This is a genomic window from Chryseobacterium kimseyorum (genome assembly GCF_025971945.1).
GTDB classification, from domain to species: domain Bacteria; phylum Bacteroidota; class Bacteroidia; order Flavobacteriales; family Weeksellaceae; genus Chryseobacterium; species Chryseobacterium kimseyorum.
Genome location: NZ_JAPDHW010000001.1, coordinates 1 through 57,671, shown reverse-complemented (window position 1 = coordinate 57,671; position 57,671 = coordinate 1). Strand labels below are relative to the sequence as shown.

Annotated in this window: 55 protein-coding genes; 17 read left to right on the top strand and 38 right to left on the bottom strand. The window is 37.2% G+C overall.

Annotated elements, in window-relative coordinates; all coding sequences use genetic code 11:
- Window positions 1-53: 53 nt before the first annotated feature.
- The 11 genes from OMO38_RS00280 to tssD all read right to left on the bottom strand — a co-directional run bounded on the left by OMO38_RS00280 (window position 54) and on the right by tssD (window position 14,256).
- The gene (locus OMO38_RS00280) at window positions 54-407 is read right to left on the bottom strand and encodes a hypothetical protein (RefSeq protein ID WP_264748247.1); all 354 of its coding nucleotides are present in this window, start codon (window positions 405-407) and stop codon (window positions 54-56) included.
- Window positions 408-904: 497 nt separating this feature from the next.
- Window positions 905-1,654 carry an immunity 22 family protein gene (locus OMO38_RS00275; RefSeq protein ID WP_264748246.1) on the bottom strand — a complete coding sequence of 250 codons (750 nt, stop codon included), beginning with the start codon at window positions 1,652-1,654 and terminating at the stop codon, window positions 905-907.
- 2 nt (window positions 1,655-1,656) lie between these two features.
- Complete coding sequence (locus tag OMO38_RS00270) at window positions 1,657-2,565, bottom strand: hypothetical protein (RefSeq protein ID WP_264748245.1); 909 nt, start codon at window positions 2,563-2,565, stop codon at window positions 1,657-1,659.
- A 79-nt stretch (window positions 2,566-2,644) separates the two neighbouring features.
- Entirely contained in the window at window positions 2,645-2,854 is a 210-nt protein-coding gene (locus tag OMO38_RS00265; RefSeq protein ID WP_264748244.1) for a hypothetical protein, read from the bottom strand.
- Between the two features lie 31 nt (window positions 2,855-2,885).
- Window positions 2,886-3,683 carry a hypothetical protein gene (locus OMO38_RS00260; RefSeq protein WP_264748243.1) on the bottom strand — a complete coding sequence of 266 codons (798 nt, stop codon included), beginning with the start codon at window positions 3,681-3,683 and terminating at the stop codon, window positions 2,886-2,888.
- A gap of 14 nt (window positions 3,684-3,697) precedes the next feature.
- On the bottom strand, window positions 3,698-4,690 hold the full coding sequence (locus tag OMO38_RS00255; RefSeq protein ID WP_406567254.1) for an RHS repeat domain-containing protein: 993 nt from the start codon (window positions 4,688-4,690) through the stop codon (window positions 3,698-3,700).
- Between the two features lie 196 nt (window positions 4,691-4,886).
- Entirely contained in the window at window positions 4,887-5,435 is a 549-nt protein-coding gene (locus OMO38_RS00245) for a hypothetical protein (protein ID WP_264748242.1), read from the bottom strand.
- Window positions 5,436-5,439: 4 nt separating this feature from the next.
- Window positions 5,440-10,203, bottom strand: a complete 4,764-nt coding sequence (locus OMO38_RS00240) for an RHS repeat-associated core domain-containing protein (RefSeq protein ID WP_264748241.1) — start codon at window positions 10,201-10,203, stop codon at window positions 5,440-5,442.
- Window positions 10,204-10,221: 18 nt separating this feature from the next.
- The gene (locus OMO38_RS00235) at window positions 10,222-11,484 is read right to left on the bottom strand and encodes a tetratricopeptide repeat protein (RefSeq protein ID WP_264748240.1); all 1,263 of its coding nucleotides are present in this window, start codon (window positions 11,482-11,484) and stop codon (window positions 10,222-10,224) included.
- A gap of 3 nt (window positions 11,485-11,487) precedes the next feature.
- Window positions 11,488-13,650, bottom strand: a complete 2,163-nt coding sequence (locus tag OMO38_RS00230) for a type VI secretion system Vgr family protein (protein WP_264748239.1) — start codon at window positions 13,648-13,650, stop codon at window positions 11,488-11,490.
- Window positions 13,651-13,851: 201 nt separating this feature from the next.
- Complete coding sequence (gene tssD, locus OMO38_RS00225; protein WP_264748238.1) at window positions 13,852-14,256, bottom strand: type VI secretion system tube protein TssD; 405 nt, start codon at window positions 14,254-14,256, stop codon at window positions 13,852-13,854.
- 353 nt (window positions 14,257-14,609) lie between these two features.
- Between tssD and OMO38_RS00220 the strand changes: the two genes are divergently transcribed.
- The 3 genes from OMO38_RS00220 to OMO38_RS00210 all read left to right on the top strand — a co-directional run bounded on the left by OMO38_RS00220 (window position 14,610) and on the right by OMO38_RS00210 (window position 16,766).
- Entirely contained in the window at window positions 14,610-14,831 is a 222-nt protein-coding gene (locus OMO38_RS00220) for a hypothetical protein (protein ID WP_264748237.1), read from the top strand.
- Window positions 14,832-15,106: 275 nt separating this feature from the next.
- Entirely contained in the window at window positions 15,107-15,466 is a 360-nt protein-coding gene (locus OMO38_RS00215; protein WP_264748236.1) for a prevent-host-death protein, read from the top strand.
- A 163-nt stretch (window positions 15,467-15,629) separates the two neighbouring features.
- On the top strand, window positions 15,630-16,766 hold the full coding sequence (locus tag OMO38_RS00210) for a cysteine desulfurase family protein (protein WP_264748235.1): 1,137 nt from the start codon (window positions 15,630-15,632) through the stop codon (window positions 16,764-16,766).
- A gap of 48 nt (window positions 16,767-16,814) precedes the next feature.
- On the opposite strand, the gene OMO38_RS00205 is transcribed toward OMO38_RS00210, so the two are convergent.
- The 18 genes from OMO38_RS00205 to OMO38_RS00120 all read right to left on the bottom strand — a co-directional run bounded on the left by OMO38_RS00205 (window position 16,815) and on the right by OMO38_RS00120 (window position 34,449).
- Window positions 16,815-19,052 carry a xanthine dehydrogenase family protein molybdopterin-binding subunit gene (locus OMO38_RS00205; protein WP_264748234.1) on the bottom strand — a complete coding sequence of 746 codons (2,238 nt, stop codon included), beginning with the start codon at window positions 19,050-19,052 and terminating at the stop codon, window positions 16,815-16,817.
- 26 nt (window positions 19,053-19,078) lie between these two features.
- The gene (locus tag OMO38_RS00200; RefSeq protein WP_264748233.1) at window positions 19,079-20,098 is read right to left on the bottom strand and encodes an FAD binding domain-containing protein; all 1,020 of its coding nucleotides are present in this window, start codon (window positions 20,096-20,098) and stop codon (window positions 19,079-19,081) included.
- Window positions 20,091-20,576: a (2Fe-2S)-binding protein gene (locus OMO38_RS00195; protein WP_264748232.1), complete on the bottom strand. Its 486-nt coding sequence runs from the start codon at window positions 20,574-20,576 to the stop codon at window positions 20,091-20,093. Before OMO38_RS00195 ends, OMO38_RS00200 begins: the two co-directional genes overlap by 8 nt.
- Window positions 20,577-20,711: 135 nt before the next feature.
- Window positions 20,712-21,620 carry a bifunctional molybdenum cofactor biosynthesis protein MoaC/MoaB gene (moaCB, locus tag OMO38_RS00190; protein ID WP_264748231.1) on the bottom strand — a complete coding sequence of 303 codons (909 nt, stop codon included), beginning with the start codon at window positions 21,618-21,620 and terminating at the stop codon, window positions 20,712-20,714.
- Window position 21,621: 1 nt separating this feature from the next.
- The gene (locus tag OMO38_RS00185) at window positions 21,622-22,062 is read right to left on the bottom strand and encodes a molybdenum cofactor biosynthesis protein MoaE (RefSeq protein WP_264748230.1); all 441 of its coding nucleotides are present in this window, start codon (window positions 22,060-22,062) and stop codon (window positions 21,622-21,624) included.
- Window positions 22,046-23,167 carry a HesA/MoeB/ThiF family protein gene (locus tag OMO38_RS00180; protein ID WP_264748229.1) on the bottom strand — a complete coding sequence of 374 codons (1,122 nt, stop codon included), beginning with the start codon at window positions 23,165-23,167 and terminating at the stop codon, window positions 22,046-22,048. The genes OMO38_RS00185 and OMO38_RS00180 overlap by 17 nt, the downstream gene beginning before the upstream one ends.
- 1 nt (window position 23,168) lies before the next feature.
- Window positions 23,169-23,396, bottom strand: coding sequence for a MoaD/ThiS family protein (locus OMO38_RS00175; RefSeq protein ID WP_264748228.1), 228 nt, complete (start codon window positions 23,394-23,396; stop codon window positions 23,169-23,171).
- Between the two features lie 2 nt (window positions 23,397-23,398).
- Entirely contained in the window at window positions 23,399-23,896 is a 498-nt protein-coding gene (locus OMO38_RS00170; RefSeq protein ID WP_264748227.1) for a molybdopterin-binding protein, read from the bottom strand.
- Between the two features lie 2 nt (window positions 23,897-23,898).
- Window positions 23,899-24,633, bottom strand: a complete 735-nt coding sequence (locus OMO38_RS00165; RefSeq protein ID WP_264748226.1) for a sulfite exporter TauE/SafE family protein — start codon at window positions 24,631-24,633, stop codon at window positions 23,899-23,901.
- Between the two features lie 34 nt (window positions 24,634-24,667).
- Window positions 24,668-25,852, bottom strand: coding sequence for a molybdopterin molybdotransferase MoeA (locus OMO38_RS00160; protein ID WP_264748225.1), 1,185 nt, complete (start codon window positions 25,850-25,852; stop codon window positions 24,668-24,670).
- Complete coding sequence (locus OMO38_RS00155; protein ID WP_264748224.1) at window positions 25,849-26,430, bottom strand: nucleotidyltransferase family protein; 582 nt, start codon at window positions 26,428-26,430, stop codon at window positions 25,849-25,851. The genes OMO38_RS00160 and OMO38_RS00155 overlap by 4 nt, the downstream gene beginning before the upstream one ends.
- Window positions 26,430-27,410 (bottom strand): GTP 3',8-cyclase MoaA, encoded by a 981-nt coding sequence (gene moaA / locus OMO38_RS00150; RefSeq protein ID WP_264748223.1) that lies wholly within the window; start codon window positions 27,408-27,410, stop codon window positions 26,430-26,432. The genes OMO38_RS00155 and moaA overlap by 1 nt, the downstream gene beginning before the upstream one ends.
- A 3-nt stretch (window positions 27,411-27,413) precedes the next feature.
- The gene (locus OMO38_RS00145) at window positions 27,414-28,535 is read right to left on the bottom strand and encodes an XdhC family protein (protein WP_264748222.1); all 1,122 of its coding nucleotides are present in this window, start codon (window positions 28,533-28,535) and stop codon (window positions 27,414-27,416) included.
- Window positions 28,536-28,583: 48 nt separating this feature from the next.
- Entirely contained in the window at window positions 28,584-30,740 is a 2,157-nt protein-coding gene (locus tag OMO38_RS00140) for a xanthine dehydrogenase family protein molybdopterin-binding subunit (protein ID WP_264748221.1), read from the bottom strand.
- 11 nt (window positions 30,741-30,751) lie between these two features.
- Window positions 30,752-31,381: a cytochrome c gene (locus tag OMO38_RS00135; protein WP_264748220.1), complete on the bottom strand. Its 630-nt coding sequence runs from the start codon at window positions 31,379-31,381 to the stop codon at window positions 30,752-30,754.
- A gap of 59 nt (window positions 31,382-31,440) precedes the next feature.
- Window positions 31,441-31,914: a (2Fe-2S)-binding protein gene (locus OMO38_RS00130; protein WP_264748219.1), complete on the bottom strand. Its 474-nt coding sequence runs from the start codon at window positions 31,912-31,914 to the stop codon at window positions 31,441-31,443.
- 545 nt (window positions 31,915-32,459) lie between these two features.
- Window positions 32,460-33,668 (bottom strand): GAF domain-containing sensor histidine kinase, encoded by a 1,209-nt coding sequence (locus OMO38_RS00125; RefSeq protein ID WP_264748218.1) that lies wholly within the window; start codon window positions 33,666-33,668, stop codon window positions 32,460-32,462.
- Between the two features lie 322 nt (window positions 33,669-33,990).
- Window positions 33,991-34,449: a hypothetical protein gene (locus tag OMO38_RS00120; RefSeq protein WP_264748217.1), complete on the bottom strand. Its 459-nt coding sequence runs from the start codon at window positions 34,447-34,449 to the stop codon at window positions 33,991-33,993.
- Between the two features lie 360 nt (window positions 34,450-34,809).
- On the opposite strand from OMO38_RS00120, the gene OMO38_RS00115 reads away from it, so the two are divergent.
- Both OMO38_RS00115 and OMO38_RS00110 read left to right on the top strand, forming a co-directional pair.
- Window positions 34,810-37,143 carry a mechanosensitive ion channel family protein gene (locus tag OMO38_RS00115; protein ID WP_264748216.1) on the top strand — a complete coding sequence of 778 codons (2,334 nt, stop codon included), beginning with the start codon at window positions 34,810-34,812 and terminating at the stop codon, window positions 37,141-37,143.
- Window positions 37,144-37,276: 133 nt separating this feature from the next.
- On the top strand, window positions 37,277-38,296 hold the full coding sequence (locus tag OMO38_RS00110; protein ID WP_264748215.1) for a phosphotransferase: 1,020 nt from the start codon (window positions 37,277-37,279) through the stop codon (window positions 38,294-38,296).
- An 85-nt stretch (window positions 38,297-38,381) separates the two neighbouring features.
- Here the strand turns inward: OMO38_RS00110 and OMO38_RS00105 are convergent, their stop codons facing one another.
- The 3 genes from OMO38_RS00105 to OMO38_RS00095 all read right to left on the bottom strand — a co-directional run bounded on the left by OMO38_RS00105 (window position 38,382) and on the right by OMO38_RS00095 (window position 41,206).
- Window positions 38,382-39,473: a fatty acid desaturase family protein gene (locus OMO38_RS00105; RefSeq protein ID WP_264748214.1), complete on the bottom strand. Its 1,092-nt coding sequence runs from the start codon at window positions 39,471-39,473 to the stop codon at window positions 38,382-38,384.
- A gap of 240 nt (window positions 39,474-39,713) precedes the next feature.
- Entirely contained in the window at window positions 39,714-40,139 is a 426-nt protein-coding gene (locus OMO38_RS00100; RefSeq protein ID WP_264748213.1) for a DUF2141 domain-containing protein, read from the bottom strand.
- A gap of 23 nt (window positions 40,140-40,162) precedes the next feature.
- On the bottom strand, window positions 40,163-41,206 hold the full coding sequence (locus OMO38_RS00095) for an NAD-dependent epimerase/dehydratase family protein (protein ID WP_264748212.1): 1,044 nt from the start codon (window positions 41,204-41,206) through the stop codon (window positions 40,163-40,165).
- A 224-nt stretch (window positions 41,207-41,430) separates the two neighbouring features.
- Between OMO38_RS00095 and OMO38_RS00090 the strand changes: the two genes are divergently transcribed.
- From OMO38_RS00090 to OMO38_RS00060, 7 genes are all read left to right on the top strand, one after another.
- Window positions 41,431-41,865: a TetR/AcrR family transcriptional regulator gene (locus tag OMO38_RS00090; protein WP_264748211.1), complete on the top strand. Its 435-nt coding sequence runs from the start codon at window positions 41,431-41,433 to the stop codon at window positions 41,863-41,865.
- Window positions 41,846-41,977: a hypothetical protein gene (locus tag OMO38_RS00085; protein WP_264748210.1), complete on the top strand. Its 132-nt coding sequence runs from the start codon at window positions 41,846-41,848 to the stop codon at window positions 41,975-41,977. Before OMO38_RS00090 ends, OMO38_RS00085 begins: the two co-directional genes overlap by 20 nt.
- Window positions 41,978-42,073: 96 nt before the next feature.
- Complete coding sequence (locus tag OMO38_RS00080) at window positions 42,074-42,952, top strand: NAD(P)-dependent oxidoreductase (protein WP_264748209.1); 879 nt, start codon at window positions 42,074-42,076, stop codon at window positions 42,950-42,952.
- 229 nt (window positions 42,953-43,181) lie between these two features.
- Complete coding sequence (locus OMO38_RS00075; RefSeq protein ID WP_264748208.1) at window positions 43,182-43,382, top strand: hypervirulence associated TUDOR domain-containing protein; 201 nt, start codon at window positions 43,182-43,184, stop codon at window positions 43,380-43,382.
- 201 nt (window positions 43,383-43,583) lie between these two features.
- Complete coding sequence (locus tag OMO38_RS00070) at window positions 43,584-44,324, top strand: helix-turn-helix domain-containing protein (RefSeq protein ID WP_264748207.1); 741 nt, start codon at window positions 43,584-43,586, stop codon at window positions 44,322-44,324.
- Between the two features lie 34 nt (window positions 44,325-44,358).
- The gene (locus tag OMO38_RS00065) at window positions 44,359-45,519 is read left to right on the top strand and encodes an FAD-dependent oxidoreductase (protein WP_264748206.1); all 1,161 of its coding nucleotides are present in this window, start codon (window positions 44,359-44,361) and stop codon (window positions 45,517-45,519) included.
- A 765-nt stretch (window positions 45,520-46,284) separates the two neighbouring features.
- Window positions 46,285-49,374, top strand: a complete 3,090-nt coding sequence (locus OMO38_RS00060) for an Ig-like domain-containing protein (protein WP_264748205.1) — start codon at window positions 46,285-46,287, stop codon at window positions 49,372-49,374.
- Window positions 49,375-49,641: 267 nt separating this feature from the next.
- Here the strand turns inward: OMO38_RS00060 and OMO38_RS00055 are convergent, their stop codons facing one another.
- Window positions 49,642-50,511 carry a LysR substrate-binding domain-containing protein gene (locus OMO38_RS00055; RefSeq protein WP_264748204.1) on the bottom strand — a complete coding sequence of 290 codons (870 nt, stop codon included), beginning with the start codon at window positions 50,509-50,511 and terminating at the stop codon, window positions 49,642-49,644.
- Window positions 50,512-50,611: 100 nt separating this feature from the next.
- Between OMO38_RS00055 and OMO38_RS00050 the strand changes: the two genes are divergently transcribed.
- Window positions 50,612-51,793: an MFS transporter gene (locus tag OMO38_RS00050; protein WP_264748203.1), complete on the top strand. Its 1,182-nt coding sequence runs from the start codon at window positions 50,612-50,614 to the stop codon at window positions 51,791-51,793.
- A gap of 3 nt (window positions 51,794-51,796) precedes the next feature.
- Window positions 51,797-52,513: an MBL fold metallo-hydrolase gene (locus tag OMO38_RS00045; protein WP_264748202.1), complete on the top strand. Its 717-nt coding sequence runs from the start codon at window positions 51,797-51,799 to the stop codon at window positions 52,511-52,513.
- A 71-nt stretch (window positions 52,514-52,584) separates the two neighbouring features.
- On the opposite strand, the gene OMO38_RS00040 is transcribed toward OMO38_RS00045, so the two are convergent.
- Window positions 52,585-53,067, bottom strand: a complete 483-nt coding sequence (locus OMO38_RS00040; RefSeq protein WP_264748201.1) for a DUF4385 domain-containing protein — start codon at window positions 53,065-53,067, stop codon at window positions 52,585-52,587.
- A 150-nt stretch (window positions 53,068-53,217) separates the two neighbouring features.
- Window positions 53,218-53,670: a ferritin-like domain-containing protein gene (locus OMO38_RS00035; RefSeq protein WP_264748200.1), complete on the bottom strand. Its 453-nt coding sequence runs from the start codon at window positions 53,668-53,670 to the stop codon at window positions 53,218-53,220.
- Between the two features lie 204 nt (window positions 53,671-53,874).
- Here OMO38_RS00035 and OMO38_RS00030 point away from each other — a divergent pair, with 204 nt between their 5' ends.
- Entirely contained in the window at window positions 53,875-54,561 is a 687-nt protein-coding gene (locus OMO38_RS00030; RefSeq protein WP_264748199.1) for a DUF421 domain-containing protein, read from the top strand.
- 188 nt (window positions 54,562-54,749) lie between these two features.
- On the opposite strand, the gene OMO38_RS00025 is transcribed toward OMO38_RS00030, so the two are convergent.
- Both OMO38_RS00025 and OMO38_RS00020 read right to left on the bottom strand, forming a co-directional pair.
- A complete protein-coding gene (locus tag OMO38_RS00025) occupies window positions 54,750-55,010 on the bottom strand; it encodes a hypothetical protein (RefSeq protein ID WP_264748198.1) in 261 nt (86 codons plus the stop codon).
- 261 nt (window positions 55,011-55,271) lie between these two features.
- Window positions 55,272-55,868 carry a Crp/Fnr family transcriptional regulator gene (locus tag OMO38_RS00020; protein ID WP_264748197.1) on the bottom strand — a complete coding sequence of 199 codons (597 nt, stop codon included), beginning with the start codon at window positions 55,866-55,868 and terminating at the stop codon, window positions 55,272-55,274.
- Window positions 55,869-56,178: 310 nt separating this feature from the next.
- On the opposite strand from OMO38_RS00020, the gene OMO38_RS00015 reads away from it, so the two are divergent.
- Both OMO38_RS00015 and OMO38_RS00010 read left to right on the top strand, forming a co-directional pair.
- Window positions 56,179-56,775, top strand: a complete 597-nt coding sequence (locus OMO38_RS00015) for a Crp/Fnr family transcriptional regulator (RefSeq protein WP_264748196.1) — start codon at window positions 56,179-56,181, stop codon at window positions 56,773-56,775.
- Window positions 56,776-56,992: 217 nt separating this feature from the next.
- The gene (locus tag OMO38_RS00010) at window positions 56,993-57,262 is read left to right on the top strand and encodes a hypothetical protein (RefSeq protein WP_264748195.1); all 270 of its coding nucleotides are present in this window, start codon (window positions 56,993-56,995) and stop codon (window positions 57,260-57,262) included.
- 100 nt (window positions 57,263-57,362) lie between these two features.
- Here the strand turns inward: OMO38_RS00010 and OMO38_RS00005 are convergent, their stop codons facing one another.
- The gene (locus OMO38_RS00005; protein WP_264748194.1) at window positions 57,363-57,554 is read right to left on the bottom strand and encodes a cold-shock protein; all 192 of its coding nucleotides are present in this window, start codon (window positions 57,552-57,554) and stop codon (window positions 57,363-57,365) included.
- Window positions 57,555-57,671: the final 117 nt, after the last annotated feature.

The following is a 57,671-nucleotide window of genomic DNA, read 5'->3' as shown; positions in this document are numbered from 1 at the left end:
AATTGTATTGTATTACAACAAGGAATTAGAAATTATATATTATGCCTCTTCTATTAAAGCAAATCTTGCAAAGACTCATTCATAATATCCACCTTAATCATTTTCGGAAAAATTTTCACCCTATTTTCGTCAAATGTACTGGTAATGATTTCTATACATTCTGCAAAATTGGCATATTGCTGGTCGTTTACATGACTTGGCAAATTGGGAATTTCTACCAACCACTGGTTTTCAGCCTCTAAAACAAACTGTATAATTTTAGCTGATGGATCAATGATGCCAAAGAAATTTTCGGTGGAATCATTTAAACCGGAAAAAATTTCAAGTGCCTGCAGCAAATCTGCGTATTGGGGATCGTCAGAAGGTACCCCTTCTCTTGTCATGTAATTGTGAAAGTATATTTTCATGCGTTTATTTATTAATGTAGATAGTTTTTTATGTGTAGTTGTTTTCAAATTTAGTTAAGAAACAATAATTAAAAGTAATGTTTTTTGAAAAACTAATTATTTAAAAATATTCCGGCATCGGGTCGTTTTACCTTTGCAAGCATTCCGTTGGCGTTCCAGAATAAGCCCAGTCGCCGGATTCCCATTCAGGATTCTGTATTGGGTCGGAAGAAACAGATTCGACCTTTGGTAACGGGTTTGTTTCTGTAAGTTTGGGTGTATTTAGCCAGTCGGAGGCAATGGGTTTATAGTAAGGATGAGTTTTTTCTTCTTTAACCTCTTCCGGCTGTATATTATTAACAGGTCTTTTACTTTTCAGAAGTAAATTCCCTTCTTCATCGTAATGGTAAAACCAGTTTTTGTACCCATGGGATTAATTACAATAAAAAAGGAGTTAAATAAATCAACTCCTTTTTAATGGTATTTTTTTGTGTAGTAAATTCCAAGTTTTTATTATGCTATTCAGAATCGAAGCTTCCTATGTATTTCATTCCTAAAGCTTGAGCAATCTTTTCACCATCCATTTTTAAATTTCCTTTTACAGCAATATCAAGAATTGAGTGAGCTGTAAGAATCTTCATCTCATCAACTTTGAGAATCATCTTTTCTGCAACGTTATAGTCCTCAACCTGAAGAATCAATATTTCATCAAGCTTTCCTGCTTTGGAATTATGATAATAATTAAATTTTATAACTTTAGCTTTATCAATTTCAGCCTCTTTAAGAATGTTTTTCTTATCTAATTTATTTTCACCTACCCATAAGTAATGAATAGTTGAATCGTCAGATATATTTTCATCAGTAACTTGTTCTAATTGACCGACATATTTCAAAGTTATTGAACCTGAGGCCTTTTTTTTAGTTAAATGACTATCTTCATACGCAATTACCGAATTAAAATCATTGATATTTTGTTTCTTACATAAAGCTTCCAATTCTATTCCGTCTACAAGAAAATCGTGAGCAACACTTTTAATGTCTACAGGTTTCTTATAATATTTAATAATCATAAAATCTACATCATAAGTATCTAACTGAACTTCTTTACAAAAATCGCAACGCAATTCCTCACTTGGTTCTGCATCTTCTTCTTCATTTCCAGTTGATGGCTCATTGTCATAAACAGCCCACGCTTTCAGATATTCTTTCTGATTCAAATATTTTTCAAACTCTTTTTCTGATGCGAAATTTCCCAGCCAGATGTGCATTGTTAAATTATTTTACTTTCTAAACTTTTCGTTAATTGATCATCAGGAAGAGATTCTACTTCGTATATAAATGGAATAAAAGATAAAATTAATGGATGGCTGACACCTTCATTTGATAACCCTTCTCTTTTTCTACAAATTAAAATACTAATCATCTCCAAAGGAAAAATTTTCCAGCAATCATGATTAAAGGTATCCAAATATGATTCTCCTTTATTGCTAATATGAAATTTAGCTAGTTTTTCGAGTACATCATTAACAATATTGATGTCTTCACTTAAGTAATTATTTATCACAAATTGATAATCAGATTCAATAGAAACATCAAGTATTTCTTTAAAAGCATCACTTTTTTCGTGTGTAAGAAGTTCTTTTAATAATTGAAATACATCAGCATAACCATAGTATTTATCGTACTTTCTTTTTTCAGGTGAGATTTTTTCATTTTCATTTTTTAAAGACTCATCATATTCTGCCTGTAAATAATGTACTGTTTTTTCTAAAGCCTGTGGATAAAAACAATATGCCAGAAGAGAAGCAAAAACTGTATCCTGGAAAAACTCTCCCTTTAATTCATTATTTTCTTTGCATCCTTTTACAAAAGCTAAGTTCAGCCAATAATAAGCATCAACGAGCTGTTTGAAATTTTCAATTTCAGGTTGCTTACTAAATTCCACGATTGCTCTTTCTGATCTTACATAAAATATTTTTTGTATGATGCCTGAAATAGTATATTTATTCTCAAATTGCATCCCAAGTTCTGTAAAAGTTTGGAAAAACTCATCTTTATCATTTTCGATAAACTCATTAATGCAACTGTAAAAAAAATCAAAATCATTATTTCTTATTCTTCTGCTAAGATTCGATTCTGTTTTTTTAATTTGAGTGTCTAAATATTTTTTGTAATTCATAGCTATTTATAAAAAATATTTTTTTTTGGAAAACAAATTTATTTTGAAATTATATATAATCATTATTATCGATTTGAATCTAAAGTTGAATAGATTTATAAGAAAGAGATTTGTCGACAATTTCTTCTGCGGTTAAATCTTCATATTCTATAGAAAAAAATAAATCCGATGCATTTGGATCCGGTACATGATCTAAAAATTTCTGAAGCATTGCATCATTTTCTTCTTCAGTTTTTCCAATAGCATTCATTATATCTTCTGCTAATTTTATTAATTCTTCTTTATTCATCACATAACGCATTGTAACATATTGAAAATAATTACCAACTTGTAATCGGTCGATTGATATTTGTCCAAAACTTCAAAAGATTCTCTGAAAAAAAGAAAAATTCACGGTCTTTTTCTTCCTTATCAATTGCAAGCCCAATCTCTGGGAAAATTATATGTGTCCGACTACGAATTATACTTTTTTGAATATCTACATTTTCTGATATGTATTCTTCAATCATTATATTATTAATTATAATGTTGCTCGAAATTTTAAGCACATTCAATTGTGAAAAACAATTGTTGTCAAAACGAAAAATATAATTATCATTTTGATAAATTTTCTTTCCTCCAACACCAACACCCGCTTTGGAAGTAATATTATGTTTTTTTATAAAATTATGCTCATCCATACCAAACTCATATTTTCCAATACTTTTGTACGGTATAAAAATCATAGTAGATTCAGCTGTTGAAGAAAAAGTCTGCAAATCATTATATCTTTTTAATAGCGGTTTTTCGTAGATGCTTTTAACGGAGTCTGCATAAATTAATATTTCTAGAAAAACTTCTTTTTCAAAATCTGCGTAAATTGATAATGAAAATTCAGAAAAGATAAAAAAATCTCCATCCAACTTTGGATTTTGCTCAGTCAAAAACTGTTGAAAGTTTTCAAAATTTATAATTTTTTTATCGACAATAAATTCTTTGACAACTCTTGCAGAAATAGTTATTAATTTCTCAGCATCATCATATTCATAGAAAAGATTTTTTGCATCCAATTTACTGATCTCCACTTTTTGAGTGCCTAAAGCAATCTCATTCATCTTATTTTTATTAATTATAACCATTTTACAATTTTAGTTTAACGATATAGGTGCTGTCTCTTTAATCTTTGTCCTTCTGCATTCGTTATATATCCTTTATTTTTTGCATAATCAATCATCTCATGCATCCCAACATCATATTTATTTCCGAATTTTCTCTTCACATCTCTAATATCCATTTCCATCGCCTTTCCAAACTTACCTCTACTAATTAAATCTTCTTGCACACTCCTCCATTGATTTGCCGTGGTTCTGTTCCCCCAGCTTGCAGTTTGGAAATGATCTGCATTATCCATCATTGTTGCTGGCCCCTTGTAATGGCTTATTCCTGATCCGCCCGCTTGTGAAGCTGCATTCGCTGGCATGTGATTCACCTCACCACCGAGCCCCCTATTTGCCTTTCGCGTAGGTCCATAACCACCTCCGGATTGAAGTCCAAGAATATCCACCCAAACATTAGAATCATGAACGAAAGCATAGAAATTAGGTTCATTTGAGAATAAGCCCATTGGATCTTGAGAGATATAGTTTCCGCTCTCATTATCATAATATCTAAATCGATTATAATATAGGCTGTCTAACTCTACATCTTCATATTGACCTAATTGTCTAAACGGTAAAAAATTTCGATTACCCTTTAAATTTTTAAGCTGTCCAAATATATCATAATCTGTGCTCCAGATTATCTCACCATTCTTATCAAAGGATTGTACAGGTCTTCCAATATAATCAGAAATAATAGTATAGCTTTCACCATTAACGATCTTTGTACAAGCAACAAAACTTCCTCTTTCATACACCCACGTCACCACATTCTCAACCTTCTCCTTCTCAACAATCACATTCCCCTCATCATCCACAAAAGTTTTCGGCTCTTCTTCAATGTCATAGTTCCACTCATGCAATAGAACATTTCCATCCCAAATATAACGGGTTATTTTCTTATTTCCAATTTTCGCAATCCTTCTTCCCAATGCATCATATTCAAAACTTACCTCCTTGCCATCCGGTCGTTTTACTTTCTGCAACATTCCGTCGGCGTTCCAGAAATAAGCCCAGTCGCTGGGTCTCCATTCATAATTTTGGGTTTGAGTAGAGAAGTGAAATTAATAAAAAAGACAGATTTAATCTGTCTTTTTATGGTTCCATGTGTATCGGTAATGAAAATCATTTTATGGATAATATTCAAGTTTAGATTTCCTGCCAATTCGTTAAGAATTGTTTTTATTATGCTAATTCCATATCAACAATTCTTGTTTCTAACCCCTTTGAGTTTTTTAGTAAAATCCCTATATAATCAAAAGCATTTTTTATTAAATAGTCTATACTTTTGTAGGAACCGTCCAAAATTTGGATTTCGCCATTTAAATTTACTTCAAATTCATCTTCAAAATCAATGCTTGAATTAGTCCAGCAGTAAACATGAAAGGAATTTTGACCGTCATCATCAATATATTGATGGATATCAAAATTATCAGAGAACTTTTTTTTTTCAATTAACGTAGCATTATACCCATGTATTCTTTCATCAAATAAGAGAATTTTTTCATCCTGATTAATAGGTTGAGCCCAAATAGTTAATGGCGTCTCATCATTGGTAGCTATTAAACCATCTTCATATTTTATTCCAGAATAAAATATATAAAAAAAATCATTTTCTCCAGTAATTAGTCTACCTTTAAAAGATAATTCTGTAAACCAATTTAGGTTTTCTGTAAAATAATCAACTTCTTTAGGGTTAACCTCTGAGAAATCTTTGATGTGGTCTGGTTTCATTTCATTATGCATATTTAATTAGTGTATCCATTTTAGTATCAACATCGGCATCAACATATGGTTTTTCAATTATTACAATTTCCCCTCGCATATTTGCTGGCAACTGTGATTGAGCTATTTTATTCCTACTAGTTAAGTTATCAATATTGTTTCCTTTCATATCAAAATCAGATGCAATTTCTATTGCATGCACCCTTCCATCATTGCCTATAGCTGTAACATCTGGACTTCTACGTGGTGTTGTCTTTTGTCCTGTCATTGCTTCGTATGATCTATTTAAATGAATTTCTTTAAACTTCCCCGAGTTGGCTAGTTTGTCTGCTATCTTTTCAGATAATTCCGCATGTCCTGGACCTGTTGTTTGTCCTTTTCCAAAAATTGGGGTATCATTCACCATTCTTTTTGGAGCTAGGCCTAATCTATCTATTTCTGCATTTGAATTATTTACATAACTATATAAGGACAATCCTCCTAAAAGACCGATCGGATCCTTAGAAATATAACTCCCACTTTCTACATCGTAATACCTAAATCTATTATAAACAAGATTTACATCTGCATCAAAATATTGACCTTGGTATAAAAAAGGAATAAAATTATGATCACCTTTTCTTACGTCTCCATAGATGTCTAATTCTCGTTCCCAAACTTTTTCACCAAAATCATCATAGGATTGAAATGGAGTACCCAAATAATCACTAATTACAGAGTATTTTTTACCATTAAATAATTGAGCAACAGGCGTAAATCCATTTCCACCATACACCCACGTCACCAAATTCTCAACACTCTCTTTCTCAACAGCAACATTCCCCTCATCATCCACAAAAGTTTTCGGCTCTTCCTGAGCATCATAGTTCCACTCATGCAATAGAACATTTCCATCCCAAATATAACGGGTTATTTTCTTATTTCCAATTTTCGCAATCCTTCTTCCCAATGCATCATATTCAAAACTCACTTCCTTGCCATCCGGTCTTTTTACTTTTTGCAACATTCCGTTGGCGTTCCAGAAATAAGCCCAGTCGCCGGATTCCCATTCAGGATTCTGTATTGGGTCAGTAGAAACTGTTTTTAACTTCGGTAACGGGTTTGTTTCTGTAAGCTTCGGTATATTCAGCCAGTCTGAGGCAATTGGTTTATAGTAAGGATGTGTGTTTTCTTCCTTCAACTGCTCCGGCTGTATATTATTAACAGGTCTTTTACTTTTCAGAAGTAAATTCCCTTCTTCATCGTAATGATAGAACCAGTTTTTGTCACGCATCAGCTTTCCGCCTTTATCGTAGATACGGTCGGTACGTTTCGCACTTTCGTAGAGACAGCCCGTTGCATCAGGATTTTTATACTGCACTTCACCATCTGCATATTGTGCGGCAACGAGGCTTCCGAAGGCATCATAATCAAATCTTGTTTTTCCGCCTGTAACTTTATCCATCACCTGCATCAGACGGCTTCCGGCAGCCCACGAGTAGTCTTTATGAAATTTAGTTTCCGTTTTATTGACGGTTACTTTCTGGCTTACCGGCATTCCGATGTGGTCAAATTCAAAAACGCTTTCCACACCACCTGTCATCTCTCGGGAAAACAGTTTGCCATCACCGCTCATGTTAAGATTCATCTGCCATGGTTGCTGTATATCCTGGGTAGCTGCTGTTACAGAAGAGAGCTGACCGAGATCATTATAATCATAATTCACTTCGGCTCCCAGACTGCTTTTTAAACCTGTCAGATTTCCTCTCTCATCATATTCATAACTGACGGAATTCTGCCCCTGCTGTTCGGTGTTTACCTGCCCCAGTTTATTTCTCTGGAAAGCAACACTGCTGTTTTCATTATCCGCTTTTATCAACATACCAGAAGTATTGTACTGATAAGCTTCCCAGGTTCCGTCGGGATAGTGGGTTTGAGTTAATCTTCCGGCAAGATCATATTCATAGAAAATATTTTTTCCGTGCGGATGGCGGGTTTGTGTTACAAGACCGTCTCCGTCTCTGACGAAAATTTTCTTTTGCCCATCGAAACCGCTTTCGCCGATGATATCGTCGTTATTATTTCTTTCAAACTGATATACTTCACCTTTTTCGTTGGTGATACTCATCAGATTTTCATAGGCGTTGTAACCAAAGACTAATGTTTCTTCTTTTTTAAACGTAAGAGCATTTCTCCGTACCTGACGTTTCAGACTTCCCATCGGCGTATAACTCATGAGCCATTCTGCACGGCCGTCTGTAGCATACACCGGCAAATCATAGGCATCGTAACGGAGTTTCAAAGGCAGCTGACCGGGTTCACTGACCTCAACCACGCGACCCATCTGATCTCTGTTCCAGACTGTTTTCGTAAGAGGTTTCGGGCTGAAAACCAATAAGCGGCCATAATCGTCATATTTCCAGTACTGTTCTGCACCTACTGAATTGGTCAGTGAAGTAATCTGGTTTCTGCTGTTGTAATCATAATAGGTTTCTACTTCCTGTCTGATGCTTTTGCGTGGAAGCTTTTCATCATCATAGTATTCATATTCCACAATTTCTTCCGTTGCATCGGTGTAGCTCAACAGTCTGCCATGCTCATCATAATCCCATGTTTCGGTGCTTCCTGACGGACTAAAGCGTGCGGTAGTCTGCCCAAATTCATTGTACAGATATTGGTATTCTTCGCCATCAGGCGTATGAAAGGTTTTAATATTTCCAAATTCATCGTAGCTGTAGCCCTGCACTCTGCCTTCGGGAGTTCCAATCATTTTCAATTCCATGTGAGCGGTATAATCATACCATGTTTCGCCACCCTCGCCGTCAATCTGCTGATAGATAAGGAAGTCCTCATCATAACAGTATCTTTCGGTTTTATTATTCTGTTTCGGATAAACAACTTCGGTGTAGCCCTCGTCCTCATTATAATTTAGAAATCCCTCCATGAAACCTTCCAGACCTTTTGTATGAAGCACTCTACCCTTCTCATCATACTCCCACTGATAGCTCATTTCATTTCTGTTGGTTCTCTTAACTACCTGATTTTGCTGATCATATTCAAAAACAATTGCTTTTTTGTGAATATCCCAGACATGGGTGAGATTTCCTCTGTCATCATAGGTGTACCGAACCTGCAGATCTCTTTTATTCTTATAACAGTAATACACTTCCGAAACTTTTTTCAGCTCAGGATGAAGAGCCGTTTCTATTCGGAAACCGCTGTTAACATCTGTAATATTTTTCAGCACAATATTTCGGTCCTGGTACTCATATTCTCTCACCGTTCCGTCACCGTATTCTACTTTGATGACTTTAAAAATAGTTCCCTCAGTGAGATGATGAAAACGTCTATAGGTGTAAATATCAGTTTCTTTTCTGATAATCCAGATGCTCTCATTCGGACGGTACTGCCAGATTTTCTGATCTCTGAAATACGTCAGTTCTTCGCCAATTTCCACTGCAGGAATCAGCATCGCCATATTTTCATCCGGATGCATCCATGCTGCAAATCTGTTATCTTCTTCAGGAAGAATGAAAAGGTCATGATTATTAAAAATGCCATTTCCCAAAGGCCCAAAATCATACGGTCTGTCACTGTGCCAGATATTCGTCCAGGTTAAAGGAATGCTTCCCTGAATTTCAAAATCATCCCATTCAAAAACCATTGCTCCTGTAGCAAAGTTTACCGGTTCCAAACCATATTTACAGAGTTTTTTAGATAAAGCATTAGCGAGTTTAAATTTACTAAACGGTGCTTTTTTCAGAAGACTGTTGTTGAGTTTCTTCAGACCTTTTGTGCCTAATTTTCCTAAACCTTTCGTTAAGCCACGCATCAGAGCCATCCCTGCAAAACGCATCAGCATTTCACCGGGTGTATAAACATGCGGAATAAATGCGCCACCCACCAACACCGGACCACCGGTATTAATCTGAATATACATACTTGAAAAATTATTGTAAAAGGCAAAGTATGCCAGCGGATTTTTCTTTGGTTTATCCGGCATCGCAGGTAACATGGTCATTCCAAAAGGCAATCCCATACAGGTAAGCACCTGCTGTGGCTGGTTTCCGCTCATTTTACTTCCCTGTCCTAAAACAGATTGAGATCCGTAATAAACTTCGCCTTCATGTGGAGCTTCCTGTGGAAAAGGAATAAGATAAACCGGAATGAGTGAAGTAATATGTCTGAAAGGTATGGCGACACCCATTACTGAAGTCGTTGTGGTGGCTTTATGACGACCATGAACCATAATAGAGCCTCCCATCGGAATACCTTCCGGCAGTGAAGGGAATACGTTTCTCACAAACTGCGGAATCGGAATGGTGAATTTTAAATAATCCATAATATCAAAAACGATCCCGATAAAAGGATGAGGCAATGGTAAAGGAATCAGCATAAATGAAGGTGGAGGCGGAATGAGCGTCCAGTGGATATCAATCGCCAAGACAATATCAAAGTGCTTGCTCGTGTGCTGAATGGCTGTGGGCACAATGGCAGGAGTATTCACCTTGATTAATTTCACCTTACTTTCCGGTGCTGCAGTTTCTGCAGTAACAGAAGTTCCGCCACCGCCTCCAGCTGATTTGGTTTCTCCACCGTCACCACCCATTAAAGACTTGGCCATCGAAACCGGATTTAAAGATTCGATATTGCTTTTCATTCCGTTTTTAAAGCCCTGCGTCGTTTTTTCTTTGCTGAAAGAAGTGACATCTGCATTCACTTTCCAGGAACGGTCCGGATCCATACCGGGCTTTGAAACCTGAATTTTTTTGATCTTCGATTTATTTTGATCTGCCATGATTTTTTAGATTAATAATTAACCGTATTTTGGTTTTTCAATGCTAACCTTCCAGTCTTCTCCAAAATAATTTTTCATGATGCTGTTCAGTTTTGTCCTTTTTTCGACATCACCACTGTATTTAGTGTCCAGAACAGAGGCAACAAATTTCAGACTGCTCTGTTCCCGTGCGGATGGCTGCATGGCTTCTGCGATGATAAGGCACCGTTCGAAAGATTTTGTCATCTTTTCTTTAGATAGTAAGGTATCATTCAGTGTTCCTATAATTCTGTAACACTCAATTGCCATCGCATGTTCGCCAATATTTTCTGCAACCTCAGCTGCTTTCTCAAATGCTGTCTCTGCCTTTGTTTTTTTTGAATTTCCCAAAAGATAACTCCCATAGTTCATATACATCTGCACCTGGAGTGGCGTATCCTGATCAACCTCCTGAAATATCGTTTGAAAAGTATCTTCTGCCTTTTCTTTTTTTCTGTCAGCAATAAAAGCCTGAGTGAGCATAAAGTAGGCGGATATTTCACCTTGCTTGTTTTTCTGTTCTCTGGCTAATTTTACAGCATTTTTCAGTGCAAATTCGGCTTCTGTAAATCTGCTTTTACTTAAATGATTACTGGCCGTCAATATCTGCTGCTGAAAATCTGTATCTGCACTGTTTTTCTTTCTGTTGGTATGCGCTGCCGTATTTTGCATCAGCTGATGAATATCTACCTCTACTCTGAAACGGTATGCAGGAATATTTTCAGGTAACGTTTTATGGGTATGATGTTCTGCCCAAACCAGCTTTATGTCGTCACAGAATGATTTTTCACAAAGGGCACACCACTCCTGAATCCAAACTGTAAGTTCCTTAACGTCACTGATTCTCAACGGTGCGATATAGATAAATATCCCGGCATTTTTAATTTTCGGAAATTTCTTTTTTAATTCCAGCAGAGGATAAAATGCTTTGTAGGCATCTGTTTTAAATTGCTCATCAGAATCACTTATTTCCCACTGCGGAATATTTTCTTCACTTTTCTCAAGCAGTTCGTAGTACTCCTTCCAGTCGTCAAACAAAGTCTGCCCAAAGGAATTCATTCCATTAAATTCCTGATAATGAATCAGAAAAATAGCATCGCCGTCATCCTCATCTTCAGACAATCTCGACTTGATAAATCCGTCAAAAAGATCAGTTTCATGTTTTTCTCCGACAGCGATAAGCATCGGTACGTGTTGATTTTTAGCAACGGTCTTCTGCCACTGCCTTTTCAATTTTACCAATTCTAAATCTACAGGATTCATCAGTTAATTTAATTTTACCGTTCCACTGACGATATTGGTTTCCTCACCTCCTCCAATATTTATTTTAGCACTGCTCAGATTCGCTTCTGTTGTACCTCCCAGAGAAAGTGTTTTGGTTCCCACGTCCAATGTTGTGGGTTCAATACCAATTCCGGAAGTAGGATCACCGCCTTCAGGACCTACCCCGATTCCGACACTTGCTGTTCCCGCAACTCCGATATTATCACCCTGTACAAAAATTTCTTTTCCTTTGATATTGATATTTCCATCCTTATCCATGAAAATCTGACTGTTGCCACAGGTTAAAGAAATGGTCACTTTGCTGTCTACACTGATATTTCCTGCTCCATCGAGGAAAACGGTGTTTTGATCTTTGTCTCTGAGTGTCATTCCTCCACCATCATCCAGGCTGACTGTATGACCGCTTTTACTGCTCAGGCTTTTCACATTATTTCCGGCTCCGCCACCGCCACCAACTCCGCCATGAAACATTCCGCCCATTACGAAAGGACGGTCGGGATGCTGGTGCGCAAAATTTACCACCACCTGATCACCCACTTCAGGAATTGCCATAAAACCACGGTTCTTACTTACTTTTTCACTTCCACCTCCATCAGGAGTCATTACTCTGATATATTCTGTAGTTGTGGAACCGTTCTGCCAGTCAAACTGTACCTGTACCCTACCCTGATTGAGAGGATCTGTATTTGAAATCACCTTTGCGAATTGCGCATCGGCTCTCGGCACTTCAAATTCAGGACGCGGAATATAACCGGAATCGGCTGCAATAGCTTCAAAACTTCCGGTATAAAAACCTTTTGCGTCAACTTCATGAGTGACATCTGTAATCAGTAACTTGGTAAAATATGAGGTTTCCGAACTGTCTGCTTTTCTCATTTCAATGTCGGCGATACAGCCAGGATAAAGAAATGGTACTGTAGTATTACCCGAGGTGACAAATACGTCAGAAGCCTTGCTTCCGGCAGTTCCTTTTTGGGAAGTTTCCACATCCATAAATGAAGCTGCTTTAATAGGAGCAATTCTAAGTGATGGTGTAGTAAACGTTTTTTCTGAAATCTCATAGGCTCTTTTAGCTATATCGGAAGTATGATTTATTTTTGAACTTCCCGCTGTCAGTTTTTCATCTTTACTGCTGTTGTAGCCATAAAAAGTCGGATTAACGTGCTGAGCCTTCATTGTAATTTTAATATCACTAACACTGCTTCCGTAAGTTAATTTTACGGGTTTTTCCTGAGGTGGCAGTTTTCCAAAATGAAGAACTTCTCCGTCATAAAAAAACTGCTCGCCATACGCTTCTGCAATTCGTGCTAAATAGTTGTAATGGGTCTCTTCATATTGGGAACTGTAGGTAACATTTCCGTACTGGGCATCGACTCTGAAATCAAATTTACTGCCGCCTAAACCTTCCTTCATCACATGATCGGCAATACTGTTTAAGCTGATTTCCTGTGCTCCTCCAAAACTCTGAATATGGGGAGCAGCATCCAAAAGCACTGTTGGACTGAAACCGGTAAGTACAATATTTCCCAGACTTCCCTTATCCTGGCTGAAACCAACCTCAGTAATCACACCTACAAAATTTCGCTCAGGTCCTTCTGTGACATCTTTATATTTAAAAATGACGGTCAGTCTTTTGCCCAGAAAATTCTGCGCCTGTTCCAGATTATGATTCTCTGTATCTCCCAATGTGTCGTGGGCAAGTGTTAGGCTAAACTGATGATGTTTGAGAGCACTCTGTCGCAGGTGAAAATGTTTGAAATGCTGGATGGTTTTTCCTTCGATCACCACATCCAGTTTCACAACCCTGTTGATTCCGAAAACCTGATTTCCGGCTATGGCTGCGGCATTATGTATATTTGAAGTCGGCTGTTTTGCCCAAACTTTCCCTTCAGTGGTCAGAGGATTATTTGACTGTAAATTCTGATTCATAAACATGCCAGACATGCTTTGAGCAGTAGTGGCTGTAGACTGAATCTTTGAAACCTTCTGACTTAGTTTCTGAACTTTTCCTCCTGCACTCTGCAGCTGACTGTTCGCCTGACTGACCACCTGGCTGGTTGCTGTCTCCGTTAAATTTTGTACTGCCGTGGAATTTTTAACGTTCTTAGGAGTTTCCAGCTTTGTAGATTTATTATCCTTGAACATAAGATTTTATTTTTCGTTTTGTGAATTTATATGATTTTCCTTTTGAGATGTAGATTTTGAAATAAGCGATGCTTAGATCCTAAAAAATCTTCATCCATACAATTAAAAATTACGATATCATGTAGAAACACAGAATAGCCCACTTGATTAAGCACGCTATTCTGCAACAGATTTAATTTAAAATTCTAAATATGAAGAAGTTTAAGAAGTTGGCCAAATTCCTTCATAAGCAGAATTTCCGTAGTTGATTTTTTCAGCACTTACAATAAAGCTGATCAACATAGAATTTTCGTCTACGGCATCAAAATCTACTTCGTGCTGAATAACGTACCCATTTTCCCAGTTCAAAGTAATGAGTGTCCCTTCTTCATGAGATTTGTTAAACGTAATTTCTCCACTTGTAGGTTTGTATTTACCGTTCAGAAGGCTTTCCAGAATGTCAGATTTTTCTGTTGCCTCGATCGTCAGTTTGATTAATGCGTTTGAAGGGTCTGATGCTACACGTCCTGAAACATCTGTAGATCTTGATACGCTGTAATTAAGCTTCAGTAATTTCTGTCCTTCGCTTCCGTTGAATTTTAAGATTCCTCTTGAATTGTCTGCCATGATTTGTAAATTTTAAACAGTTAATAACTTGTAATTGATTGATTTGTAATTCAAAGATAGGAAGTGATTTTATACAAAAACCAATAATTTACTATTATTTTAAATTTTGTAGTAGTTCTACGATTTTGTGTAGTAATTCTACGACATGGTATTTAGATAATTACATTTTAGCTCTCCTGAAAAAATCGTCGTGTTGTACAGTATTACGGGATTTAAGTTCGAATAATAAATTCTTTAAGGATAATTTCGGTCATAACAAGGCCATAATGCGTTTATCTGTTTTAAATATTTAAAAGCAGTCAGATTTGTACAGTTTTTGATAAAGTTAGAGCCTAACCAAACACATTACTATCATGCAGTTTATTGATTTTAAAGAAGAGCATTTTACACAAAATGAAGAAACAGGCGATTACTCAATCATCATTTCTAAGGATGAGATAGGATATGGTGAAATTGAAATTCTTGAAAAACAGGATGATAACCATTATTCGAAGGCAGAGTATGAACTTGAAGACAGTGTAGAAAACGTAACGATCAAGATGAAAAAACCAGGTGAGATCAGAGTAAATTTTTAGTGATAATAAAATTTCTTCCTTATATGACTTCCAAAATTTTCTTTTAATAAGTATTGATAGTGGCTGACATAGATTTCTTGTGGAAGATTAATTAAAAAAACAGTCCTGAATTATTTCGGGATTGTTTCATTTGATAAATTTTCGCTCATTAAATAGATTTGAATTAAAGTTAACCGTGAGTTATTAATTTTATAAATAGTTCGTATTTATTAAAACCAATTGTTTCTTTACGAATCATTAATATCACCGCTTATATTTGCTGAAAATTTAATTTCATGAATTACAAACTTGAACTCAAAACTCAGGAACCGCATTCAAAGATCGTTTTCAACAATATTTTATTTGACCATTTTAAAGTGAATATTGTTGAAAGATACCGAGGAAAAATGAATTTCAACGCTAAGCTGATCGAGGTACTTTTCAAGGTACGAACAATAGATAATGATTTTATTAAAAGAAGAGACGGTCATCTTAAAGTTAAAATTAAAGGCGATGATTTTCAGGCTTATCAAACCTTAATGAATACACTCGACTCTTATGAATATAAAAACAAGCTTTTAAACAGACAGGATGCGGAGCAGAATTATGTTCATTTTATCCTGGGTCTGGTTATTTCTAATTATCAGTTAAATTAGAATTGCAGTTTTTTAAACCTGAAAGAAAAGCATAAAGTTTTTTAATTCTATTTTATTTTTCACATTACTGTCGTATTCTGTGGATTGCCCGTAAAAAGACCATTCACAAAGTTTTTTATTAATTCGATAAAGATGTATCTTTTCGGTAACTATTCGCCTTACTATGTTTAATTCTGAAAGTATTTACCTCGACAACAATGCCACCACAAAGACCGACCCAAGAGTTCTAGAGGCGATGCTTCCCTACTTTACAGAAGTTTACGCCAACGCCAACAGTTCGCACATCGAAGGACTTTCTGTAAAAGATGCAGTGGAAAATGCGGCATGGCAAATTGCGGATTTGATCGGTGCAAAGGAGAATGAAATTATTTTCACATCAGGCGCAACGGAAGCTTTAAATTTAGCCATAAAAGGACTTTCCCATTCATCCAAAAAGAAAATAGTCACTTTTAAGACAGAGCACAAGGCTGTTCTGGACACCTGTGAATATATGGAAACTCAGGGATTTCATGTTGATTATTTTGATGTTGAGCCTGATGGAAGTATTAACATTGAAGATCTCAAAAATTCCGTAACCAAAGAAACGCTTCTCGTGATTGTGATGATGTCTAATAATGAAACAGGTACTGTTCACGAGATCAAAGCAATTTCAGAAATTACTCAAGCACACGGTGCATTTTTACTGTGCGATACGACTCAGGCCATTGGGAAAATAGATATTAATACGAAAGACTTAGGAATAGACATGCTGACCATTTCCGCACATAAATTTTATGGTCCGAAAGGAATTGGTGCACTGTACGTTTCAAACAAATCAAAAATTAAACTTTCCGGACAGATTCACGGTGGCGGGCAGCAGAGAAATCTGAGAAGCGGAACTTTAAATGTGCCTGGGATTATCGGTCTTGGAAAAGCCTGCGAAATTGCAAAATCTGAAATGCAGAATGATGAAACGAGAATTTCCCAACTTCGTAATTACCTTGAAACAGAATTATTAAAAATTGATGGAACATTTGTGAATGGTTCGGTAAAGAATCGAATCTACAATACGACAAACATCTGTTTTCCGGGCGTGTGGTCTGAGCAGTTGATTATCGCACTGGGAAATATTTCATTATCCAGCGGATCGGCCTGTTCATCGGTTACTTCTAAGCCATCCCATGTTTTGAAAGCACTTGGATTATCGGACGAAGATGCTTTAAGCTCTATTCGTTTCAGTCTTGGAAGATTTACAACTTCAGAGGAAATTGATTTTGCGATTAGAAAAGTAACCGAACTGGTTCATCAGTTAAGAGCATAAAAAATCCCACCGGTTGCAGTGGGATTGAGTTTTATATGTAAAACTGATTTACAGAAGTCTGTCAAAATGAATCGGTAAATCGTAGATTCTTTTTCCTGTAGCATGAAAAATAGCATTGGTAATCGCGGGTGGCATTCCTACTCCACCAATTTCTCCTACTCCTTTTACCCCGAGATCATTCACAAACTGATCATTTTCTTCTACAAACAAAACTTCAAGATCATGAATATCTGCATGCACCGGAATATGGTATTCGCCTAAGTTGGCATTCATATATTTTCCAAACTGATGGTCGAGAATCGTTTCTTCATGTAAAGCCTTGCTGATTCCCCAGATCATTCCGCCCAAAACCTGACTTTCTGCCGTTTTAGGATTGATAATTTTTCCGGCTGCAACGGCTGTTACCGCTCTTTTCACTTCAATAATTCCCAATTCTTCATCCACTTCCACTTCCACAAAAACAGCACTGTGTACTGCTCTCGCTTTTTTGCCGTAAGTCAGTGGATTAGGCATCGCAGAATTGGTTGTTTTCACCGACTTCCCCTCATTGGAAGCTAAAACATCCTTGATACTGATTTTAATTTCAGCATTATTCTTTAAACTAATCCATCCATCTCTGAACTGAACCTCTTTAAATTTAGCATCACTTAAAACTGAATCTTTTAATTTTTTGGCAAGCTTAAATAGTTTTTCATTCAGAGCCTGGCAGGCATTCTGTACTGCAGGCCCCACTGTTGCCGTTGTAAAAGATCCACCCTGAATCGGTGCGAAAGGCATTTTACTGTCAGCATACGAAAATGTAATATCTTCAATGGGTAAACACAATTCATCTGCTGCGATTTGGGTCATAATGGTTAAAGTTCCTGTTCCGATATCGGTAACCGCACTTTTAATTTCAACCTTTCCGTCGGGTGTCATAATGGCTTCTGCACGACCCAAAAGTCTGTTGGCATCCCACATACCTGTGGCCATTCCATATCCAACCAATTTGTTCCCACGCTTCATGCTTCTGGGTTCGGGATTTCTCTGGTTCCAACCAAATTTTTCGGCTCCCTGTAGATAGCAGTTTCTCAGTTCTTTGCTGGAAAATTCCTTATCGCTGCTCTTGTCGGTTTCTGAGTAATTGATCAGTCTCAGTTCCACAGGATCAATATTTAACTTGTAAGCAATTTCATCCATGGTCACCTCGATAGCGTGCATTCCGGTACTTCCACCCGGCGCTCTCATATCCAAAGGACTGTAAACATCCAACGGAACAATTTCGTGTTCCAGTAAAGTATTTTCAGCAGGATACAACATGTTTGCCCAGTTGACTACAATTTCGACATAATCTTCAAATCTTGAAGTTTCGCCGGTGGCTTTGTGGTAAATCGCATTGACTTTTCCATCTTTATCTGCTCCGAATTTTGTCTGCTGCAAAGTCGGTGGTCTGTGCCCGATCATGTACATCTGTGCCCGATCCAAAGTGACACGGACGTTTCTTTTTAAAGCCAAAGATGCCATCACAGCCATGAAAAGCTGATGTTGAGGACGGAGACCCGAACCGAAGCCGCCACCCACAAAAGGAGCAATTACCTGAACATTTTTCATTTTCAGTCCGAAAACATTTGCAACGTACATCTGGGAATTGATCGTTCCCTGTGTCTTGTCATAAATCTTTAATCTATCTTTTCCTTCATAAATAACAGTCGATGCATACATTTCCATCGGATTGTGATGCTCTGTCCCGTGACTGAAATGACTGTCTGTTTTAATAAAAGAACTTTCATATTCTTTGTCAAAATTTCCGGTCGGTTTTGGAGGCGGCGGTTTCAGCATAGAAGCCAGTCCTTTTTTAGGATCACGGGATTTTTCGAGATTAGCTTTTAAATCGGTTTCAAAATCTTCCTGCTCGTAATCGATGTCGAGTTTTGTGGCTGCATATCTTGCCAGTTCAAAAGTATCTGCAACCACCAGCGCAATGGGCTGACCGTTGTATTTGATATCATTATCTTTAAGTGGTTTAAAAACAGTTCCGGGAGGCGCATCCATATCGGCATACTGAAAATCGAACCATGCCGTTGAAGGTTTGTTTTCATGGGTGAATACTTCAATCACGCCGGCTATTTTTTTGACTTCCGAAGTATCGATTGACTTGATTTTACCTTTTGTGACAGTACTGTTGACTACATAACCGTACAGTAAATCGTCAGCCTGATATTCTCCGGCGTATTTTGCACTTCCGGTTACTTTTAAATGACCTTCGAGACGGCTGATGGGTTTTCCGACAGATGGTGTATTTTCCATAAATAATTGTATTTGAAAGTGATTTTTTATAAAGACGGTTTTGCGCCGGGACGTTGTGATTTCGGGTCTAAAGCCATCATGCAGTTTCGTACGATTGCTTTTTTAGCCAGATCAATTTTAAAACTGTTATGTTCAAAACCAACTGCACCATTTAAAATCATATCCGCTGCGGCCGAAAAATTTTCTTTTGTCGCTTCTCTGTCAACCAAAAAATCTTCTGCTTCTTTTACACGCCAAGGCTTATGAGCAACACCGCCTAAAGCAATTCTGGCTTCTTTAATTTTCCCGTTTTCCAAGGTTAAACCAGTCGCAACGGAAACCAAAGCAAAAGAATAGGAAGCTCTGTCTCTTAATTTTAAATAAGAATAATTTTCAGCAAAGCCTTTTTCGGGAAGCTCAATTCCTGTGATGAGTTCGCCATTTTTAAGATTGTTATCAAACTCTGGTGTATCGCCAGGAAGTCTGTGGAAGTCTGCAAATTCCAATGTACGTTCTCCATCAGGTCCTGAAATGTGAACGACCGCATCCAAAGCAGCAAGCGCTACACACATATCTGAAGGGAAAACAGCGATACAGTTTTCGCTGTGTCCCAAAATTGCATGAATTCTGTTGTAACCGGTAATCGCAGAACATCCGGAACCCGGTTCACGCTTATTGCACGGCGTATTGACATCGTAAAAATAATAGCATCTTGTTCTTTGCAGTAAATTACCACCGTTGGTCGCCATATTTCTGATCTGCGCCGACGCTCCTGCTAAAATTCCTTTTGATAACAGTGGATATTGCTGTTCGATAATCGGATGATATGCGGTTTCCGCATTGTTAAGCAACGCACCAATCGTGATTCCTCCATCCGGAATCTCGGTAATATCACTCAGCCCGGAAATTTGGTTGATGTCAACTAAAGTATCTGCCTGAGTGACGAAATATTTCATCAGATCTACAATATTGGTACCGCCGGCAATGACTTTATAGCCATCATGACCGTTGATCAAAGAAACTGCATCTTCAACGTCAGTGGCTTTTGTATAAGAAAAATTATTCATGGGACATCATTTGTTTTACTGACATGACAGCATTAATAATTCCTCTGTTGGCACCACAGCGGCAGAGATTTCCGCTCATCAGGTCCTGAACTTCTTCACGTGTTTCGGCCTTATTTTCGTTGAGCAATCCAACCGCACTGCAGATTTGTCCCGGTGTACAGTACCCGCACTGAAAGGCATCATGATCAATAAAAGCCTGTTGGATAGGATGTAAATTTCCATTTTCTGCAATTCCTTCGACGGTGGTTATTTCTGTTCCCTCTTTCATTACAGCGAGACTGAGACAGCTTAAAACACGTTTACCGTCAATTAAAACGGTACATGCACCGCACTGTCCGTGGTCACAGCCTTTTTTTGTTCCGGTAAGATGAATTCTTTCCCGAAGAGCATCGAGAAGAGAAACCCAGGGCAGAATTTCCAGATGATGATTTTCACCATTCACATTAAGCGTAATGGATTCTTTTTCACTATTTAACATAAATTTGAGTTTGGTATAGTGAACATATTACAAAAAAAGAACCGTTATGTCTGCATAACGGCTCATGTGGTAGTATTAAAGCTAATTTATAATCGATGTACTTAAGACCGAATTTAAATTAAAATTAAATGAGATTTAATGAATCTGATTATCATTCAACTGAAAAACATGAAGAACCTGTGGGAAAAGTGCTTCCAAAGATTCTTCAACCGCTTTCTTGGAGCCTGGTAATGTGAGAACAAGTGTTTGTCCTGAAAATCCTGCAACACCTCTGGAAAGCATTGCTGTTTTAATTCTCTGCTGACCATAATTTCTCGCAGTTTCCATAATTCCGGGAATGTCGCGGTCGATTAATGGAGCAACTGCCTCAGGAGTGACATCTCTGGCTGATAGTCCTGTTCCGCCAGTGAAAATGACTAAATCAAAATTATCTTCTTTACAATTAATCAAAGTGGATTGGATGGTATTAAAATCATCTTCAATAATCTGATAGTTGACATCTGTGATTTGATATTTTTCTAATCCTGCACAAATTGCTTTTCCTGAAGTATCTTCTTTCTCGTCGCGGAATGCCGAATCTGAACAAACGATCACAGCCGCTTTTATTTCTGAATTTATAAATTTATTGCTGTCAGATTTACCGCCCTTTTTTTTCAACAGACGGATGTTCTGAATTTCTACGTGTTTGTCAATCGGTTTCAGCATATCGTACATCACCAGTGCGGCCACTGATGCGCCGTGCATCGCCTCCACTTCTACTCCGGTTTTATAAATGGTATGTACTTCCACCGAAATAATCACCGACAAATCTTCTATTTTAAAAGTAACCGATGTAAATTCAACGGGCAGCGGATGACAATCCGGAATGACATCGCTCGTTTTTTTAACCGCAAACAATGCAGAAGCCCGTGAAAATTCAAAAATATCCCCTTTCGGAACGGTGCGGTTTTCTATTGCCGAAATGGTTTCTGCTGAAGAAGTTTTGACTGTTGCTGTCGCAATCGCCTTCCGCAGCGTGAATGATTTATGTGTAATATCAACCATATTATTTATTTACTTTCCACTGGTGGGATTCGTCGTTAAAAATTTCTCTGCCCCAAATCTGAAGCTCCGATTTGATACGTTCTACTAGTTCATTACAGGCTTCCATTGCTGCAATTCTGTGCTTTGAAGATGTAAAAACAAAAAGACAGATTTCTCCTGCACTGACGGTTCCCAAACTGTGATGAATGTGCATGCAGGTCAGATTATATTTCAAAAAAATATCTTCTCTGATTTCGTGCATTTTCTCCAAGACCATTTCCTCGTAGGCTGTATATTCAATTGCTGCTACAGTTTTGCCGTCGACCACATCTTCTCTGATCTGACCCAGAAAAATACTGTGCGCCCCAATGTCTTTTTTCGTCGCATGTTTCGCAATGCTTTCAGAAATGAAAACCGGACTGATCGCTCCTTCTGTAAATATATTTTTAATTGCTCTGCTCATTTTTTCTTTCCTGTAATGATGTAATTCCACCTTTAAGATGGCTTATTTTTTTCTGATTTCCGAAATGTTCCAGTAAAATCCCGGCTGCTTTCAGACTTCTTTTTCCGCTTTGACAGAATAACAGAATGTTGTCTTTCTCCAATTCCGATACTCTGCTTTTTAATTCAGAAAGAGGAATCTGAATATGTTTAAAATCTGCTTTCGGCAGTTCATCAATTTCCCTTACATCGATGGTCAGTGTGTTTTCATTGAAGGTTTGTTGAATAAAATCTTCAGAACTTAAATCTTCAATATTCATTTCAAAAACACCGCAAAGAAAATTATGATTTGTTTCTTCAAAAGCTTTTCTATTCTCAGGAATCAAATTTACGGCTGAAATTTCATTTGAAATATCCATAATGAAAGTTTCATAACTGAGCATATTAAAAGTCAATAATCTGCCATCCAAAACTTCACCAACACCTGTAATTAATTTGATCACTTCGTTTGCCTGCATCATTCCGATCATTCCTGGAAGCACACCCAGAACACCGACATCATTGCAGTTCTGCACTTCATCCGGTTTGGGAGGATTTGGAAAAAGATGTCTGTAGTTGACCGTTTTATTATTTTTTAAATTTAAATTAAAAACAGCCACCTGACCTTCATATTTATAAATCGCTCCGAAAATCAAAGGCTTATCTAAAAGTACACAGGCATCATTGATCAGATACCGCGTGGCGAAATTATCGGTACAGTCGACAATAATTTCATATTCTGAAATAATATCCCAGGCATTTTCTGAAGTCAGCTCAAGCTGATAAGATTTAATGTTTATTTCGGGATTTAGAAGTTTTAATTTTAAAGAGGCGACATCAGTTTTCATTTTACCAACGTCATCGGTCGAATAAAGCGTCTGTCGCTGAAGATTGCTCAGTGAAATGCGGTCATGATCAACAATTCCTAAGATTCCAACGCCTGCAGCAGCGAGATACTGGAGAACCGGACAGCCTAAACCACCTGCACCTATGACAAGAACTTTTGCCTGCAGAAGTTTTTGCTGACCTTCGAAACCGAAGTCAGACAAAGCGTAATGCCGTGCGTATCTTTCATTGTAATTTTCCATATTAACCTCCGGAATAAGGCGGCATCAAAGCCACTACATCATTTTGATTTAAGATGATATTTTCCTGCACTAATTTTTTATTGACTGCAAAAGCAAATTTCCTGTCTGAAAGTTCGGGAAATTTTTGAATTAAATACAACTTTAACGAATCTAAATCTGCTGCTTTCACCATGAATTCTTTTCCCGTAATTTCTGCGATCTGTCCAAATGAAATGACTTTTATTTCCATAATTATTTCACCTGTTGAATTACAATTTTAGACAGATTCTTTACATATCTTCTTCCCGTTGCTTTATCGGTCGGAGTTACCAGCATGATGTTTTCTTTCAATTTAGAAGCATCAGATCCATTCAGGTCTGTCACGATGAGTGCCAGATCTCCATTTCCGCTGTTGAAAATTTCATTCCAAGAAAAGACTGCTTTATAACCGTCATCGGCGATGCAGACCAGATAAAATTCACTTAACAGTTTTGGAGAATCGGTTTTGAACTCCACTTTCGACAAAACATCTTTAAGCAGAATACCGTCTAATTTTTTCAGAGTGCTTTTGTAATCCATTTTGTGATTATAAATAGCTAAACTGTCGACCGAATGTTTCTGATAATTTTTAAGATCATTAAAACTGATTGTTATCGGCTTGGCAATATCTCCGGTTACCGAAATCGATTTGGCAGCCTGAGCATTGAGTGTCAAACTGAAAAATAAAATAAGAATTGAAAGAATCTTCATGGTTAAGCTTTTGTGAGTAATAATTTGTACGATGCCATCAGCAAAACGGTCGCCAAGACATACTTTAAAACATTCTGATTGAATTTTTTTGATCCTAAATAAGCGCCCAGTAAACCTCCCGTGAAAGCAACAATAATGTACATCATCATATCTCCGGTGAAAGAGATTCCCTGCGTAACCATTCCTCCGAGCCCTGCCACTGAATTGACGAAGATAAACGCCGCGCTGATCGCTGCGGTCTGTTTCTGATTGGTCCAGTGCAACAAAAGTAAAATCGGAGAAAGAATAATTCCTCCACCGATGCCGATCATTCCTGAGAGTAAACCTACTACTCCACCAGTTACGACTGCAATTGTCGTGTTGTGGGGTTTCAGTTCGCTGTCATCTACATTTTTAAAAAAGAAAAAGCGAATCACCGGAAATAAAAGTAATATTCCCAAGATCCGTTTGTAAATATTTTCTTCCACAGTAATCATTCCGCCTATAAATGCCAAGGGAATTGAGGCCGCAGCAATGGGAATAAAAAGTTTTCTGGAAAAATATCCGCCTCGGTAATACTGAATGAATGAAGTTAAGGAAACAAAGAGATTGAGCACCAAAGCAGTTGGTTTCATCTCCTCCGGAGCCACGCCGTACAAAGCCATGAGTGCCAGATATCCGCTCGCACCACCGTGACCGACTGCGGCGTACAAAAAGGCAACAAAAAAAAGAATGACATAAAATATTTCTACAGACATAGGCAATGCGTTAGGATTTCTATTTTTTTTTAAATTATTTTGGTAAAAGATGCACCGTAACCTCGTCATTTTCTTTGCATCCCAATGACTCTTCAGACAACACAATAAAACAGTTGGCCTGTGCGAAAGAATGCAGGCGGAAAGATTCCTGAGCATGAAGAGTCGTTACTTTTCCATTACTGTAAAATGCTTTCAGGAAATGCGTCAACCCTGCAGGTTTAGGGTAATGATGAGTTACGTTTGCTTTAATCTCGGTAACACCTGACGGCAGTCCCATCAATTTTTCGAGTGCCGGTAAAACATATTCGTAAAAACAGGTTAACGATGAAGATGGATTTCCGGGTAACCCGAAAACCAATTTGTCTTCTTTTGTTCCGAAGAAAAGTGGTTTGCCGGGTTTCTGTCTGATTTTATGAAACTTTTCTTCTACACCACAGGTATTGGCAACCTCAGTGACAAAATCATAATCTCCCACACTTACGCCGCCGTTCAGCAAAACAACATCACTGTTTTCGATTGCGCTTTCAAGTACTTTGTGCAGTTCCTTAGGATCGTCCTCAGCTCTATAGACTTCAATGTTTTTAATTCCAGTTTGATTTAAAACTGCTTTCAACTGAAAAGAATTGGCTTCGTAGACATGACCGAATTCCAATGGATTTCCGGGATCCTGAAGTTCGTTTCCGGTAAGAATAATGGCCACTTTTGGAGGTGTATAAACCGAAGTCTCTGCACAACCGATACCGGCAAGAAATCCGATGGCAGCTGCAGAAAGATAGGTTCCTTCTGTCATGGCGACCTCACCTTTCTTTACTTCGGCACCTTTTGGACGGACGTTGAGTCCTTCAGATAAATTTTCATCTTCGATAATCAGCATTTCATTTTCCAAACGGATTTTTTCCTGCATCACCACGGTATCTGCATTTTCAGGCAGAGGCGCTCCGGTAAAAATTCTGGTAGCTTCGTTCGTACTTATTGACAATTGTTTTGATGCTCCTGCAGCCATTTCACCAATAACGGAAAGTGCCTGATCTTCTTCTGAAAATTTAAAGGCATAACCATCCATCGACGATTGTGCAAAATTGGGAATGTCGGTTGAAGCAATTATATCTTCGGAAGTCACCAATCCAAAAGCTTCTGAAAGCGGAATAATACTGCTTTTTTTCTTTAATGCAGACTGCAGGATGATTTGTTTGGCTTCGTTGACGGAAATCATTTTCATTGAATCAGTTGTTGGTAATCGTTTTGGGTATCGATGTCGATAGCGCCTTTTTCGAAATTGATTTCAGCGATATCGTCTTTAAATTTCTGGAGAAGTTTTTTCGCACCTTCCTTTCCGGAAAGTTTTGAAAGATCTGTAAAGTATTTTTTAGTAAATAAAACCGGAGTTCCCAGAGTGTCAGCATATTTTGAAGCAACAATTCCTTTTTGAGAATCTTGCTGCATCTGAATTAATTCAGAAAAAACCGATGCTTCGATAAAAGGCTGATCGCAAACGGAAATAATACATTTTTCAATGGCTGAAAATGAATTTAAAAGCTGATTAAATCCGATGTGGATTGAAGAGCCCATACCTTCGTGCCAGGTTTTGTTTTCTGTAACGATAAGTTCAAGGTCATCAATTTCTTTTGAAATTTCAATTGAATTTGATCCTGTAACGACCACAACAGATTTTGTTATTTTGAGTGATTCTTCAGCAACATGTCGCAGTAGGCTTTTTCCTTTAAAATCCAACAACTGTTTTGGCTCGCCAAGTCGTGAGGAGTTTCCTGCCGCTAAAATGAGTATTCCTGTTTCCATTAACCACCGATTGTAATCATACTTCTGTTTTCTAATTTTGATGCATCGATATTTTCGAATACACCGCTGAACTGTCCGCCCAAAGCCTTAGCCTTAGCTTTCATGGTGTGCTCAATTAACGGTAAAATGTCCTGACCATTTCGTAACGCTCCCAGTAAATCGGTTTCATCCTTACTGAAAAGGCAGTTTTTTAATTTTCCATCGGCTGTCAGCCTCATCCGGTTGCAGGTATCACAAAAAGGCTGGCTCATTGTGCTGATTACGGCGAATGATCCAGTATGACCATCAATGATATATCGGCTCGAGGTATCATTGGGTTCAGGTTCAACCGGAATGACATCATATTTCGAACTTACTTTAACTAAAATTTCATGCAGCGTAAACACCTGATTGCTCGTCCACTGATTTCCGCTGAAAGGCATAAACTCAATGAACCGAACTTCGATATTATTGTGTTTCGTCAAAGCAATGAAATCAAGAATTTCATCATCATTTAAACCTTTCATGATGACAACATTGATTTTTATCCGAATGTTGTGCTTCAGGAGTAAATTGATATTGTTTCTGACACGGTGAAACAGATCGCGTCTTGTAACTTTTAAAAATTTTTCAGGCTGTAAAGTATCGAGGCTGATGTTGATGGTTTTGATATTGGCTTCCAACAATTCGTTTAACATCTCATCGACACGAATTCCGTTGGTTGTAATCGCGAGCTCAATATCTAATTTGCCTAACGATTTTAAGATTTTGGGAGCGTCTTTTCTAACCAAAGGTTCGCCACCCGTGAGTCTGATTTTCTTCACTCCATGTTCTACGAAAAGTTGAGCAATCGTTTCAATTTCATCCACCTGCATCAGTTTTGCGGCGGGAGCAAAGGCATATTTTTCTTCCGGCATGCAGTAAAAACAACGCAGGTTGCAATTATCCGTAAGGGAAATCCTCAGATAATCATGCACTCTTCCGAAAGTATCTGTAATCATGTTTTATGTATGTTTTGCCGCTGGCTGGCCGTGAATTTTATCAATTTTATAGCGAAGAGAAGTCCCTTTCCTGTCCTCAATCACTGCTTTAATTTCTGAAATAACAGACAAAGCAATTTCTTCCGACGTTTCTGCACCAATATCCAGACCAATCGGACCGTAGATGCGCTGGTAATCTTCGTCCGTCAGAATATTTCCATCCGCATGAAGGTCATCAAACATTCTCTGCAGTTTCGTTTTTGGTCCCAATATTCCAATGTACGGACAGTTTGTTTTTAAAACCAGCTTTAAAACTTCAAGGTCATATTTATAATTGTGAGTCATCAGAACAAAATAAGTTCTGTTATCGATGACGATATTTTCTATTAATTCGTCAGGTTTTACAACCAAAACATTTTTCGCTTCTGGAAAACGCTTTTGAGTAGCATGAGTCACTCTTCCCTCTCCCACAGTCACCTCCCAGCCCAAAATAGCAGCCATCTTAACCACAGGCTGAACGTCATTTCCGGCGCCGGCAATCACCAGCGAAACGGGTGGAGCAATATATTGAAACAATATGCTCTGCTCTTCGTTTTCGACCTGAATATTTATGATTTGTGAAGATTTATTTTTTAAAGTATTTAAACTTTCATCCCCCAAAGAATAATGGTCATCAAAAAAACTTTGGTTTTCCTGATACACATTGACCGTTCCGATTTGTTTTGCGTTTCTTTCCAAAGAAAACAATGTTGCAATGACTGATTCGGTGCGGTTTTCTTCAACTTTTTTCAGTAACTCCAATGGATTATGAGGATGATCAGAATCAATATATTCAAATAAAATATGCACAATTCCGTTGCAGCCGAGCTGCACGCTGAACTCCAGAACACTTTCATCACTCGTATCGTAAGTGATCAGTTTATTTTGCTTCTGATTGATGGCAAGCAAAGCCTTTCTCAATGCATCACCCTCCAGACATCCTCCGCTGATGGCACCGGTCAGTATTCCATCTTCAGTCACCAGCATTCTGGCGCCCGGCTGTCTGTAGGAAGATCCTTCCACTTTCACAACTGTTGCCAGTGCTGTTTTTTTTCCTGCAGCGTATGCCGTGTTGTAGGATGCTATAATATTACCGATTTCTGTCATTAGAATTAAATCAAACAGTTGTTATATCAAGTTTAAATAATGATCCGTTTAAACTTTATTTAAATCAAATGGCAATTTACGAATTCTTTTTCCGGTAAGATCAAAGATTGCGTTGGTTAATGCAGGAGCCAAAGGCGGTAATCCCGGTTCACCCACTCCGCCTGCATCTTCATCATTATCAATCACGAAAACTTCAATGGGCGGAATATCATTAATTCTTGGCATTGGGTAAGCATAAAAATTCTTCTGTTCGGTTTTTCCGTCTTTGAAAGTAATTTCATGAAATGCTGCCGCACCCAATCCCATTACAACAGAACCTTCCACTTGGGCTTTAATAATATCCGGATTGACATACCAACCGCAATCTATTACCGCCCAGACTTTATCTATTTTTACACCGCCGTCGGGTTTTTTGGAAACTTTTACGACATGTCCCACCGTAGATGCGAAGCATTCTGTAATGGCAACGCCAAAACCTTCATTCTTTTTACGTTTCCTCCAGCCGGAAACTTCTTCCAGTTTATCAATAAGTTTATGCGTACGTTCATCTAAATATTCTCTTCTGAATGCCAACGGATCTTTTCCTGCTTCATGCGATAATTCATCCAAAAAGCTTTCATAGGCAAAGCCATTGGTTGATGCATATACAGACCGCCACCACATGCTTGGAATTGGAATTTCAAAAGGTACTTCTGCAAAACTTACATTTTTAATATTCTCAAAATACGGCTCAAGAAAACCCTCGCTGGTGCTTCGGTTTGCCTGCGTTTTTGCAGATTCTTCGCGCCAGTGATCATTATTCTGCCCTGACATTCTGAACTTTAACGCTTCTATTTTTCCGTTTATTAATACGCCTTCACATCTGTAAGTAATACCGGGACGGTAAGGTCCCTGTGTAGAATCATCTTCTCTGGTCCACACGACCTGCACCGGCGCGTTGATCTCTTTTGAAATAACGGCTGCCTCGTGGGGATAATCCATAAAAGCTTTTCTGCCGAAACCGCCTCCCAAAAAGGTCATGTTTACAATTACATTTTCCCGTTTCAGTCCGAGTTCTTCACTCAGTGCATCCTGCACCCAATCGGGTGCCTGAATCGGTCCCCAGATTTCTACCTTATCTCCCTGATGATGTGCGATACAGTTGAGAGGCTCCATTGCATAATGTGACTGATAAGGAGTTTGGTACATCACGTCAATTTTCTTTCCGGCAGTTGCCAAAATTTTGTCCGGATCACCCTGTTTTTTGTAAGATAAACCTTCTTTGGTCCGTACATTTTCTTCCTGTCTTTTATAAATATCAGCAGTATTGATGTGCTCAAATCCTGTGTCATCCCAAACTACCTTTAATGCTTTTTTGCCCTGTAATGCAGCATACGTATTGTCAGCAACAACTGCTACTCCTTCACGATACGTTTTAAATACAAGCATTTTAATCTTAAAAACTTTTTTAACACCGGGAACTTTCAGCGCTTCTGTAGCATCGAAGCTTTTAACTTTACCTCTGAGTCTTGGATTTCTTTCCACCGCTGCATACAGCATTCCCGGAATTTTTTTATCCAGACCGAAAGTTACACTTCCATTGGTTTTAGATTTTGTGTCGATACGTCTTGAAGGCTTACCAATCACTTTGTAATCTGAACGTTTTTTAAGTTTTACATCTTTAGGAACGGGCATCTTAGATGCTGCCAAAACCAACTCTCCGTAATGTGCTTTTTTGCCTGACGGACGGTGAATCACGTGCCCGTTTTCTGCGTAGCAATCACTGTGATCTGCAGACCATTTTACCGCTGCCGCTGCGATCAACATTTCGCGGGCAGTTGCCGTTATTTTCAGGAAATTTTTATAATTGGAGCGGATGGTAGAACTACCTCCTGTAACCTGATTACCGTATTTTTTATCACCTTTTCCGAAGATCACATGGATGTCATTTAAATTGACCTCCAGTTCTTCTGCAAGAATCTGCGGAACACTGTGAAAAGAACCCTGCCCCATTTCTGCACGGTGATCAACAAAAGTGATTTTACCGTTGGTATCGATAATGACCCAGGCATTGAGCTCAACCGACTGAATTGCAGCTTCAATCTCTTCATCCGTCAAAATATGTGTTTTTGAATCAGCCGCAAACAGACCGAGGCATAAACCTATACCACCCAAACTGGCAATTTTCAGAAAACTTTTTCTTGATATTTCTTTATCTAATGACATATCGATTTAATTTAATTAGGTTGAGGTGCGTAAGCTCCGGTTTCAAGCCATGTAATCCAGGCTTTTTTAAATTCTGCATGACTCATTGGCGGCAGTTTCAGACCTTCTGCTGGTTTCCATCCTGCGAGTACAAGACCATCATCGGCATGCTCAATGAGTTTTTTTATATCCTTGTTGCCATTCTGTTTAGGATCAATCAGTTGTTTTGCAAGCTGGTGGGCGGTTCTGCCCTGAAACACCATCTTCATATTGGCAGGTGGCAGATGCCAGTTAGGATTTCCCGGTGGCGTGTGAGGTCCGGGAGTATTTTCCGGCTGATGACAGTTGGTACACTTCATCGCATAAAGTCCTTTTCCGTCAACACCACGTTTGGGCTGCATGGTATGGATATGGCTGTCGTCTCCCTGCAGTGGAATATCGCCACTCGGATGACAGTTCATACACCGCGGACTCATCAATACAGCATACACTTTTTCGAATGCTTTTACAGATGCTACGCTGTCTTTTTTAGCAGAAAATATCTTCTTTTCTACTTGCGATGTTGCAATAGGCCTATGCACTCTCTGCGAGGTATAAGCATAGATCCCAACAGAACAGAGAAGGACCACTAAGATTACTGCAGGTATTTTATTTTTTAACATATTCATCTTTCTATGTATTTTTCTTCGCTGTGAAACTCGATTAATCAAAAAGTCTTTTACTATTTTCCTTTCTCACGTTGAAGTTCGGCGGCGATTTTAATTGCATGACGTATCCTTGGATAAGTTCCGCAACGGCAAATATTTCCTGACATTGCATTATCGATATCTACATCAGTTGGATTCGGATTTTCTCTCAACAAAACTACTGCTGACATAATCTGACCGGAATGACAGTAACCACACTGAGGAACATCGATTTCCTGCCATGCCTTTTGCACAGGATGATCGTTATTTTCAGACAGTCCTTCTATTGTGGTGATGCTCTTCCCTTCTGCCCGCTTGACCTTCGTCACACAGGACCGCACCGCTTCGCCATCTAAGTGAATCACACAAGCGCCACACTGTGCTACTCCACATCCGAATTTTGTACCTGTAAGGCCAGCGAGATCCCGAATTGCCCAAAGAAGCGGCATGTTTTCGTCGGCATCTACCGTATAATCTTTTTTATTAATTTTTAGTGTAGTTATGGCCATTTTATGTATTTTTAGAATGAATTATGAAACTGATCTTTAAAAAGAATCACAGTCTGTACAAATCTCGTGAAACATTATCAGGGATTACTTATACAGATTACTGATTGAATTACCAATATTACTGATTAATCGAAGTTATTGAATTACTGTCAACTTTGCTTTGACAAATACCGTCTTAAGCCTTCTTAAAAATTAATCATGCAACATCATTTTTCATGCCGACTTAATACCATTTAAAAAAAATTCCACCTCTTATTTTCTGAGTTTTATATGGCAAACTTTTTTATTGAAATATTACTTTTAATATTTGTTTGCGTAAAACTGAAATGAGTGTCACATTTCACAAATTTTGATTGCAAAATTTTAGATGCAGAATAACTTACAGAACAATTCAACAAACTCATCTTTTTGCTTTTATAAAAGTAAAATTCAACTTTTTTAAGTCTATGGTATTTTACCAGACAAAGAAGAATTACTTCCGTTATTAAAATTTAAGGAAGATGTTTATTGAAAATCTACATTATGGATTTAATTAGATCAAGAATTTAATCGTTGGATATAGTAACCTGAGGCTTAAACCGGAATGTGAAGCAGGTTTCCTCATCACTTGAAGCAACAAGAATAGCACCTCCATGAGAATCAGCAATTTCATTTGCGATGTAAAGACCTAATCCCAAACCTTCCTGTCCATGATGAATCTTTCCTCTGGAAAATGGTTTAAAAAGATGTTTCTGAGTCTCTTCCGTGATTTTTTTACCTTTATTGATAACACAGAGTTCAAATACATCCAGCCCCGTTTTGGCTGTCACTTTCACGGGAGTCGTTTTCTCTCCATGAGTAATTGCATTTCCCAGAAGATTTGAAAACAACTGAGCAATCCGTCTGTAATCTGCCGCGACCTCATTTTCTAACTTGAAATCTGTCACTATTTCTGTTTCGGGATAAGCTATTCTAAGCTCAGTAACCACCTGATTCAATGCAGATTCTAAACTTTCAATATTGTTATAGTTCAGCTGAATTCCCTCTCCCAGTTTACCCCGTGCAAAATCCAGAATATTTTCGATTAAGCCCATCGCGCGCGTAGTTGAATTCCGAATGACCATTGCCAGTTTTGTATTTCTTTCATCTAATGGGCTCCGCAATAAAAGCTGAGCTGCATTAGAAATTGCACTTACGGGATTGCGGAGATCATGACCGAGTATAGCAATAAACTGTTCTCTAATTTCTGAGTTCTTTTGTTCTTCAAGCAACTTGACCTGCGTCTCACTCAGACTTTTCAGCGAATCCAAATGGAATGAAATCAATTCTCCGAAAAGCTTGAACATATTGATTGTTTTTTCATTGTTCACCAGTGCAGGTTTGGGATCAATGGCACAGAGCGTTCCAAAGAAATTACCGTTGCTTAAAAAGATAGGAATGGAAATGTAACTTTGTAAACCATATAATTTAGGAGTATGGTGGTTGTAATAGATAGGATCTTCATCCACATGGTCAATTGCAATGATTTTATTTAACTGAAATACTTCCTGGCAGAGAGTCGTTTCAAGTTTCAGCTCACCGCCGGCTGTGAGTCCAAATTTTATTTTATCATTAACTACACAGGCTACCCAGCGATCTTCAGTAACTCTCGCGACCGTTGCAAACCCCATTCCTGTAGTACTGCAAATCACCTCCAGTATATTAGCTATGGCAGGAATTTTATTAAGTTCCTGAATATCTTTTTCAAAATCAGTCGAGACCAATTGGTTACTCATATATTAAATCGTCGTTATTGATTGTCGTTGCGGTAAGTTGCCTTATCTAAAATACTGAAAGGTAAAGTTAATAATTATCATAAACTGAAAGCAAAAAATCTAATAAAAATAGTTTTCAGTAGATAAAATACCGGAAATCGGGTAATTCTAAAATGTAACGATTAAATATTTACAAAATCCATGGGACTGCTCATCATTAAAACTTTAAGTCTGATACAATGGGTGTTCAATCAAAGGTAGCGAGATGACACAATATCTCTATTCAAATTTTGTGACTTTAGATTAGAAATTATGCGAAAACCTGGTCGTCTAAACTGATTTCTTAATCCGTTTTCTTAGAAATAATAAAATAACTGATATCATTGGAATAACTGGAAATTGTACGAACTGAATGAGTAGAATTCTCGTACAGTCTTACGGTATTATCTCCATTGGGTTCTGATGAAATCAATTCAAATTTATTGGCTAAAAGAGCTTTTTTGTGCTCATTATACAATGCTTTTGTTTTTACGGCGATGGTCACTTCAACACCTTGTGCAGGATCGTTCTTATACGTAAAATAATTCTCAGCATTTCCTGAACTGTCGGGATGAAAACCAAAAGTCGATTCATAGTTATCTTTATTGTAATCTAAAAACTCCCAGCCGTTTGCTGACAATACTTTTTTAGCATAGTCTAAATCTTTTTTCTGGATTTCAATCAACTGATTTAATGATAAATCCTGAGCATAAATTGCAAAGCTGCTTAACAAAATGAGTAATAAAAATAGTTTCTGTTTCATGGTAATTCTGTTTTTTAATTTTCTGCAAGTTGTTTTGTTGTACGATGGAAAAGTTTTTTTCAATAAACTTTTAGACATTAATTCTTATACATTTTCTGCTGATTGTATTTTTGAGTTAGTTCAAAGATAGATTTTCGGAGAGTCAAAAGAAATACCACTTTGGGGTGATTTTTAAACGGAAAATTTTCTAGGCATTTAATATTCAGAAAAAAAGAAGATACTGCTGCCAATCATCTTTTCATTTAAAATAAAACACAAACTAAGAAGATCAGATTTTCAGTCGCCCGTCAGGTTTAAAATAAAAGAAACCTCTACCTTTGGCATAATTTCCATTGAACGATAATACCTTCTTATAAATTTATGATTTCAAAAATAAAATTACTCAGCCTTTTGGTATTATTTATTTTTCAATTATTACCAGCTCAAAAAAAGACTGATGCAAAAGTGGTAACTGATACTCTTACCGATCTGCAGACCCCGATATTGGTTAATAAGATCGAAAACTACAAACTTTTAATCAACCGAAACAGCTTTCTTTTAAAGAAAAATTACGATTTAAAAAGTATTAAAAAAGAGTTTCCTCCACTGGAAAAAGGTATTTCAGGATTCAAAAATAAATTCGACTCCCTGCGGAATAATATGAACATCAGAACTTTGAACAGTTCGATTATTCTTTTGAATGAGGCGATAGAAAAATTAGACGCGTATGAAATTGAATTAACAGAATATCAAAAAAAACTGAATGCAAGCAATGCACAGATTAATAAAATTTTAGTTGATAAAGATTTAAATGTCAGTATTAATGATGCGGTTTTAAAAGGACAGGTTGACGAACTTAAAAGCGAGGCTAAAAACTTAAAATACCAGCAGAATAAAATATTATCAAGCGTCAATTTATGGAGCAGCAAAGTTTCTATCAATAATTATCAGACTCAGGATTTAATTTCTGATATGACTTACATGGGAATCGCCAAAAAAATGGATATGTTTTCCGCCGAGGAATCAGGTCTTTTCACTTTAAAAGCAGGCTCATATAAAAACAGTCTCTATTCCGCTGTTATTAAAGCGTTAACAACTTCATTTAAAATCGTCACCATTTATCTCAAGAGCAGAACAGGGATTATTCTCTTTAACTTTTTTATTTTCATCGGGCTCAGCATTTGGCTTGCTTATAATCTCAGACGCATAAAAAATCAGGATGACAGTGTTGCTATCTTAAGTCTAAGTAATATAATTGGCAGAAGCATCTGGCTGTCTTCTATTTTCTGCTTCCTCACTTACATGCCTCTGTCTTTCGGAAATCCTCCCATGTCATTTTTGCATCTCTGTGAGTTTGCAAGAATAATCGTTTTGTATTTCCTAATTGCCCCATTTATCAATCAACCTTTTAAACTGGTCTGGACGGGTATTGTTATCATCTGGACAGGATATGCGATTGATGATCTCCTGCTCGAGTCAGCGTATGGTGAACGTTGGGCTTTACTGTTGATGGGTCTGGTGATGGTCGTTATCTGCGGGTACCTTTTGAAATCCAGAGAGAAATACTTTAAGATCTTAGAAGAGTCGCCGGTAGCCAAAGCATTACTTATTTTTGTGCTTTTTCAGTTCCTCCTGTCTATTCTCTGCAATATAACCGGTCACCTCACGCTTGCAAAAACATTTGGAATTACTGCGGTACAGTGTTTAGTATACGGTGTTGCCTTAAAGATTTTCTGTAGAATTGTTATTGAAGCTATTTATTTACAGACAGAAACCTTTCAGTCGAGTAGAATTTCGGAATACATTAATTTTAAAGAAATCCAGCACCGCATCCAGCGTAATTTATGGATTCTTGCGTGTCTGGCATTCTTTGTTGCTTTTGTAAGAAGCTTAGGTTATTATGATCTGCTGATGAAAATTTCAACCTCTTTCCTGTATGAACAGCGAGCTATTGGCAGTTACAAATTCACCCTTGCCAGTGTATTTATCTTTTTTATTATCCTTTGGATCTCTTCAATTATCTCCGGTTTTATCAATTTCTTTTTTGGATATAACAAAACGGTAGCCGGAGGTAAACGGAACGGTCTAAATTCAATGATGCTGTTGGTGAGACTAGCCATTTATTCGGTAGGATTTCTCATTGCCATCGCTGCAGCAGGAATTCCTTTGGACCGGGTCTCAATAATGTTGGGAGCTTTAGGAGTCGGTATTGGTTTTGGCTTGCAGAATATTATCAACAACTTAGTTTCGGGTGTTATCATTGCTTTTGAAAGGCCGATACAAATCGGAGATCAGATTGAAATCGGAACGAAAGCCGGCTTTGTGAAAGAAATTGGTATTCGCTCCAGCAAAATTCACAGTGCAGATGGCGCAGATATTATTGTACCCAACGGAGATTTGCTGTCTCAACATCTGATCAACTGGACGATGCAGGACAGACGTAAGCGTATTGAATTTATCATAGGCGTACCTTACGATTCCGATTTAGATATAGCAAGAAGCGTCATTGCGGAAGAGTTATCAACGAATCAGAATATTTCCACTATTTCTTCCCCTACGATCAATGTCAATGACTTCGGTGAAAACTCTGTCCGTCTTAAAATTCATATCTGGGTAGATGATTTATCATTAGCTTTAGAAGCCCGGACAACAGCAATGATCGGTACTCAGAAAGCGTTAGCGCGAGTGGGTATTTTAATGACGACCGCCATATAAATCCGAAATCAGTCCCCGAAACTGGAAATTTTTAAGAATTGACTTTTGAATATTATAGGCGTTATCATAACATGAAACTCAAAAAATAACTTAGAAAGAAATTTTTAGATTTACAAAAGAAATCAATCAGACAATGACAACTTTCCCCGTTACCGCCTCAACATTATCACAACAAGAACTTGGTGAATTTATCCGAGAAAAATATCAATTGCATGATAATTTCGATTGCAGGCTGTTTAGAACGGGAGTTAATCACACATATTTTATCTCCGATTCCTGTACAAAATATGTTGTAAGGGTCTACTGTCATCAATGGAGAACAAAAATTGAAATTGAGCAGGAACTGAAACTTCTGCAGATGCTTAAGAAAAATAATCTTTCAGTTTCGTTTCCGCTTCCTGACAGAGATGGAAATTTTATTCAGGAAATAAACGCACCGGAAGGATTGCGGCACGTGGTGCTCTTCAGTTTCGCAGAAGGTGAAAAAATGCGGTTCATGACAAATGAAACCTGCGCCGCAATCGGTACAGTGATGGCAAAAATTCATAATCTGACTGCAGACACAAAGATCGAAAGAACTACATACAATCCTGAGATTCTTTTGAATAAAGCTTATAACCATCTCAACTTATATTTTTCTGACGATTTAAGTGAAATGGAATATCTTAAGCAAATTGGTTCTACAATATCCAAGAAATTTAATGAAAGTGATTGGTCAGAAAATCAAAAAGGAATCGTACATCTCGACATTTGGTATGATAATCTGGCGGTGAACAAAGACAACGAAATCACTGTCTTTGATTTTGATAATTGTGGAAATGGATTGCTGATTTTAGATGTTGCATATTTTTGTAAACAGCTTTTTTTCATTGAAACTGATAAAAACGAATATGAAAGTAAAGTTGAAAGTTTCCTGGACGGATATCTTACAGAAAGAAATTTATCTGAAAAAGAGCTCAACCTAATTCCGGAAGCGGGAGCATCTATTTTTGTATTTTATCTTGGCGTTCAGGCGCAGCGGTTTGATTGGTCAAATATATTTTTAACCGAAAACTATCTTAAAATGTTTGTCGGAAGAATTAAAAACTGGCTGGACTATTACAAATCAAAAGATATTACAGCAAAAAACAAATCTGATTATAAACAGATTTGACTGAATACATGAATAAAAGTCATCTCTAGCAGTCCCTTTCCTAAAGGTGACAACATTTATGGCAATAACCATCAGATATTTTAATTTAATTCACGGCAGCTGCTTCTTTGCCAAATTTTTTCAGCGTTACAAAATGTGACTTCAACGCAGATACGAAACTCTTATTTTCGATGTACGGTAAGTTAAATTCCTCTGCAGTTTTTTTGACAATCAAAGAAATTTCTCCGTAATGGATATGGCAGACCTTTGGAAAAAGGTGATGCTCGATTTGCCTGTTCAGACCTCCGAGGAAAAATGCCGCGAACTTGTTATGCGTAGCGAAATTTGCCGTAGTCCGCATTTGGTGTTCTGCCCAGGCTTCTTCAATCTGTCCGGTCTCGTTGGGAACCGGAAAGTCTGTACCTTCAACCACGTGTGCAAGCTGAAAAACCAGTCCCATTGTTAATCCCTGCGCAATGTGCAGTAGCAGAAAGCCTATGATAAACTGCCACCAAGTGATATCGAGAACCAACAGTGGCAATATGATAAAGAGAAGATAGTAAAGACCTTTGTAGAAAAACAAATTAAAATACTCACGCTTAGGGTGTTTATTACGGTGTGCTCCAATTTTATTCTGGAAAAACTTCTTGTAATCCTTACGGAAAACCCAGGACAGAGAAGCAAGACTGTAAAGCGGAAAAGCATACCAGTGCTGGTAACGCTGAATAGCGTTTACTTCATCATCTTCCGAAATACGGATCAGTCCCGGCGCAACGTCAATATCCTCATCGTGCCCGGGAATATTGGTATACGTGTGGTGAACAACGTTATGCGTGATGCTCCATACATAAGGATTGGCACCTACAAGATTAAAAACAAATCCAAAGATCTTATTCACTTTCTTATTGCCAGAAAGTGCCCCATGAATTGCATCATGACATACATTAAATCCCACGAAAGCACTGAACATACCCAATATCGCTGAAAGCGGAAGAAGCATCCAAATCGGTGTAAGACCGAAAATGATTAAAAGATAAGTTCCGACAAATCCGATAAGGAAAAAACTAGTTTTGCCCCACATTTGAGCATTGGCGTGCTGGCTAATCTGATTCTGAACGAAATACTGCTCTACCCTTTTTCTGACGGTTGCATAGAAACTTGAACCGGAAGCGGATGAAAATTTTACTTTTTGTGACATAAACATCATATTTGATCAACTTTATGCGAACAAACAGATGTGCTAAAATCGGGTGTTGGAATAAGAAGAATGTTAAATTTTTCCGGTACATTACCGAATTGTGTACTAAGATAACGAATTAATTGTACTTTTATTATATTTAATTCAAAATATTATGAATTTATTTGTTAAGATCAGTTGGTCAATGGTTTTTACCGGGAAGATATCGATTTGAATATCAGTAACAAATTTAAAGTAACGCTAATTTCTAATCAATGCAATACTCGTCGCTGTCGACTGTTTCACATAAATTTTCACTTCATCAAATTTAGGAGCAGAAACTTTCGGTCTGTAATTTTTTGAAAAACCAAATCCCTCCGTAGGATATCCAATGAAATTTCGGTCGCACTTGCCATTGCTGTTTACGTCCTGATAAGCTGCAACTGCATATTCTCCAACGGGCAGATTCTTAAAAGTATAACTAACTTTATTACCTTTTGCCTTTATCTTGGCATTGACAACAGCAGAACCTTCATTCAAAAAGCCATTCTTTTGATTATAAAGACCGAGATAGACAGTGCCTTTATCAGCAACAAGTTCAGATACTTCAACTGTAAAATTATTTTGTGCAAAAAGCGTTGCGTTGATGGTTATCAATACCATGACAACAATTATTTTCTTTAACATATTTTTTTATTTAAATGTAAATACTAAACTGTTTCAACAAGATTCTTTTTATCCATTTTGAAATAATGGTTTATTTCTTCATGATTTCCCTTTCGGTAAGCATAATACGGTTCAGACTGTGAAAGCAACCAACGTTTAATAAAGTTACGAAAAACAAAGGTTATTTTTTTCTGAATGGGATTGACCTGTTGATTGACCAAATCGAAATAATCGCTTAAATTCTGACGGCGAAAACGAATGATGTCTTCCAGCATATCGCCGTCTTTCATTATTCCACAATGGAAATTCTTTTCTGCAAACGCTTTTTCAGGAAAATCCGCTTTACCAAGCCCGAAAGCTTCAAACATTTTTAAAAGGAAAGAACGGTACAAAATCACACAATCTGGACCTCCACCCAGATTAAAGATCCGGTTTTTAAGCTGAGTCTGGTGAGCCACTGCATTTGCAAAAGCGCGTCCTGTATCCTGCGGTGTACAGATTTCCATCGGTGTATCGAGCGGCATATGAAACATCAGTTTAGACATTTTATGATTGCCCATGATGGCAGCCAGACGAAAGATCGACCAAGACAGTTTTGATTGTTGAATAATCTTTTCACACAGCACTTTGGTTTCACCATACTGATCACCAACACTCGGTTTCAACGGATCCGTGACAGAAATTTCTGGAGTACTAATCCGGTCACCGTACACTGAAATACTTGAGCTGAAAAACAGGTGACATTTTGGAGAATTCTTTTCCAAAGCCTGAATAAGATTTTCTGTTCCCTTTACATTTACATGATAAGCTAATTCAGGATTTATGTCTGCAAGTGGCGGGATAATCGCTGCTAAATGAATAGCAACATCCTGATTCCGGCAGACATTTTCGACCGCTGAAAAGTTCCCGATATCACCATAAACTATTTTTACATTCTTACTGAATGGCGCAAGTTTATGAACAGACTTTCGAGTTTTGAAATCAAAAACAGTAATGTCATAATCAGCATTTTTCACCAAAATTTTTAAAGTCTCAAGACCTACAGTTCCCGATGCACCAGTCAGGAGAATTTTCTTTTTTATTTTCATTATATTTTTTCTAATTGGTTAAGATTTAAAATAATTCACAGTAATCAATATTCGAATAATATCTAAATTTGTGATACACTTTGTTCATTATTTATCATGATGTCTACTATTGATCACACTGTAAAGCTATAGATGAAAATCTGAATAAAGGTTTCAAAACAATAAGTTCTGTACTTTAAGGAACATAATGGCATCTTATTGTAGCGTAAATAAAAAATATTAAGATGGAATTAAGAAAAGACCGGAGAATACAGTATACAAAAAAGGTACTGCGTGAAGCGCTTTTTGAATTGCTACAGGAAAAAGAATTAAGTCAAATTTCCATAACAGAGTTGAGCAAAACAGCTGATGTTAACAGAAATTCATTTTACAGGCATTACACAGTTCCGTTGGATATACTTTTAGAATTGGAAGAAGAAGTTTTTGAAAAATTATCTGCCGTGCTGCGAAAAAGTCACCAAATGGACGAAGTAATATTACTGAGCTGCCAACTGCTGGAAAACGACAGAGAGATGAGCAAAATAGTTTTCACCAAAGGTGATGGAAGCGGAATTTTGTCGCGCATCCTGACCAGTGTAAGAAATCATTTTCCTGTAAAATCAAATCGAACTGACCCCGGAAACTCAGCCATTTGTAGAAATGGCATATCAGTTTGGTGAAAAAGGAAGCATCGCGGTGATCAAAAATTGGGTGGAGAATGATTTTGCCTACCCTGCCGAAAGTGTCGCACAGATGATCATTTATCTGGTTAATAAACTTAATAAATTGTAAAAATTCTGATCATAAAATATTTAGAGGAAATTTTTAAAAGTATCAACGTTATCTCGAACTAAGTAATTAGAACACGAACTGTATTCCATTAAAATTATGATAAAAAAAGAAATGATCGTAGGACTGCTGTTTCCCGGAGATATGGGACTTGCCATAGCAGAAGTTCTGTTAAAAAATAATTTTCGCGTGATTACGGCGGGCGAAGGGAGATCACAAAAAACAGCTGACCGCATTAAAAAGTCGGAAATTGAAGACCTTGTGTCGCTACAAAAGGTTGTAGATGCATCCGACATCATTCTGTCTGTCAACAGTCCAGACAAAAGCGTTGAAATCGCTGAACAGATCAGCAGTTGCCTTTCTGATCATCATGCAAAGAAGATTTTTGTTGATTTAAATTCAAACACTCCTGAATCTGCCACCAGGATTGATCACATATTCGCAGCAAAGAATGCCGTACACATTAACGGCGCTGTTTTGGGTGCTTCCAAAGATATGGAAAAGGATTCTGTCATTGTTCTGAGCGGAAAAGAAAGGAAATATATTTTAGATTTGTTTGATGGAATTTTCAACACAAAAGATGCCGGTGAAAATATAGAATCAGCTTCTGCCTACAAACTGCTGTTTTCTTTGGTCAATAAAGGTATTAACGCTGTATTCTTCGAGGCGATTACTGCAGCTGCACATTATGGAATTGTGGATGAGCTGATGACTAGCCTGCAATCATATTTACCCGGAACTTTTAAAGATTTAGAAAAAACCACGCCCACATATATCACCCATATCGAAAGGCGAATGCATGAGATGCAGGGACTTTCAAATATGCAGAAGAGCCAGGGTTTACCGAGCAGCATTTCTTCCGCAACCGCTGAAACATTTGAGTTGGTTAACAGGAGTGAGATCTTTAAGAATGCAGAATCTACTACAGTTAAAGAAACGTTTCAGCTTTTTAAAATTTTGAAGCTGAATAGTAAATGATTAGACTCTAATCCGGATTTGAGCCTCAAAAAACATTTCCATCTACTAAATTCAATCAGTAATTAGTTTAAAGAATTAATTCGTCAGAATCTAAACTTCACTGTAAATAACTCCCCTAAATGATATCAAATATTAATTTATTGTTTTGAGATTAGTTTAAGATAGTATCATTTTTGTATTTAAACGTTTGACTTTTAGAATATCTATAACCTAATTAAATTTGATGATTATGCTTAAAAAAGGAGACCACGTAAGATGGAAATTTCAAAACGGAGAAACTCACGGAGTCATTGTTAAAATTCATACCGAAGATTTTGTATTTATGAGTCGTCAGCGCAGAGCGTCTGAAGATGAGCCACAGTATGAAGTGATGAGTGAAAAAACCGGTAAAAAAGCAGTGCACAAAGCTTCTGCGCTTAAAAAGAGCTAAAGCCTTTTTTACAATCTTTAAATTATCTTGAACATTTTTTGATTTACTTCTAAAGGTTTTCGTTCTGTAACAAGTAGATTAATTTCCTTGTCAAATTTTCTATTTAATGACAATACAGTTTTTAACTGTAGAAAAAAAGCCCAGCCAACTGCTCAACTTTAAAAAAAGCGTGACGCATTTTAAAAATAATGTACTGAAACAATGAAACAAAAATTAGATTTTAAACTCACTCAGGCACACGAAAGTATAAAAGATTTTGTTTATTGTTTTTCATCGTTACAAAACTTTTCAAATCAACATCAGGCAGTGGTTGTTCCTAATGGAAAAATTGATCTAATTTTTTCGAAAAACGCTGATAAAAAATTGAACGTCGCGCTTCTCGGCCTCGAAACCAAACCCAAATTTCCTGAACAGGAAGTCACAGATTTCTGTTCAGTCAGTTTTAATCCGTTGGCAGCAGAATATATTTTACAAGATACCGTTGCTGATATTTTAAACAGCGGAAAACTGATGCCCGAAAACTTTTGGGAGATCAGCATCGATGATCTGAATGATTTTGATCTATTTTGCGATAAAATTACACGAAAAATAATTTCATTAATCCCTGAAAAACTGGATGTCCGGAAAGTCAAGTTATTTGAATTAATCTTTGCGTCAGATGGAGAAATTTCAATTGCTGAACTTGCTGAAAAAATTTCATGGAGCCAACGCCAGATCAACCGCTACTTTAATCAGCAGTTTGGACTTTCTCTGAAAGCATATTGTAAAATCCTTCGGTTTCAGGCTTCACTTTCTCATATTAAAGATGGAAATCTTTATCCTCAGCTCAATTTTACAGATCAGTCCCATTTTATTAAAGAAATAAAACAGCTTTCCGGAGTCTCGCCGAAAGAGTTACATAAGAATGAAAACGACCGTTTTTTTACAATTTTTAGTCTATGATCAAAAGTAACTTTGTCTTCTAAATTTAAAGAATATGTTACTTGAAAATAAACAGATAGCCATTATAGGAGGCGGTCCCGGCGGACTGACATTAGCAAGACTGCTGCAACTGAAAAATGTCGACGTTAAAGTGTATGAAAGAGATTTTGGAAAGAGTGCCAGAGTGCAGGGCTCTCCTCTTGATCTTCATGAAAATTCAGGCTTGGCAGCGATAAGGAAGGCCGGATTGCTCGATGAATTTAAGAAAAATTATATGTCAGGAGCTGACAAAACAACAATCACCAATGAAAAAGCGGAAGTTGTTTTCAGCGATCACGAAATAATAAAAGAGGAAGATTTTGGACATGAATATTTCCGTCCCGAAATAGATCGGGGTGTACTGAGAAAAATTCTTCTAGATTCACTGAAACCAGAAAATATTATCTGGGACAGTCATTTCCTGTCCATGGAAAAACAGAATGATGGCTGGCTGTTGCATTTTAAAAACGGAACCACAGCTTATGCAGATCTCGTAATTGGTGCGGATGGAGCCAACTCAAAAATCAGGCCCTATATAACGAATATTCAGGTGCTTTACTCAGGCATTACGATGCTGGAAGGAAATATTTACGACGCTGAAAATCTTGTACCTGAAATTACGAAACTTCTTCGCGGAGGAAAATTGATGGCTTTCGGAGACGAAAAAAATATTTTGATGGGGCAGAAAGCAGATGGAGTCATAGGATTTTACGCAAGTTTCAGAGCCGAGGAAAACTGGGTGTTGAAAAGCGGTTTAAATTTTTCTGACACATCCCAAGTTTTGGATTGGTTTAAAAAGCATTATGCGGAATGGAGTGAAATCTGGAATCAATTATTCGAAAATACCACTACCCCGTTTATTCCAAGGCCTATTAATTATATGCCTCTGGATCAGAGTTGGGAAACTTTATCCAATGTTACGGTAATCGGTGACGCCGCGCATCTGATGCCACCGTTTGCAGGAGAAGGTGTAAATATGGCAATGCTTGATGCACTTGAACTGAGTGAAAGCCTGACAGACAGAAACTCCACTGCTTTACATGATTCCCTTTTAATTTATGAAACATCGATGCGCAGAAGAGCTTTTCAGATTACGAAGGAATCACTGGATAACGGAGAAATAATGCATCATGTAGATGCGCTAAGTACCATGTCCAGTTTTTTTAGTGGAAAATAAAAATCACCACAACAACATAAGAATCCATTTTGAAATTTTAAAAAAATATAGAACATCATCGTTTTTCCAGGTTTCAATGATGGAAAAACCTATTGACAAATTTCTAGGGCCTCATCAAATATTGTATCCTAAGGCAACTTTACAGTTCAATATCAGAAATTCTGAACAGTCATCACAATTTTTGTTCACAAGTGTCCTATTAATAGAAATCATCCGTGTTCATATTTTAATAAATTGGTTTAATTAAAAGCATATTCATCTCTGTTGAGAACTATTTTTATTACTTTAAATTACTTATTCTCTGCATATTACCCAATATGTTAACAAATAACAATTGTAAAATTTTAACAATCTGAGGGCATAGTAGTTGACTATTTAGCCTTAAGCATACATGATATATTGTTTCGAAATGCTATTTGAAAATCTCCATAGTTTTATGATAAACTGGAGATTTTCTTTTTTCTACCCCAACCCAATCAACTCTCAATTTCTTTTTTAGACGTCGTAAAACACAGCTTTCAGAATTCTTTAAGATCCATGCTAAACACTAAGGTGAGCATAATAAATCTCGAAATTTATTGGCAATCTTTAGCCAACTTTTATGTAAGAAACCTTGTAGCGACGGTAGTTTCAAACTTTAAATAAATTAAGGATTCAGCAAATTTTAAATCATTTCATGTTGATTTTATTAAAAAATTAAGATATTTTTAGAATGTATTATAAATTTTACTAATTTAACGATCTAATTTTTAAACAGAACAATATATGAAAAAACTCTCTTCTGTAAGAGAAAAGTTGAAGTGGCAAAAACATTTTGCCATCCTTCTTTTTACTTTTCTTGCATTAACCGCCAATCTTAAAGCACAGGTGGTTTCAGGCTATACCTTCGCTCAGTCGAATGGAACGTATACTCCAATTACCGGAGGTACCAATATGGTATTATCATCTACTGCAACTTCTGGTTTTGATTCACAATTTTTCCATAATGGAACTGATGGTCTCAACGGAACCACTACAGCAGGTACCTACAATGCTTTTCCTCTAGGGTTTAATTTTAATTATAGAGGTGCTTCATACAATGGTTTCTATATAGGAACTGATGGATGGATTATGTTGGGTTCTACAACTGGTTCTACAATTGCTGGAGCCGGAGGTATACCGATCTCTTCAACAACTGCTAATACTGGTGATATCATCAGTGCATTTGGTATAGATTTATCGGGTTCGTTAAGAGCAACGGCTGCTACGCGAACGTCTGGTTCTCCTACTCTTACTCTTACAGGTACAAATACAGCAATGGCAAGTAGTATTACTGTCGGTATGCGTGTGGTGGGTACAGCGATTCCAACGGGAACTACTGTGACAGCAGTTTCAGGAACTGCTATAACGATGTCTGCAAGTGCAACTACAAGTTCTACTTCTGCGACTGCATTTTTTGTGGATCCTGATAACATTTCTTATTCACTTTCTGGTACAGCAGGTTCTCAGGTGCTTACCGTACAGTGGAAAAATGTTCAGCGTTGGGCCGGTGGCGGAGACGTACTGAATTTTCAGATAAAACTTTACGAAGGAACGAATGCCATACAAATGGTTTACAACAATACTGCATCAAGCCAGGTAACTACTGCATCGACAGTTCAGGTAGGGTTAAAGGGTGCCAACGCTCCTGTTGATTTTATTAACCGCACAGGTACCGGTGCTACTGCATGGTCAGCTTCCACCGCGGGTACAGCGAACAATTCAACACTTCCATTCCAGGGGGCTGCTGCTACCGGAGGTGCAATAATCCCTGCAAGTGGACTTACTTATTCGTGGACACCACCGCCTGTTTGCAGTGGCGTACCGACACCAGGAACGGTGGCTCCGGCCAGCCAAACTTTAGTTGCCGGCCAGCCAAGCGCATCTTTATTACTGTCAGGTTTCAGTAGCGGAGTTGTGGGACTAACTTTCCAGTGGCAAGAATCCGCAGATAACAGCACATGGACAAATGTTACAACAGGAACCGGAGCAACTACAGCACTTTACACGCCACCTACATTCGTGGGAACACCTATTTATTACAGATGTGTGGTAACATGTAGCGGTTCAGGACAGACAGCTAATTCCAATTCTGCTTTGGTTACTCCTTGTACTCAGTCTGTTTCTTTTACAGAAAACTTTGATGCCCTTACAACTCCGGCTCTACCAACATGTTGGACAAAAGTGGGAACTACGGGTTCTGCTTATACACAGGCAGGAACAATTGCATCATCCCCTAATGTACTGTACATTTATTCTTCTTCGGCAACTGCCATTGCAATGATATCTATGCCACCTGTAAGCACATTGCAGTCCGGATCATACCGATTAAGATTCAAAGCCAGATCTAATTCAACTGTGGGAGGTATTATTCAGGTAGGATATCTTACCAATCCTGCTGATCAGGCAACTTTTACATCTTTGGGTTCATTCACGACAACCAGCACCACTGTTGCTGATACTTTTATCTTAAACAGTATAACTGCACCAGCAGGGATAACGACCTTAGCTTTCAGACATACCGGAACTCCGGCTAACAGTGTCTTGATTGATGATGTAGTTTATGAATTAACACCAACTTGTTTCGAGCCGACAGCTGTTACAGTTTCAGCTATAACACCGTCAGGAGCATCAGTTTCTTGGACTGCACCTACTCCAGCTCCAGCAAACGGATATGAAGTATATTACAGCACAACCAACACAGCTCCTACATCATCAACGGTTCTGAATACAACGAATTCTGTAACTTCAACTACGACTTCTGCACCGATAACCGGTTTATTGCCAGTAACGAAATATTATGTTTGGGTAAGATCAGCGTGCATCGGAGCCGACAGAAGTGTCTGGACGGCAGTTGCTGTTTCGTTTACAACTCTTTGTCAGCCACCGGCTCTGCTTTCTACTACAGGAGCATCCTTCTGCCCTGGAAGTACAGCGACCTTAACCGCAACAGCGCCAACCGGAGCTATTATTAGCTGGTACGCTGCTTCAACAGGTGGTACTGCTCTTAATACAGGAAACTCTTTTACAACTCCTTCATTAGCTGCTACTACAACCTACTATGCATCTGCTAAAACTGACGGTGTTAATGGAACAGTAGGACCAGTAAATCCTTCTGCTTTATCAAGTATAAGCGCTTCAAATTATGATATTGGTACCTATTATCAAATTTTTGACGTTACAGTACAAACCACACTGACAAGTATTGATGTATTCCCAACTTCAACTGTTGCGATTGGTACCGCTTCAGCGATAGAAATTAGAAACAGCGCAGGAGCTACATTGGTTTCGGTGCCTTACACTGTAGCAGTAAATGATGGAGTGACTCCACAGACTGTGACTATTAATTATACTTTACCAGTGGGAACTGCTTACAGAATAGGCCAGGGAGCAGGATTACCGTTAAATCTGAACAGAAATACAGGCGGTGCTACCTATCCGTTTACATCAACGGCTATTAACGTAACTGGAAATAATTTTTCTTCCGGTCCAAATTACTGGTACTACATCTACAACTGGAAGTTTGTAAGTGCATGCGAAAGTGCAAGACAGGCCGTGGTAGCCACTGCAGATGCAAATGCATGCCTTGGAACATCAGAAACAGGATTGAAAAATGAAATAACATTATATCCAAATCCATTTACTGATGTACTGAATATTTCAGAGAGTAAGAATGTAAAAAATGTATCGATTGTTGATATTTCCGGAAGATTGGTTAAAACTATAGAAAAACCAGGTTCTGCTCTTCATCTAGCAGATTTAAAATCCGGTATGTATGTAGTTATGCTTACAATGACTGACGGATCTACAAAAACAGTAAAAGTAATTAAAAAATAAAATTTCTTTTTTAACCACTAATTATAATAGGCTGACTTTTACGTCAGTCTATTTTTTTTATTCCATTTTAATATCCAAACCAATAGTTAGATCCTGAAAAATAAATCGGCAGAAATTTTCAATGTTCAGGCTGTGGTGTCCAAATACTTCAGTGTATTTTAAATTTTAAAACTTTCTTTTAATACAATTCATTTTGTTGCCGTAAACATACCATCCAACATTACAGATCGGAAAAAATTTGTGAAGGAATCGTCAGAAAATTATGAGTCAGATTTTTATAATCATTTCAGAAAAACTTTTCATCGCCTCGGTTTGATACGCTTCTTTCAGCTGCATTAGAACAGCTTTTCGTTCAGCCTTATTTTCTGTAATCGGAATGGTCACCAGATTTTGTCTGTCATTTACTGTAGAATCGGCCAGAATGGTGTGAAAAATTCCGTTTTCGACAATCTCTATCAAAGTCGGAATGTCATTGATCTTCATTTTTACGTTGGGAGAAATATGATTTTTTTTAAATAAATCCATGACGTAATGTGTAGTGCTGAATCCATCAAAAGGCATTGCCAAAGGAAGTTCAGCAATGGTTTTTAGATTGATCTTTTTCAGTTTTGAAAATTCAGAATCTGCAGAAGTTACAAACATCATTTCAGAAACAAATAGATTTTGGTAGATGAAATTTTCTGCCGGATGAGCTTCCTGATAACTTAGAACCAGATCAAGTTCAGCATCGCTTAATTTTTTCAGCAGAATATCGGTGGTTTCAAAAAGGATTTCAAGATTGATCTGAGGATAATGCTGAATGAAATTTTTCACAGCAGGAACTAATATCGAACGCAGTCCATACGAAACGCCGATCTTAAGACTTCCTCGTGAGAGTTTTTTCAGATCATGCATCGCCAGTAAAGATTCTTCAGAGCTCCGGACCGATTTTTTGGCAAACTCAGCGAAAACATTTCCGGCTTCTGTAAGCTGAATTCTTTTGCCGATTCTGTTGAAAAGTGGCGTGTCGATTTCCATTTCCAACTGTTTGATCTGTTGGGAAAGCGTGCTCTGACTGATGTGCATCGCATTCGCAGCTTCCGTAAAGTTCATCAGCTCTTTAGCTTTGAGGAAATATTTTAGTTGACGGAGTTCCATTCATAAATCGGTTTTATAGATTGATGTTATCGAAATAAAGCGTTTTACAAATTTAAAAATTATACTGAACTTTGCTTTATCAAAATAATTTAAACACCAAATGGAGAAAGCGGAACAAAATACAAAACGATTATGGGCGATCCAAATCTGTATTTTTCTTTCGGGTTTATCGGTCTTTTCACAGCTTTATTTATTTCAGCCTCTGCTTCCCAATGTCGCTTCAGAATTCAAGACTTCGGTTGGCGACAGTTCGCTACTGGTTTCTTCATCAACGATCGGAATGGCCACCGGACTGTTGTTCTTTTCATTTAAAGCCGACGCATTTTCAAGGAAAAAACTCATGCTGTTCTCTTTACTCAGTTCTGCATTTTTGACCTTAATGTCCTCATATGTCCATCAACTTGAAATCCTTGTCTTTCTCGGTGTTTTAAAAGGTTTTGTTATTTCGGGAGTTTCGGCGGTCGCTTTGGCCTACATCACTGAAGAAGTCTCATCTTCGGTTTTGGGTTTGACCTTGAGCGTGTATCTGAGCGGAAATATTATCGGCGGAATGAGCGGAAGAATTTTCTCAACCTTGCTGGCAGGAGAATTAGGATGGCGGAATGCCATTTTAGTTATCGGTATTGAGAGCCTTTTTCTGGCATTGGTTTTCTGGAAATTTTTCCCTGAATCTCAATTTTTCAGACCGCAGAGACAGCGTCTGGCCTTAAAAATGCGACAGATGAAAACTTTTTTTTCTGATCCGGATTTTTTAAGTTTATACTTCATCGCTGCACTCCTGATGGGATCTTTTGTGAGTGTTTACAATTATCTGAGCTTCAGATTGGAACAGCCACCATTTTCGCTGAATCATGTTTTTATCGCATTCATTTTTTTAATGTACACGGTAGGTGTGTTCGGAACGATGCTTTCAGGAAGATGGTCTGTAAAATACAGTCAGCCGACGATTCTTAAAACTTCAGTATTAACTATGATTATCGGAGTTTTATGTCTTTTTTCGACCAATGTCTGGATTGTTATTGTAGGCTTGGGATTATTTACCTTCACGTTTTTTGCAGCACATACGATGGCGAGCAGAATGGTAGCTGTAAAAGCAAAGTCGGCAAAATCTGCGGCAACGTCAATTTACTGGCTGTTTTATTACTTCGGATCCAGTGTTTTGGGAAGTGGCAGCGGTTATTTTCTACATGCCACATCATGGTTTTGGTTTGTCGGATTGCTCAGTCTGGCCGTTGCCATTTCATTTATTTTAACCTTAAAAACACAGACAATTAAATCTTAAATTATGAAAGTGGTCGCATTGAAAGAAGGGAATTTTTCTGCTAATAAAGAAAAAGAATTTGTGTTTCTTGAGGAATCTTCGAAAGGGATTAAAATGTCCATTCAGCCATTTTTGGTAATGACTAAAACTGAAAATATTCTTTTGGATGCTGGTTTGGGATGGTTTGAAAATGATCAGCCTAAAATTGTTGTGAATCTTTCAGAACATGGAGTTACGCCTTCTCAAATTGATAAAATCTTACTTTCACATCTGCACAAAGATCACATTTCGGGTCTGGTCAATACTTCCGCAGAAGAGTGGACTTTAAATTTTCCTGATGCTGAAATTTATATCCAACAGAGAGAATATGAATTTGCTTTAAGTAAAAAAGGCAGTTTATCTTTCGATTTTGAAATTCTTGATTTTATCATTAAAAATGCTGAAATTATCTGGATGAATGAAGATTCCGGAAGTATTTCTAATGAGATTACTTTTCAGGTAACCGGTGGCCATTCGCCTTTCCATCAGGTCTTCTGGATTAAAAATGAAGAAGAAATTTATTTTTATGGAGCAGATAATCTTCCGCAATCGGCTTACCTGAAATATCATTTGGCTTACAAAACGGATTTTGACGGTAAAACTGCAAAAGATCAGCGGACAGAATGGGAGATTCTTGCGAAAAAAGAACATTGGAAAGTTTTACTATATCATGATTTGGAAAAGTCGATTTTAGAATTTTAATAACAGTTAAACTTAAAATCAATTCAAAATCTTATATTCTATTTTCAAAAATTATTTAAAAGAAAATCATATTAACCTTTTTCTTTTTTAAATGCTTTTTTCATTTCTGCATAGTGAGAGTTTGCCTCTGCCTCTTTCCATTTCGCATAGAAGACTTCTGCGGCAGCGGCTTTCTCAGGATCTCCGGTTCCGCGCTCGAGTTCCTGGTAGTTATTTTCAGCATCATACTTTTTTCCGCCTTTATAGTTGTAATACCTTCGTGCTCTTGTGAAGCCCATCTGCAGAAATTTTCTCGCCATATCTGCGCCCACAAAATCTTCTTTTTGAATATAATCTTCAAATAAACTGAAAATTTTATCTGAGCTCTCTACTGCTATTTCTTTAGTTTTGAAACGCCAGTACTGACCAATCTCACTCTTGTAGGGTTCGCAGATAAGCACACCCTGTTCTCCCTTTCCCACCCGATACAATTCTGGATGGAGTCGGTAGTCGACATCAGGCTTCCAGTGATATTCTCTGTGATTAAAATTTAAATAGCTTGGTTTCTTACTCATTATAATCATTTAAAATGTTAAAAATAATGAAAACGAGGCAGGCAAATCGGTGCCTTTAAAATAATAACCCTGAAAGCCAAGCTCTCAGGGTTATAGAATAGAAAGTAAAAATTATTGTAATTAGATTTATACGTAATGACAAATCTTATTTTAATCTGCTGACTTTTCTAAACTCTGAAATTTAGAATATGACGATTTAAGCTGTTCCAACTGATCTGCAACAACCACGGTGCTTTGAGGACATAATTTATCACTCTGTAAAGCTTCCTGATAAGCTGCTATCGCTGATTTTTCGCCAAATACAACATTCTCCAATGTCGATTCAGGATTATTTCCTGTGAAAGCATTTTTAACATCAATCCAAGTTCTGTGTATCGCACCCGCTGCACTTGAAGTGTCGTCAGGTTCTCCTCCACGCTCCGTAATCAAGTTGATAAGATCAGATCTCATTTCCTGAGATTCTTTAACCATCTGGTCATAATCATCTCTTAGTAAAGAATGCTGTTCCCAAACTTTGTCCTCAACTTTGCTGAATCCCTGAATTCTGTCGTTAGTAATGTTTAATAAATCGTTTAAAACTGAAACCGTTTTAGTACTGTCCATAATAATAATTTTAATTAGTGTGCTTTATGCTTTGCAACACCCGTACCATTAAAGGTCCTAAGCTGATCTTTTGTGTTTAAATTATTTTTAATAAAGTTTGATCTAGTTTTAGACATAAACGTTTTGTCCGTTGGCGGGAATTTTGTAATTATAAAAATTGCCTGTTTACATTGAGGCACACATTTATCAGCTTAACAGAACATTATGAATTTAGACTGGAACGAAATTTTTATCGGCGACCTTGATTTTGGTTTTACTTTTGAGATTATACTGCGTACGCTCATCATGTTCAGCATGGTTTTACTGATTTTAAGAATGTCTGGCAAGAAAGGAGTCCGCCAGCTCTCCCTTTTTGAAGTTGCAATCATTATTGCTTTAGGTTCTGCAGCCGGTGATCCAATGTTTAACAAAGAGGCTCCAATTGTACCTTCCGTTATTGTTTTTGCAGCAATTATCATTTTATACCGTACCATAACATACTTTGCAACTAAAAGTGAAAAATTTGAAAACATGATTGAAGGGGAACCACTATATGTAATCGAAAATGGTGAATTTGTTTTAGGCGTCCGCAAAGATCACACGTTTGCTAAAGATGAATTTTTTTCTGAGATGCGACAGGAATCTATTGAACATGTAGGTCAGGTAAAAACTGCAATCCTGGAGACAACCGGAAATATAAGTTTTTATTACTATCACGATGACGAGGTGGTCTGTGGATTGCCTGTACTGCCTAAACCTTACCAACTAAAACTTAAGTCGATCGAAAAGGAAGATATTTACGCGTGTACGTACTGTGGTCACAGCAAAAAATTAAGTGTGGGTGAACATACATGTCCCAGATGCGATCAGCAGGAATGGGTTCTTGCGATTAAAACAGTAAGATTACAGTAAGAAGCGGTAAGTTTATTAGTAACGGGAATGGTAAACTTCGTGAATGAGATTTACTAGTTATCAAAAAATTAATTAATCAACATACAGCAACTTTCAAACTACACTCCTTAATTCCTGCATATAAATGTGTCTGCATAAAGTCAATAGAAAATAAAATTTTCATCTAAAAATTTCCAATCTTTCAAAAATCAAAATTCCTGATATTTAGCAGAATCTTTTAAGACAGGTGAATCAATATCCATTCTGTACACAACAAAATTTCCGTCAGAACTGTACGCTCTGCAGTCTGGTTCTGATTGAGAATGTTCTTTTTTACTGTAGTCATCAAGAAACAGTTTCATTTCTTCTTCCATGAAAGGAACAACGATGTACTTTATTTTACCCAGATTAAATTCCGCTGCGTATTTATTCAATGTAATTGTTCTCGACAATGCTTCGTTATAATTCATCTCTAATCTGATTCTAATTTACTGGCCAAACACTTTATGATAAAATGCTTTTTGGTTACTGTTTTAGTTTGCGGATTTGATGATAAGAAATAATGTAGCATTCTTCTGTATTCAATTCATAATGAGTTGATCGATTGCTAAAACATTACAAATGTAGATTATTTCACTCTGTGAATTATATTAAATTTTACTTAATTTTAAAATTATGCTAATCGTACATTTTTAAAAAGTAAGCAGATCATTTACATTAATGATCAGGATTTAAAAAAGTATTTTTCCGTTATTGATTTTGAGGATTTTGTTCTCTTCCATTTTTTTCACAGTTCTGATCACTGTCTCTGTTCTTAAACCTGTAAGCGATGCTAAATCTTTTCTGGTGACCAACACTTCGAAACTGTACGCTTCCTTGTCCTCGGTAAAACTCTTCATGTATTTAAAGATCCCCAACAATCTCACTTCCGGATTGAGTGACGAATTATTTTGCAACATTAAAAACTTCTGATACAGCCTTTCAGCAAGAAACTTATTGATATCTAATGAAATCTGATGATGATCATCCAGTAATTTAAAAAAATATTTCTTCGGAATTTTCAGGATCGTACACGGCGTCAGGACGATAGCATTCACCGGATAGCACTCATCGATAAAAAGCATAAGCTCGCAAACACTCTGACCAACGGTAAGAATTGTCTGAATAAACTCTTTACCGGCTTCATCAATGTGATTCAGTTTGACTCTGCCAGATGTCAGCTGATAATAATATTTTGGAGTACTGTCTTCCGCAAAGATGATGTCTCCAGGTCTGAAAGTTTCTTCTTTCGCGCCATACTGTATTAGTAGATCATTGTCTATCAACATATTGTAGATGTTTATTTGGTTACATTAATTATCAGGGTTGTTTTAAAGGGAGACTTTAAAAAAGCTCTTATGTAATTCATCAATAGACAAGATCCGTTCCATCTGAGCTTAATTTACAGGAAATAATAAAATAGTTTTCAGGCTTAAATTTGACAATATTTTATCGTTGCACCTATGATCTAGGTCATAGCCTCGCATTATGGAACATTGCTAAATTTAGCCTCCGTAAAAATTCAGCAGAATTGCGAACAGATCAGGGATTTCAGATGAATCGTATGATAAAAAATAGAACAGCCAGTAACGAAACAATATGATAATTGACGAAGATCTGCTTTTTGCATCAGGAGCAGTGTTATACAACATTAAAAAGAATGATTATATTTTTAAAGAACAAACAGTTCCAAAATACTACTATCAGATTCAGAAAGGAAAAGTAAAAATTAATAATTATCAGAGCGAAGGCAAAGAGTTTATCCACAGTTTACCGTCCGAGGGTCACTGTGTGGGTGAAACATTTTTGTTTTCAGAAGAACGGTATCCTGTCAATGCTGTGGCTATGGAGGACTGTAAAATTATTCGGCTGGCAAAATCTAACTTTATCCGTTTGATTGTTTCTGACCCTAAGTTATTACTGCAGCTATATCATTACACCGCAGAGAGAATGAGGTACCGGTACATTATGCTCAATCATCTCACCACTACCAATCCTTTTACAAAATTAGTCGGACTGATGGACTGCCTTAAAAATTTCAATAAAAAAACAAAACCATTTTCGTATGAAATACCATATACGAGACAGGAAATGGCTTCTTTAACCGGCTTACGCGTGGAAACTGTGATCAGATCTATAAAAAAGCTTGAGAAAGAAAATATTTTAAAGATTGAAAATGGTAAAATAATTTATTAATCACCAGTATATCTATGCAAAAATAATACTCCTTGATTTTATTAGAATTGCATTTGGTATTCGATATTTACAATAATATACCTGCGTAGTAAAAAACTTTTTAAACACAGAATCAACATTTTAAGCAAATCCAGCACTCCATTTTTTTTGGAATTATTTTTGAATAGCTCTGATCATTCATATAACATGATTCAAGTAAAACAAAAACACTAATAAAATGCTTACAAAAACAACAAAAGAAATCTTACTGAAAGATTTACTGGAAACAAAACAACTGCTTGTGGATGCTTTTGACGACAAAGAGGTTCCATTTGTAAAAGGTGGTGCCATCGATCAGTTTTTCACTGCCAGAGCTTTAGAATTTCAAAGGAATATGATCTTATACGAAACACTGAAAAATTCTGCGCCAAAAGAAAATAGTACAGAGTATACAACAGAATATTCTCCTGTGGAAAAAATTGCGAATGAAATTGCGGACACTAATTAAAGCGCATAAAAGTTTTGATGATTTTTAAAAATAAAAAAGAGCAGATAAATAAATTATCTGCTCTTTGCATCTTCTAACGAAGAAAATTGATCTTCAGAAGTTAAGCTATTTTAACGTTAACTGCGTTAACACCTTTATTTCCATTTTGTAATTCGTAAGTTACGACATCATTTTCACGGATATTGTCTACTAATCCTGAAGTGTGTACGAAAACGTCCGGGCCACCTGTTGATGGAGTGATAAAACCAAATCCTTTAGTCTCATTAAAGAATTTTACTGTTCCTTGTTGCATTGTAATATGTATTAAAAAATTATTGTATTCTATTTGTGGAATTAATGATCCATTTGTCTTGATGTTAATCAAAACGATAATAAAAATTTTGAAAGAAAAAAAATGGATGTATAGAAT

What these genes read in the sequence shown, in the direction of transcription:
- OMO38_RS00280 (WP_264748247.1), bottom strand. Translation starts at nt 407, where the DNA reads ATGAAAATATACTTTCACAATTACATGACAAGAGAAGGGGTACCTTCT.
- OMO38_RS00275 (WP_264748246.1), bottom strand. Translation starts at nt 1,654, where the DNA reads ATGCACATCTGGCTGGGAAATTTCGCATCAGAAAAAGAGTTTGAAAAA.
- OMO38_RS00270 (WP_264748245.1), bottom strand. Translation starts at nt 2,565, where the DNA reads ATGAATTACAAAAAATATTTAGACACTCAAATTAAAAAAACAGAATCG.
- OMO38_RS00265 (WP_264748244.1), bottom strand. Translation starts at nt 2,854, where the DNA reads ATGAATAAAGAAGAATTAATAAAATTAGCAGAAGATATAATGAATGCT.
- OMO38_RS00260 (WP_264748243.1), bottom strand. Translation starts at nt 3,683, where the DNA reads ATGGTTATAATTAATAAAAATAAGATGAATGAGATTGCTTTAGGCACT.
- OMO38_RS00255 (WP_406567254.1), bottom strand. Translation starts at nt 4,690, where the DNA reads ATGTTGCAGAAAGTAAAACGACCGGATGGCAAGGAGGTAAGTTTTGAA.
- OMO38_RS00245 (WP_264748242.1), bottom strand. Translation starts at nt 5,435, where the DNA reads ATGAAACCAGACCACATCAAAGATTTCTCAGAGGTTAACCCTAAAGAA.
- OMO38_RS00240 (WP_264748241.1), bottom strand. Translation starts at nt 10,203, where the DNA reads ATGGCAGATCAAAATAAATCGAAGATCAAAAAAATTCAGGTTTCAAAG.
- OMO38_RS00235 (WP_264748240.1), bottom strand. Translation starts at nt 11,484, where the DNA reads ATGAATCCTGTAGATTTAGAATTGGTAAAATTGAAAAGGCAGTGGCAG.
- OMO38_RS00230 (WP_264748239.1), bottom strand. Translation starts at nt 13,650, where the DNA reads ATGTTCAAGGATAATAAATCTACAAAGCTGGAAACTCCTAAGAACGTT.
- tssD (WP_264748238.1), bottom strand. Translation starts at nt 14,256, where the DNA reads ATGGCAGACAATTCAAGAGGAATCTTAAAATTCAACGGAAGCGAAGGA.
- OMO38_RS00220 (WP_264748237.1), top strand. Translation starts at nt 14,610, where the DNA reads ATGCAGTTTATTGATTTTAAAGAAGAGCATTTTACACAAAATGAAGAA.
- OMO38_RS00215 (WP_264748236.1), top strand. Translation starts at nt 15,107, where the DNA reads ATGAATTACAAACTTGAACTCAAAACTCAGGAACCGCATTCAAAGATC.
- OMO38_RS00210 (WP_264748235.1), top strand. Translation starts at nt 15,630, where the DNA reads ATGTTTAATTCTGAAAGTATTTACCTCGACAACAATGCCACCACAAAG.
- OMO38_RS00205 (WP_264748234.1), bottom strand. Translation starts at nt 19,052, where the DNA reads ATGGAAAATACACCATCTGTCGGAAAACCCATCAGCCGTCTCGAAGGT.
- OMO38_RS00200 (WP_264748233.1), bottom strand. Translation starts at nt 20,098, where the DNA reads ATGAATAATTTTTCTTATACAAAAGCCACTGACGTTGAAGATGCAGTT.
- OMO38_RS00195 (WP_264748232.1), bottom strand. Translation starts at nt 20,576, where the DNA reads ATGTTAAATAGTGAAAAAGAATCCATTACGCTTAATGTGAATGGTGAA.
- moaCB (WP_264748231.1), bottom strand. Translation starts at nt 21,620, where the DNA reads ATGGTTGATATTACACATAAATCATTCACGCTGCGGAAGGCGATTGCG.
- OMO38_RS00185 (WP_264748230.1), bottom strand. Translation starts at nt 22,062, where the DNA reads ATGAGCAGAGCAATTAAAAATATATTTACAGAAGGAGCGATCAGTCCG.
- OMO38_RS00180 (WP_264748229.1), bottom strand. Translation starts at nt 23,167, where the DNA reads ATGGAAAATTACAATGAAAGATACGCACGGCATTACGCTTTGTCTGAC.
- OMO38_RS00175 (WP_264748228.1), bottom strand. Translation starts at nt 23,396, where the DNA reads ATGGAAATAAAAGTCATTTCATTTGGACAGATCGCAGAAATTACGGGA.
- OMO38_RS00170 (WP_264748227.1), bottom strand. Translation starts at nt 23,896, where the DNA reads ATGAAGATTCTTTCAATTCTTATTTTATTTTTCAGTTTGACACTCAAT.
- OMO38_RS00165 (WP_264748226.1), bottom strand. Translation starts at nt 24,633, where the DNA reads ATGTCTGTAGAAATATTTTATGTCATTCTTTTTTTTGTTGCCTTTTTG.
- OMO38_RS00160 (WP_264748225.1), bottom strand. Translation starts at nt 25,852, where the DNA reads ATGAAAATGATTTCCGTCAACGAAGCCAAACAAATCATCCTGCAGTCT.
- OMO38_RS00155 (WP_264748224.1), bottom strand. Translation starts at nt 26,430, where the DNA reads ATGGAAACAGGAATACTCATTTTAGCGGCAGGAAACTCCTCACGACTT.
- moaA (WP_264748223.1), bottom strand. Translation starts at nt 27,410, where the DNA reads ATGATTACAGATACTTTCGGAAGAGTGCATGATTATCTGAGGATTTCC.
- OMO38_RS00145 (WP_264748222.1), bottom strand. Translation starts at nt 28,535, where the DNA reads ATGACAGAAATCGGTAATATTATAGCATCCTACAACACGGCATACGCT.
- OMO38_RS00140 (WP_264748221.1), bottom strand. Translation starts at nt 30,740, where the DNA reads ATGTCATTAGATAAAGAAATATCAAGAAAAAGTTTTCTGAAAATTGCC.
- OMO38_RS00135 (WP_264748220.1), bottom strand. Translation starts at nt 31,381, where the DNA reads ATGTTAAAAAATAAAATACCTGCAGTAATCTTAGTGGTCCTTCTCTGT.
- OMO38_RS00130 (WP_264748219.1), bottom strand. Translation starts at nt 31,914, where the DNA reads ATGGCCATAACTACACTAAAAATTAATAAAAAAGATTATACGGTAGAT.
- OMO38_RS00125 (WP_264748218.1), bottom strand. Translation starts at nt 33,668, where the DNA reads ATGAGTAACCAATTGGTCTCGACTGATTTTGAAAAAGATATTCAGGAA.
- OMO38_RS00120 (WP_264748217.1), bottom strand. Translation starts at nt 34,449, where the DNA reads ATGAAACAGAAACTATTTTTATTACTCATTTTGTTAAGCAGCTTTGCA.
- OMO38_RS00115 (WP_264748216.1), top strand. Translation starts at nt 34,810, where the DNA reads ATGATTTCAAAAATAAAATTACTCAGCCTTTTGGTATTATTTATTTTT.
- OMO38_RS00110 (WP_264748215.1), top strand. Translation starts at nt 37,277, where the DNA reads ATGACAACTTTCCCCGTTACCGCCTCAACATTATCACAACAAGAACTT.
- OMO38_RS00105 (WP_264748214.1), bottom strand. Translation starts at nt 39,473, where the DNA reads ATGTCACAAAAAGTAAAATTTTCATCCGCTTCCGGTTCAAGTTTCTAT.
- OMO38_RS00100 (WP_264748213.1), bottom strand. Translation starts at nt 40,139, where the DNA reads ATGTTAAAGAAAATAATTGTTGTCATGGTATTGATAACCATCAACGCA.
- OMO38_RS00095 (WP_264748212.1), bottom strand. Translation starts at nt 41,206, where the DNA reads ATGAAAATAAAAAAGAAAATTCTCCTGACTGGTGCATCGGGAACTGTA.
- OMO38_RS00090 (WP_264748211.1), top strand. Translation starts at nt 41,431, where the DNA reads ATGGAATTAAGAAAAGACCGGAGAATACAGTATACAAAAAAGGTACTG.
- OMO38_RS00085 (WP_264748210.1), top strand. Translation starts at nt 41,846, where the DNA reads ATGGCATATCAGTTTGGTGAAAAAGGAAGCATCGCGGTGATCAAAAAT.
- OMO38_RS00080 (WP_264748209.1), top strand. Translation starts at nt 42,074, where the DNA reads ATGATAAAAAAAGAAATGATCGTAGGACTGCTGTTTCCCGGAGATATG.
- OMO38_RS00075 (WP_264748208.1), top strand. Translation starts at nt 43,182, where the DNA reads ATGCTTAAAAAAGGAGACCACGTAAGATGGAAATTTCAAAACGGAGAA.
- OMO38_RS00070 (WP_264748207.1), top strand. Translation starts at nt 43,584, where the DNA reads ATGAAACAAAAATTAGATTTTAAACTCACTCAGGCACACGAAAGTATA.
- OMO38_RS00065 (WP_264748206.1), top strand. Translation starts at nt 44,359, where the DNA reads ATGTTACTTGAAAATAAACAGATAGCCATTATAGGAGGCGGTCCCGGC.
- OMO38_RS00060 (WP_264748205.1), top strand. Translation starts at nt 46,285, where the DNA reads ATGAAAAAACTCTCTTCTGTAAGAGAAAAGTTGAAGTGGCAAAAACAT.
- OMO38_RS00055 (WP_264748204.1), bottom strand. Translation starts at nt 50,511, where the DNA reads ATGGAACTCCGTCAACTAAAATATTTCCTCAAAGCTAAAGAGCTGATG.
- OMO38_RS00050 (WP_264748203.1), top strand. Translation starts at nt 50,612, where the DNA reads ATGGAGAAAGCGGAACAAAATACAAAACGATTATGGGCGATCCAAATC.
- OMO38_RS00045 (WP_264748202.1), top strand. Translation starts at nt 51,797, where the DNA reads ATGAAAGTGGTCGCATTGAAAGAAGGGAATTTTTCTGCTAATAAAGAA.
- OMO38_RS00040 (WP_264748201.1), bottom strand. Translation starts at nt 53,067, where the DNA reads ATGAGTAAGAAACCAAGCTATTTAAATTTTAATCACAGAGAATATCAC.
- OMO38_RS00035 (WP_264748200.1), bottom strand. Translation starts at nt 53,670, where the DNA reads ATGGACAGTACTAAAACGGTTTCAGTTTTAAACGATTTATTAAACATT.
- OMO38_RS00030 (WP_264748199.1), top strand. Translation starts at nt 53,875, where the DNA reads ATGAATTTAGACTGGAACGAAATTTTTATCGGCGACCTTGATTTTGGT.
- OMO38_RS00025 (WP_264748198.1), bottom strand. Translation starts at nt 55,010, where the DNA reads ATGAATTATAACGAAGCATTGTCGAGAACAATTACATTGAATAAATAC.
- OMO38_RS00020 (WP_264748197.1), bottom strand. Translation starts at nt 55,868, where the DNA reads ATGTTGATAGACAATGATCTACTAATACAGTATGGCGCGAAAGAAGAA.
- OMO38_RS00015 (WP_264748196.1), top strand. Translation starts at nt 56,179, where the DNA reads ATGATAATTGACGAAGATCTGCTTTTTGCATCAGGAGCAGTGTTATAC.
- OMO38_RS00010 (WP_264748195.1), top strand. Translation starts at nt 56,993, where the DNA reads ATGCTTACAAAAACAACAAAAGAAATCTTACTGAAAGATTTACTGGAA.
- OMO38_RS00005 (WP_264748194.1), bottom strand. Translation starts at nt 57,554, where the DNA reads ATGCAACAAGGAACAGTAAAATTCTTTAATGAGACTAAAGGATTTGGT.